Origin of the sequence: Dyella psychrodurans (assembly GCF_003363265.1) — a bacterium.
In the GTDB taxonomy this organism is placed as follows: Bacteria; Pseudomonadota; Gammaproteobacteria; order Xanthomonadales; family Rhodanobacteraceae; genus Dyella_B; species Dyella_B psychrodurans.
In genome coordinates this window covers 56,072-113,742 of record NZ_QRBF01000009.1, presented here as the reverse complement: position 1 = coordinate 113,742, position 57,671 = coordinate 56,072, and the positions used below count along the sequence as shown (strand labels likewise).

The 57,671-nt window shown below is 62.4% G+C and carries 45 protein-coding genes (2 of these 45 running past the window's edge); 17 read left to right on the top strand and 28 right to left on the bottom strand.

Annotation, left to right across the window (positions count from 1 at the left end):
- Both DWU99_RS19120 and DWU99_RS19115 read right to left on the bottom strand, forming a co-directional pair.
- Positions 1–1,322, bottom strand: the 5' portion of a protein-coding gene (locus tag DWU99_RS19120) for a hydroxymethylglutaryl-CoA synthase family protein (RefSeq protein WP_199535866.1). 184 nt of this gene lie to the left of the window's left edge; 1,322 of the gene's 1,506 nt are visible here — the first part of the coding sequence; it begins with the start codon at positions 1,320–1,322; its stop codon lies off the left edge, out of view.
- A gap of 238 nt (positions 1,323–1,560) precedes the next feature.
- Positions 1,561–3,186 carry an alpha-glucosidase family protein gene (locus DWU99_RS19115; RefSeq protein ID WP_115479688.1) on the bottom strand — a complete coding sequence of 542 codons (1,626 nt, stop codon included), beginning with the start codon at positions 3,184–3,186 and terminating at the stop codon, positions 1,561–1,563.
- A 456-nt stretch (positions 3,187–3,642) separates the two neighbouring features.
- Between DWU99_RS19115 and DWU99_RS19110 the strand changes: the two genes are divergently transcribed.
- The 5 genes from DWU99_RS19110 to DWU99_RS19090 all read left to right on the top strand — a co-directional run bounded on the left by DWU99_RS19110 (position 3,643) and on the right by DWU99_RS19090 (position 14,866).
- Positions 3,643–6,534 carry a TonB-dependent receptor gene (locus DWU99_RS19110; protein ID WP_158543362.1) on the top strand — a complete coding sequence of 964 codons (2,892 nt, stop codon included), beginning with the start codon at positions 3,643–3,645 and terminating at the stop codon, positions 6,532–6,534.
- 269 nt (positions 6,535–6,803) lie between these two features.
- Positions 6,804–8,372, top strand: coding sequence for an alpha-amylase family glycosyl hydrolase (locus DWU99_RS19105; RefSeq protein ID WP_115479686.1), 1,569 nt, complete (start codon positions 6,804–6,806; stop codon positions 8,370–8,372).
- Between the two features lie 164 nt (positions 8,373–8,536).
- Entirely contained in the window at positions 8,537–10,909 is a 2,373-nt protein-coding gene (locus DWU99_RS19100) for a glycoside hydrolase family 31 protein (protein ID WP_115479685.1), read from the top strand.
- A gap of 289 nt (positions 10,910–11,198) precedes the next feature.
- Entirely contained in the window at positions 11,199–13,379 is a 2,181-nt protein-coding gene (locus tag DWU99_RS19095; protein WP_115479684.1) for an MGH1-like glycoside hydrolase domain-containing protein, read from the top strand.
- Positions 13,376–14,866, top strand: coding sequence for an MFS transporter (locus tag DWU99_RS19090; RefSeq protein ID WP_115479683.1), 1,491 nt, complete (start codon positions 13,376–13,378; stop codon positions 14,864–14,866). Before DWU99_RS19095 ends, DWU99_RS19090 begins: the two co-directional genes overlap by 4 nt.
- A 67-nt stretch (positions 14,867–14,933) precedes the next feature.
- Here the strand turns inward: DWU99_RS19090 and DWU99_RS19085 are convergent, their stop codons facing one another.
- The 5 genes from DWU99_RS19085 to polA form a co-directional block, all read right to left on the bottom strand.
- Positions 14,934–16,214, bottom strand: a complete 1,281-nt coding sequence (locus tag DWU99_RS19085; RefSeq protein ID WP_115479682.1) for an RNA polymerase sigma factor — start codon at positions 16,212–16,214, stop codon at positions 14,934–14,936.
- A 52-nt stretch (positions 16,215–16,266) separates the two neighbouring features.
- Positions 16,267–16,683 carry a YciI family protein gene (locus tag DWU99_RS19080; protein WP_115479681.1) on the bottom strand — a complete coding sequence of 139 codons (417 nt, stop codon included), beginning with the start codon at positions 16,681–16,683 and terminating at the stop codon, positions 16,267–16,269.
- A gap of 16 nt (positions 16,684–16,699) precedes the next feature.
- Complete coding sequence (locus tag DWU99_RS19075; protein WP_115479680.1) at positions 16,700–17,110, bottom strand: VOC family protein; 411 nt, start codon at positions 17,108–17,110, stop codon at positions 16,700–16,702.
- A 132-nt stretch (positions 17,111–17,242) separates the two neighbouring features.
- A complete protein-coding gene (locus DWU99_RS19070; protein ID WP_115479725.1) occupies positions 17,243–18,268 on the bottom strand; it encodes a LacI family DNA-binding transcriptional regulator in 1,026 nt (341 codons plus the stop codon).
- A 436-nt stretch (positions 18,269–18,704) separates the two neighbouring features.
- Positions 18,705–21,455 (bottom strand): DNA polymerase I, encoded by a 2,751-nt coding sequence (polA, locus tag DWU99_RS19065; protein ID WP_115479679.1) that lies wholly within the window; start codon positions 21,453–21,455, stop codon positions 18,705–18,707.
- 92 nt (positions 21,456–21,547) lie between these two features.
- On the opposite strand from polA, the gene DWU99_RS19060 reads away from it, so the two are divergent.
- A complete protein-coding gene (locus DWU99_RS19060; RefSeq protein ID WP_233511218.1) occupies positions 21,548–22,078 on the top strand; it encodes a DUF2782 domain-containing protein in 531 nt (176 codons plus the stop codon).
- A 33-nt stretch (positions 22,079–22,111) separates the two neighbouring features.
- Positions 22,112–22,543 carry an EamA family transporter gene (locus tag DWU99_RS19055; protein ID WP_115479677.1) on the top strand — a complete coding sequence of 144 codons (432 nt, stop codon included), beginning with the start codon at positions 22,112–22,114 and terminating at the stop codon, positions 22,541–22,543.
- 510 nt (positions 22,544–23,053) lie between these two features.
- On the opposite strand, the gene DWU99_RS19050 is transcribed toward DWU99_RS19055, so the two are convergent.
- Positions 23,054–23,764 (bottom strand): glutathione S-transferase, encoded by a 711-nt coding sequence (locus DWU99_RS19050; protein ID WP_115479676.1) that lies wholly within the window; start codon positions 23,762–23,764, stop codon positions 23,054–23,056.
- 45 nt (positions 23,765–23,809) lie between these two features.
- Positions 23,810–24,706, bottom strand: a complete 897-nt coding sequence (locus tag DWU99_RS19045) for a LysR family transcriptional regulator (RefSeq protein ID WP_115479724.1) — start codon at positions 24,704–24,706, stop codon at positions 23,810–23,812.
- Positions 24,707–24,814: 108 nt separating this feature from the next.
- Between DWU99_RS19045 and DWU99_RS19040 the strand changes: the two genes are divergently transcribed.
- On the top strand, positions 24,815–25,828 hold the full coding sequence (locus tag DWU99_RS19040) for a bile acid:sodium symporter family protein (protein WP_115479675.1): 1,014 nt from the start codon (positions 24,815–24,817) through the stop codon (positions 25,826–25,828).
- Positions 25,829–25,843: 15 nt separating this feature from the next.
- On the opposite strand, the gene purH is transcribed toward DWU99_RS19040, so the two are convergent.
- From purH to DWU99_RS18975, 13 genes are all read right to left on the bottom strand, one after another.
- The gene (gene purH, locus DWU99_RS19035) at positions 25,844–27,454 is read right to left on the bottom strand and encodes a bifunctional phosphoribosylaminoimidazolecarboxamide formyltransferase/IMP cyclohydrolase (protein WP_115479674.1); all 1,611 of its coding nucleotides are present in this window, start codon (positions 27,452–27,454) and stop codon (positions 25,844–25,846) included.
- A 117-nt stretch (positions 27,455–27,571) separates the two neighbouring features.
- Entirely contained in the window at positions 27,572–27,865 is a 294-nt protein-coding gene (locus DWU99_RS19030) for a helix-turn-helix domain-containing protein (RefSeq protein ID WP_115479673.1), read from the bottom strand.
- A 191-nt stretch (positions 27,866–28,056) separates the two neighbouring features.
- Complete coding sequence (locus tag DWU99_RS19025; protein WP_115479672.1) at positions 28,057–28,851, bottom strand: zinc-ribbon and DUF3426 domain-containing protein; 795 nt, start codon at positions 28,849–28,851, stop codon at positions 28,057–28,059.
- Positions 28,852–28,920: 69 nt separating this feature from the next.
- Positions 28,921–29,817, bottom strand: coding sequence for a 50S ribosomal protein L11 methyltransferase (prmA, locus tag DWU99_RS19020; RefSeq protein WP_115479671.1), 897 nt, complete (start codon positions 29,815–29,817; stop codon positions 28,921–28,923).
- Positions 29,818–30,006: 189 nt separating this feature from the next.
- Positions 30,007–31,380: an acetyl-CoA carboxylase biotin carboxylase subunit gene (gene accC, locus DWU99_RS19015; protein ID WP_115479670.1), complete on the bottom strand. Its 1,374-nt coding sequence runs from the start codon at positions 31,378–31,380 to the stop codon at positions 30,007–30,009.
- A gap of 18 nt (positions 31,381–31,398) precedes the next feature.
- The gene (accB, locus tag DWU99_RS19010; RefSeq protein WP_115479669.1) at positions 31,399–31,857 is read right to left on the bottom strand and encodes an acetyl-CoA carboxylase biotin carboxyl carrier protein; all 459 of its coding nucleotides are present in this window, start codon (positions 31,855–31,857) and stop codon (positions 31,399–31,401) included.
- Positions 31,858–31,929: 72 nt separating this feature from the next.
- On the bottom strand, positions 31,930–32,382 hold the full coding sequence (gene aroQ / locus DWU99_RS19005) for a type II 3-dehydroquinate dehydratase (RefSeq protein WP_115479668.1): 453 nt from the start codon (positions 32,380–32,382) through the stop codon (positions 31,930–31,932).
- Positions 32,383–32,530: 148 nt separating this feature from the next.
- Positions 32,531–33,076 (bottom strand): peroxiredoxin family protein, encoded by a 546-nt coding sequence (locus tag DWU99_RS19000; RefSeq protein WP_115479667.1) that lies wholly within the window; start codon positions 33,074–33,076, stop codon positions 32,531–32,533.
- 136 nt (positions 33,077–33,212) lie between these two features.
- Positions 33,213–35,372 (bottom strand): protein-disulfide reductase DsbD family protein, encoded by a 2,160-nt coding sequence (locus tag DWU99_RS18995; protein WP_115479666.1) that lies wholly within the window; start codon positions 35,370–35,372, stop codon positions 33,213–33,215.
- Positions 35,373–35,420: 48 nt separating this feature from the next.
- Complete coding sequence (locus DWU99_RS18990) at positions 35,421–36,335, bottom strand: DMT family transporter (RefSeq protein ID WP_115479665.1); 915 nt, start codon at positions 36,333–36,335, stop codon at positions 35,421–35,423.
- A gap of 95 nt (positions 36,336–36,430) precedes the next feature.
- The gene (locus DWU99_RS18985; RefSeq protein WP_115479664.1) at positions 36,431–37,126 is read right to left on the bottom strand and encodes a glutathione binding-like protein; all 696 of its coding nucleotides are present in this window, start codon (positions 37,124–37,126) and stop codon (positions 36,431–36,433) included.
- Positions 37,127–37,261: 135 nt separating this feature from the next.
- The gene (cutA, locus tag DWU99_RS18980) at positions 37,262–37,591 is read right to left on the bottom strand and encodes a divalent-cation tolerance protein CutA (RefSeq protein WP_115479663.1); all 330 of its coding nucleotides are present in this window, start codon (positions 37,589–37,591) and stop codon (positions 37,262–37,264) included.
- 9 nt (positions 37,592–37,600) lie between these two features.
- Positions 37,601–38,248, bottom strand: a complete 648-nt coding sequence (locus DWU99_RS18975; protein ID WP_115479662.1) for a class II aldolase/adducin family protein — start codon at positions 38,246–38,248, stop codon at positions 37,601–37,603.
- A gap of 362 nt (positions 38,249–38,610) precedes the next feature.
- Between DWU99_RS18975 and DWU99_RS18970 the strand changes: the two genes are divergently transcribed.
- The 5 genes from DWU99_RS18970 to DWU99_RS18950 all read left to right on the top strand — a co-directional run bounded on the left by DWU99_RS18970 (position 38,611) and on the right by DWU99_RS18950 (position 43,802).
- A complete protein-coding gene (locus DWU99_RS18970) occupies positions 38,611–38,904 on the top strand; it encodes a co-chaperone GroES (RefSeq protein WP_115479661.1) in 294 nt (97 codons plus the stop codon).
- Positions 38,905–39,015: 111 nt separating this feature from the next.
- The gene (groL, locus tag DWU99_RS18965) at positions 39,016–40,659 is read left to right on the top strand and encodes a chaperonin GroEL (protein ID WP_115479660.1); all 1,644 of its coding nucleotides are present in this window, start codon (positions 39,016–39,018) and stop codon (positions 40,657–40,659) included.
- Between the two features lie 212 nt (positions 40,660–40,871).
- Positions 40,872–42,041: a YjgN family protein gene (locus tag DWU99_RS18960; RefSeq protein ID WP_115479659.1), complete on the top strand. Its 1,170-nt coding sequence runs from the start codon at positions 40,872–40,874 to the stop codon at positions 42,039–42,041.
- 2 nt (positions 42,042–42,043) lie between these two features.
- Positions 42,044–43,084 carry a M48 family metallopeptidase gene (locus DWU99_RS18955; protein WP_115479658.1) on the top strand — a complete coding sequence of 347 codons (1,041 nt, stop codon included), beginning with the start codon at positions 42,044–42,046 and terminating at the stop codon, positions 43,082–43,084.
- 238 nt (positions 43,085–43,322) lie between these two features.
- Positions 43,323–43,802, top strand: a complete 480-nt coding sequence (locus tag DWU99_RS18950; RefSeq protein ID WP_147292976.1) for a hypothetical protein — start codon at positions 43,323–43,325, stop codon at positions 43,800–43,802.
- 53 nt (positions 43,803–43,855) lie between these two features.
- Here the strand turns inward: DWU99_RS18950 and DWU99_RS18945 are convergent, their stop codons facing one another.
- Together DWU99_RS18945 and cysG are read right to left on the bottom strand one after the other, a co-directional pair.
- Positions 43,856–45,757, bottom strand: coding sequence for an LTA synthase family protein (locus DWU99_RS18945; protein ID WP_115479656.1), 1,902 nt, complete (start codon positions 45,755–45,757; stop codon positions 43,856–43,858).
- Between the two features lie 265 nt (positions 45,758–46,022).
- The gene (gene cysG / locus DWU99_RS18940; RefSeq protein WP_115479655.1) at positions 46,023–47,459 is read right to left on the bottom strand and encodes a siroheme synthase CysG; all 1,437 of its coding nucleotides are present in this window, start codon (positions 47,457–47,459) and stop codon (positions 46,023–46,025) included.
- A gap of 294 nt (positions 47,460–47,753) precedes the next feature.
- On the opposite strand from cysG, the gene DWU99_RS18935 reads away from it, so the two are divergent.
- A complete protein-coding gene (locus DWU99_RS18935) occupies positions 47,754–48,761 on the top strand; it encodes a LysR substrate-binding domain-containing protein (protein ID WP_115479723.1) in 1,008 nt (335 codons plus the stop codon).
- Between the two features lie 80 nt (positions 48,762–48,841).
- Here the strand turns inward: DWU99_RS18935 and DWU99_RS18930 are convergent, their stop codons facing one another.
- From DWU99_RS18930 to DWU99_RS18915, 4 genes are read right to left on the bottom strand one after another with little or no spacing between them, the layout of a single operon-like run.
- A complete protein-coding gene (locus tag DWU99_RS18930; protein WP_115479654.1) occupies positions 48,842–50,587 on the bottom strand; it encodes a bifunctional sulfate adenylyltransferase/adenylylsulfate kinase in 1,746 nt (581 codons plus the stop codon).
- Between the two features lie 50 nt (positions 50,588–50,637).
- Positions 50,638–51,360 carry a phosphoadenylyl-sulfate reductase gene (locus DWU99_RS18925; protein ID WP_115479653.1) on the bottom strand — a complete coding sequence of 241 codons (723 nt, stop codon included), beginning with the start codon at positions 51,358–51,360 and terminating at the stop codon, positions 50,638–50,640.
- Positions 51,357–53,054, bottom strand: coding sequence for an assimilatory sulfite reductase (NADPH) hemoprotein subunit (cysI, locus tag DWU99_RS18920; protein ID WP_115479652.1), 1,698 nt, complete (start codon positions 53,052–53,054; stop codon positions 51,357–51,359). Before cysI ends, DWU99_RS18925 begins: the two co-directional genes overlap by 4 nt.
- Before the next feature lie 8 nt (positions 53,055–53,062).
- Complete coding sequence (locus DWU99_RS18915) at positions 53,063–54,868, bottom strand: assimilatory sulfite reductase (NADPH) flavoprotein subunit (RefSeq protein WP_115479651.1); 1,806 nt, start codon at positions 54,866–54,868, stop codon at positions 53,063–53,065.
- Positions 54,869–55,096: 228 nt separating this feature from the next.
- Between DWU99_RS18915 and DWU99_RS18910 the strand changes: the two genes are divergently transcribed.
- From DWU99_RS18910 to cysT, 3 genes are all read left to right on the top strand, one after another.
- Positions 55,097–56,302 carry an OprO/OprP family phosphate-selective porin gene (locus DWU99_RS18910; protein ID WP_115479650.1) on the top strand — a complete coding sequence of 402 codons (1,206 nt, stop codon included), beginning with the start codon at positions 55,097–55,099 and terminating at the stop codon, positions 56,300–56,302.
- Between the two features lie 108 nt (positions 56,303–56,410).
- Positions 56,411–57,412: a sulfate ABC transporter substrate-binding protein gene (locus tag DWU99_RS18905; protein ID WP_115479649.1), complete on the top strand. Its 1,002-nt coding sequence runs from the start codon at positions 56,411–56,413 to the stop codon at positions 57,410–57,412.
- A 4-nt stretch (positions 57,413–57,416) separates the two neighbouring features.
- A protein-coding gene (gene cysT / locus DWU99_RS18900) for a sulfate ABC transporter permease subunit CysT (protein WP_115479648.1) crosses the window boundary here: on the top strand, positions 57,417–57,671 show its beginning. 570 nt of this gene lie beyond the right edge of the window; only the first 255 of its 825 coding nucleotides appear in the window; it begins with the start codon at positions 57,417–57,419; the stop codon falls past the right edge of the window.

Here is a 57,671-nt window from a genome sequence, read left to right as displayed (position 1 = left end):
CCGATCTTGCCGGCGGCCTCGCGCCACTGCGGCACGACTTTCAGCGGAATCGCTTCGGATGCATCGCCGCTGCCGTAGCCGATGGCGTAGAACTTGGCATTCGACAACTCAGCGCCTTGCTCCAGCGCTTGCTCGAAACCAGCGGCGATCCACGCCGGCAGCGCGGCCGTGTAGAGATTGCCAAGTTCCATCGCCCAGTCGGTGCCGAACTTCACGCGCGTGGCGAGCAGCTCCTGGAACGCGGGACTCTTGCGCGCCACGCCGGACAGCTTGGTGGTGAGTGGATGGGCATCCTGCGCGGCGTCGGCATGGCCGCCGAGGCGCACGAATTCGCCATACAGGTCCGGCTTGTTGCGGCACTCCTCGACGACCGCTTCCGGCGACACGCCGGCTTGCGCGCACAGCGCCTGGAACTCTTCGTTGGGTTGCGGCGCACGCGCCAGTGCGCGCGCGTAGATAAAGGCCAGCGCCTGCAGCGGCATCATGTGATACGGGCGATGAAAGAACAGGCCGTCCGCGCCGTTGATGAAGTCGAGATCGGAAACGCCCAGTCGCTCCAGCATCGCGTCCACCGCCTGACCCGTTTCATCCAGATAGGCGAAGGTGGAGTACTTGCCGCTGAACACCGGGAAATCGTGCGCGCGCTTGCTGCGCTGGCCGTATTCCTGATCGAAATGGCGGGCGAACGGTTTGCGGAAATCGGGGCCGCGGTAGTCCGAGGCGCTGCCCGAGTGGGCCAGATCCACTTCGAACAGCTTCGGATTGGCTTCGACCAGCATCGCGACCGCGCCGGCGCCCTGGGTCTGCTCGCCACTGGAGCCGCGCTCGTATTCGGCGATGTCGCTGCACACCACGATGGCCTGCTTGCCGTGCGCGTCGAAGGCCACATAGCGCAGCGCGCTCTTCAGTGCGTACACGCCGCCGAGGCAGGCGTGCTTGAATTCGGGCACTTCCATCTGGCGGGAAAGACGCGGCAGGCCCATGCGCTCCAGTTCGCGGTCGACCATGCCGCGCACGATCACCGCGCCGGCGGAATTGTCCTTGCTGCTCTCGGTGCCGAGCGCAAGCTGGCCGATGTTGCGCGGGTCGATGTTGTAGTGGCGAATCAGGCGCAGCACGGCGGTGGCCGCCATGGTGTAAGCGTCTTCATAGGGAGCCGGTCGGCGGAAGCTGCGACCTACCACGGCCTGCACCTTGTCCCAGGAGTTGCCGGTCCATTCGCACCAATCCTTGAGGGGGACGCGGGGCTGGGGGACATACAGGCTCATGCCGCTCACGCCAGGGTTACGCTGCTGTGCTGCCGTATCGTTCGCTGTATTCAAAACCAGTGTTCCTCGATCAATTCGGGTCATGCCGGCGCTTTATTCGATTCACTCCTAAGCGCGGGACTGCCGCCTGCGTCGCAATGGCGCGTGGCACGTACGGTGGGGGTGCACAGTACATAACACAGGGCGGACTCGCCATTATCGCGCAGATCGCGCCGGCGGTCCCGTTTGAGGCGCATGACTTGCGTCACGGCACGGCGCCGCGCCGTTTCGGCGCGGTCGCGGCATGTTCGAATCAGCTTGAAAGCTGGGCGAAAAGTACGCTGTGGCCGGGCAGCTGCAGGCGGTGGCCGGTCAGCGAGCCCTGCAGCAGGCCGTGGCTCTCGAGCAGGCGCGCGGCATCGAGCCCGGGCAGGGCCAGCTCGATCTCCGTGGCGTGTTTGCCAAGGTTGAATACGGCCAGAACCTGTTCGTTGCCGTGTGTACGCACGAAGGCGAGCACGGGCTCGGGCGTGTCGAGGAAGCGGATGTCGCCCCAGCGCAGCGCGGGTTGCCTGGCCCGCCATTGCATGAATCGGCGGAAGCCGTGCAGCACCGAATCGGGATCCGTTTCCTGTCGGGACACCGCTCGTGTCTTGTGTGCTTCGTCGATCGGCAGCCACGGCGTGTTCTGGCTGAAGCCCGCGAAAGCGCTGTCGTCCCAGGGCATCGGCGTGCGGCACCCGTCGCGACCTTTGAAATTCGGCCAGAACGCGATCCCGTACGGATCGCGCAAGGACTCGAACGGCACGTTCGCTTCCGTCAATCCCAACTCTTCGCCCTGGTACACGCACACCGAGCCGCGCAGCGAACACACCATCGCGGTCAACAGATTCGCCAGGCGCGGCGAGGCATTGCCGTTGCCCCAGCGAGTGAGCACGCGTTCAACGTCGTGATTGGAAATCGCCCAACAAGGCCAGCCGTCGTGCATTTGCGCTTCGAGCTGCATCACGGTGTTGCGAATGTACGCGGCGCTGAAATCGCTGCTGAGCAATTCGAAGCTGTAGCCCATGTGCAGACGGTGGCCGGTGGTGTACTCGGCCATCGTGGCGAGCGAATCCTCCGAAGAGATTTCGCCGAGCGTCACGGCAGTGGGATAGCGGTCGAGAAGATTGCGCAATTCACCCAGAAAATCGAGGTTTTCCGGTTGCGTGTTGTTGTACCAGTGATACTGGAACGCGTACGGATTGTCGGGACTGAAACCGCGGCCGACGCGCTTTTCCTTCGGCTTGGGCGGGTTGTCGCGCAACTGGCGATCGTGGAAGCAGAAGTTGATCGCGTCCAGGCGCAAGCCATCCACGCCTTTCTCCAGCCAGAAACGCACGTTGTCGAGCACGGCCGCGCGCACGTCCGGATGATGGAAATTGAGATCGGGTTGCGATGCAAGGAAGTTGTGCAGGTAGTACTGGCCGCGGCGCGGATCCCATTGCCAGGCCGAACCGCCGAACAGCGACAGCCAGTTGTTCGGCGCGCTGCCGTCAGGTTTCGCATCGGCCCACACGTACCAGTCGGCCTTGGGGTTGTCGCGGCTTTCGCGGCTTTCCTTGAACCACGCATGCTGGTCGGAGGTGTGACTCAACACCTGGTCGATCATCACTTTCAGGCCGAGGCTGTGCGCCTTGGCCAGCAGGCGATCGAAATCGTCGAGCGTGCCGAACAGCGGATCCACGTCGCGGTAGTCGGCGATGTCGTAGCCGAAATCGGCCATCGGCGAGCGGAAGAACGGTGCAACCCAGATCGCGTCCACGCCCAGGCTTGCTACGTAATCCAGTCGCTGGATGATGCCCGGCAGGTCGCCTACCCCGTCACCGTTGGTGTCGAGGAAACTGCGAGGGTAGATCTGGTAGATGACGGCGCCCCGCCACCAAAACGCATCACTCATTAGAAAACCCCACTGTAGGCGCACGGCTTCCATAGCCGAAGCGACGAGCGGTGTGCAGCTTAGCCGTAGGGCCTTGCCCCCTCGCAGTAGGTTGCATACGTATTCATTTGTGCTGCGGGTGCGGCATAAACATTTCCCGGCGAATCGCGAGGCGCTCCACCGATTCAGGTAGCGAACGGCGGGAAATGCGAGAATTCCGCCTTTTCCCCCTTGTTTTTAAGGCTCGCGACGGCGTCGCGCGGACGCCATGTTGCACTGCGATGGATGCGCCTGGGGGGTTGTTATGAATACGTATGCAAGTTTCGTCTTCTTGGGAAAGTCGCGCCCTACCATCCGCTTCACGCCGCCGACTCCGTCCGCGTGCGTGCTAGCTGCTCGGTCCGTGCGTGAAGGACGAGGGGACGGCTACCGGGAAGAACAATGCGACTACAAAAATTATTTGGGGGAGGGGAACACGTGATACTCAAGCGCAATTTGCTGGCTCTGGCGTTGGCTTCGGGACTGTGCGTGACATTCGGTGCGCAGGCTGCTGCAAGCGATAGCGGTCAGACGACTCAAAGCACCAGCACGCAAACCAGTACGCAAACCAGTACGGCGAGCAACAGCAGCACGGATCAGTCGACGAGCAATCCGAAGAGTCAGCAGCAGCTGGCCAAGAGCTTGTCCGCCGTTACCGTGACCGGTTTCAGCAGCAGCGTCGAGAAGTCGATCGACTACCAGCGCTACGCCGATACGATCCAGAGCGTAGTGACCGCAGCCGACATCGGCGGTCTGCCCGACCAGTCGATTGCCGACGCGCTCACCCGTCTCCCTGGCGTTGCGGCCGAGCGCATTGCGGGCCAGGCCTCGCAGATCAACTGCCGCGGTCTCTCCGGCAACTTCATCGAGACCACGCTGGATGGTCGCGAACAGCCCTCGACCAGCGGCACCAACTACATTCAGTTCGACCAGTATCCGTCCGAGCTGATCAACATGGCGACGGTGTACAAGTCCTCGCAGGCGTCGCTGATCGAAGGCGGCGTGGGTTGCACGATCGGCCTGCAGACGGCCAATCCGCTGGAAAACGCGAAGGACCAATCGCTCAACGTCGACGCGCGCGGAAGCTATGACGGCCAGGCACACGACATCGTGGGCGACAACCCGGTCGGCTATCGCCTGAGCGTCGCCTATCAAGGCAAGTTCCTCGATAACACGCTGGGTGTTGGCGTGGGCTTCGCGCAGCTCTATCAGCCGCACGTCGCCGAGCAGTTCGTTGGCGAAGCGTTCGGCGGCCTGCAGTCGCTCAATCCCAACGTTCCGAACAGCCAGCAGGCTTATGTGCCGGAAGGCATTCAGCTGCAGCAGGACGGCGGTACGGAGCGTCGTACCGGTTACCTGACCACGGTCGTGTGGAAGCCGACCGATCATCTGCAGATCACCGGCGACATGTATTACTCGAAGTTCGACAACGACTACTACGGCTACGGATTCCGCTCGCAGAACTTCTACGGCAACAACGCGATCATCACCAACCCGATCCTCGGTGCGGGCAACACGCTGCTGGGCGGTACGGTCAGCACCAATCCGAACCAGAGCAACGTGCAGTTCTCCAACGAGACCACGGCCGACAACTACAGCACCAACACCGGCGTGTTCTCGGGCGGCTTGAACCTGAAGTGGAACAGCGGTCCGTGGCACGTAGAGTCGGATCTCTCGCTGTCGCATTCGGAAAGCAACGAGGTCAACGTCGATACCACGGCCGATCCGTACAATGGCCTGGGCACGTCGAATCCGACGCTGATGAACCAGTCGATGAACTACGCGCTGAACGGCACCAACGTCGGTACGGCACAGTTCGCCAATCCGGGCATCTATACCAATCCGAACGACATGGCGCTGTCGCGCTATGGTGTGTATCCGTACATTTACCACGATCGTTACAAGGCGCTCCGCACCAGCGTGCAGTACGACCTGGAAAACAATCCGATCTTCTCCGACGTGCAGGCCGGCATCTACATCAACAACCACGCCTATGAAGCAAACCGCACGGTGTGGGTGTACGGTTCCGAGTGGGGTTCCTATCCGGTCGCTGGTGAGCCGCCGCTTCCGTTGAGCAGCGGCGATACCTCGGTGGTGTGCTGGAAGGGTAACTTCAGCGGGCTCCCCTGCTTCCTCAAGCTCAATGCACCGCTCATCCTGGCGCAGTACGGCATTCATCCGAACCCGCAGCTGGACCTGGACAACAACAGCTGGTCCGGTATCCAGAGCGGTACCGTGCACGAGAACGTGCGCGACCTGTTCTTCATGGGCGATATCGACACCACGCTGTGGGGTCACGAGCTGACCGGCAACATCGGTCTTCGCGTCTCGCACACGGCGCAAAGCAGTTCGGGCATTCAGCAGGTCGAACCGGGCCAGGGCGTGCCGATGACGGACGGCTTCGGCTACGTCGCCAACGACTTCATCCCGATCAACGTGGGCCAGTCGTACACCAAGTGGCTGCCGTCGATGAACCTGATCTATCACTGGACGGATAGCGACCAGACTCGCTTCTCGGTGGCCAAGGTACTGTCGCGCCCGCCGATCGATTCGATGCTCGCCGGTGCGGGTTCCTACATCACGAACGGCCAGTACAACGTGTGGGGTGGCACCAGCCCGCTGCTGCGTCCGCTGACTGCCATGCAGTACGACCTGGACTACGAACACTACTTCGACGATTCGACGGGCCTGTTCACCGCAGGCGTGTTCGTCAAGCATATTGATACGTTCATCCAGACCAACGTCACGTACAACAACTTCAACTTCGCTTCGGTGGGCATCCAGGTGCCGACCAATCCGGCGACGGGCCAACCCTATCTCAATGGCTCGTACACGACGGCGTACAACGGTCCGGGCAGCATGATTCGTGGTCTGGAATTGTCGTTCCAGAAGACGCACTTCCTGCCAGGCATCTGGTCCGGCCTCGGCTTCGGCGCGAACTACTCGCTCACGCAGAGCCCGTTCGGTTCAACGTCGTCGCTGGGCGGACCGTCGCAGCTGCAGTCGCTGCCGGGTCTGTCGCGTAACGTGGCCAGTGCGCAGATCTTCTACGACAACGGTACGTTCTCGGCCAACATCACGGGCAACTACCGCTCGAAGTTCGTGTCCGACTCGCAGATCGCGGTGACCAACCAGATCGTGTATTTCGCGCCGGAAACGGTTTACGACTTCCAGTCGGCTTACAACATCACCAAGAACGTGAGCATTCTGTTCCAGATCCTGAACATCACCAACCAGCCGACGCGTACGTACTTCGGCAACCAGTCGGAGACCGGCACGATCCAGTACTTCGGTCGTACGTTCTACGGCGGCTTCAACCTGAAGATCTAAGCCAACCGTGCCGGGCGTTGTAGCGGCAACGCCCGGCCGGCTCCCCCAGCCCGGTTCTGTTTCACGATTGTGGGGCCGGGTTCTTTTCTCTGGCGTCATCCGTATTTGTAAAGAGGATGACGAAGTGGAGCCGAGTCGCGATTGGGTGATACCAGCCTGAGTTCCGAACTGTCACTCTTGCGAGAGTGATCCCTCACCCCAGCCCTCTCCCCCGAGGGGAGAGGGATATACAGGCCATATCGGCCGCTTCCATTCCCGGGAGATCTTCCATGCCGCGGTTTCATGCTCTAGCCCGCATCGCAGCGACTGCTGCAGTGGCGCTGTCATTGTCTGCTCCCTCGTTCGCACAGCAAGGCGCCTCCACGACGCCGGCGTCAGCGCAACCTTCCGGCGTCTACTACGAAATTTTCGTGCGCGCGTTTTCCGACAGCAACGGCGACGGCATCGGCGATCTCAACGGCATCACGCAAAAGCTCGACTACATCAAGTCGCTGGGCGTGAGCGGTATCTGGTTGATGCCGATCAATCCGTCGCCGACCTATCACGGCTACGACATCACCGACTACGAAGGCATCAATCCGCAATACGGCACGATGCAGGATTTCAAGAAGCTGGTGGATGAAGCGCACAAGCGCGGCATCAAGGTGGTGATCGACATGGTGATCAACCACTCCAGCAATCAGCATCCGTGGTTCAAGGCCGCGCAGGATCCCAAGGACCCGCATCACGACTGGTACGTCTGGGCCAAGCCGGGCAGCGATCTGAAGGCCATCAGCGCCACGGGCGGGCCGGCATGGCATCGCGCGCCGAATGGCCAGTACTACGTGGGCGTGTTCACGAGTGCGATGCCGGATCTCAACTACGACAATCCGGCCGTGCGAAAAGAAATGATCGACGTCGGTGCGTTCTGGCTCCACCAGGGCGTGGATGGTTTCCGGCTCGATGCCGCGCAGCACATCTACGACGATCTGCGATCGGACACGGATAGCCCCGTGGCGCTCAAGAAGAACCTGCAGTGGTGGAGCGAATACCGCCATGCGCTGGAAGCGGTGAATAAAAACGTGTGGCTGGTGGGCGAAGTGGCGCGCCAGAATCCGGACGACCTCACGCCGTACATGGGACCCTTGAACACGGTGTTCAATTTCCCCGTGGCTACGCAGTTGATTGCCAGCGTCAGGGAGGAGCGCAACCTGGGGATCGGTCGCGGACTCGAAGATACCTACGCTGCCTATCGCAAGCACGCCGACGGTCACTTCGACGACGCGCCGTTCTTGTCCAATCACGATCAGGATCGCGTGATGAGTCAGCTCGAAGGCCGCGATGCGCATATGCGCATGGCGGCCGCGTTGTTGCTCACACTGCCCGGACATCCGTTCATCTACTACGGTGAAGAGCTTGGCATGCAGGGCACCAAGCCCGACGAGGATATTCGCGAACCGATGCGCTGGTATCGCAACGGCAAGGGTCCTGGCGTAGCGAGTTGGAAAAACTGGAGCACGCAGGATGGCCCGAATATTTCTGTCGAGGCCGAACAGAACGACCCCGATTCGTTGCTCAACGCATATCGCAAGCTGATCGGCTGGCGCGAACAGATCGCTGCATTGCGCGACGGCGTGCTGATCGACGTGCCTATCGCTGATTCGCATGTGCTCGCTTACACGCTGCAGGATGCGCAGTCCCGTGTGCTGGTAGTGCACAACCTGTCTCGCGATGCGCGCACGGTGACGCTGGGCAACGATGCGCACGTTACTTCCGTGGCCCGGCAAACCAGGTCGGGCGTCACGCTGGCGCAGGGGCAAGTGACCCTGCCGCCGTATGCGACGGCCATACTGCAATAGAGCGGGCCGAATCATCGGATCGATACGCCATTTCATGCGAAATGGCGTTTATTTGCCCCCAACGCCGCACGCCTGCGGTTATATTCGGGCGATATCGTGCTTCGCCTGCCTCATACGGGCGTGCCGTGCCGGCAACAAATCCTGTTTTGAATAAAGGATGGTGGATGACAACACTGCGCTATCTGGCCATGTGCGGCCTGCTTTCAACGGTCGCCTTAGCCATCCACGCCGCGCCTGCCGCATCCGGCGACGCAGGCTTCCGGGTCGAGCGCGCCGACGCACGCGGCATGGTGCTCGTGCATGGGAAAGACCGCGTCACGCTTCGCTTTGTCGCGCCGAACGTCGTGCAGATCCACGGCATGCCCGATGGTCTGAATGCACCGCCGGGCATCGTGATGAATCCGTCTGCGGCCCATGAAACGCTGTCGAACCTTCACGTCAAATCCTCCGCGGATAGCGTGACGGTGGGGACGAACGAGCTGAAGGTGACCTGGGACAAGCACGCCGCGCATCTGACCATCGCCGATGCCCAGGGACGTACCCTGCTGCAGACCGATCCTTCGGTACTGATGGACGGCCAAATCGATCTGCAACACGACAAGGACGATCTTCTGTATGGCATCGGCGGCTACGACGCGTTCGAGCCGGCCAGGCGCGGATTGATGCGTGGCGGCGTGCAGATCGCCAAAGCGGGCGAACAGGGTTATCCCGGCGCTCCTTTTGTCTGGAGTACTGGAGGCTACGGCGTACTGGTGGATACGGTCGGCGCCAAATTCGATCTTGAACCCGGCAGCATCCAAGTCAGCGGAACCAGTCGCACGGATGTCAGCTACGACGTGATTGCAGGCGCCCCGCCGCGCATCTTTGCCGCACTGGCCGATCTCAGCGGTGCACCGCCGATGTTTCCGAAGTGGGCGATGGGTTTCACCAATAGCCAGTGGGGCATCGATGAGCCGGAGCTCGAAACCATCGTGCACGGTTACCGCAGTCGCCATATCCCGATCGACAACTTCACTTTCGATTTCGACTGGAAAGCCTGGGGTGACGACGACAACGGCGAGTTCCGCTGGAATACGAAGAAATTTCCGGATGGTCCCACCGGTGTGCTGAAAACCCGGATGGATCAGCTCGGCATGCATATGACCGGCATCATGAAGCCGCGCATCCATGTCGACACTGTCGAAGGCCGTTATGCGCAGGAGCATGGCTTCTGGGCGGAAAGCCGGCCGCAGACGACCGACTACTTTTCATTGAAACCGGTGCGCGAGGTGGATTTCGATCAACCTGCCGTGCGTCGATGGTTCTTCAACGACACGCTCAAGCATTCCTTCCAGACCGGTATCGTCGGCTGGTGGAACGATGAAGCCGACGACACCAACAGCAATACCCAATTCCTCAACATGCAGCGCGCGCTTTATGAAGGCCAGCGGGCTTTCACGCCGACTCGCGTGTGGTCGATCAATCGCGATTTCTATCTCGGCGCGCAGCGCTATGCCTATGGCTTGTGGTCCGGAGATATCGACACCGGTTTCGAGAGCATGGCGGCGCAGCGTCAGCGCATGTTGAGCGCCATCGACGTGGGCGAGATGAAATGGGGCATGGATGGCGGTGGCTTCAAAGGCCACCCCGATGACGAAAACTACGCGCGCTGGATCGAGTTCGGCGCGTTCGTGCCGATCTTCCGCGTGCATGGCACCTTGGGCGAAAAACGTCAGCCGTGGGTCTACGGGCCGGTGGCGGAGGAAGCTGCAAGCAGGGCGATTCGTCTGCGCTATGCACTCATTCCCTACATCTACAGCTACGAGCGCGAAGCGACGACGCAAGGCGTTGGCCTGGTACGCCCGCTGTTCTTCGATTATCCCGAGGATCCGAACGTGCGCGACGACGTCGATGCATGGATGTTCGGCGACAGCCTGCTGGTCTCGCCGGTCGTGGGCAAAGGACAGGCGCAGAAAGACATCTATCTGCCAGCGGGACAGTGGATCGACTATTTCAACGGCACTGTCTATCAGGGTGGACAGACCATTCACTATGCGGTCGACAGCAAGACCTGGGCCGACATCCCGCTCTTTATCCGCGAAGGCGCGATCATTCCCACGCAGCCGGTGATGGATTATGTCGGTGAACATCCGGTTACCGAACTGACTATCGACGTGTTTCCTGCCACGAAGGCATCGCATTTCGAGTACTACGACGATGACGGCGATACCTACGCTTACGAGCACGGCGCGTACTTCTCGCAGCGAATGACCACGCAGTCGGTCGATGGCGGTGCGGTATTCGGCATCGAATCCCCGAAGGGAAGCTTCAAGCCGGCGCTAAAGTACTACCTGGTCAAAGTGCATGGCGTAAATGCAACGGCAGTCGATCACGACAACAGTGCGCTGAAGTCCTATGCGAGCGAGCAGGCGCTGGAAGCGTCGGGTGGCGAAGGCTGGGTCACGTCGCACGATCGCTATGGGAGCGTGGCGGTCCTCAGACTGACAGCGGGCGAGGCACAACAGCTGAGTCTGCATGCGGCTCAAGCGTCGCACTGATATCGCCCGGCTTCCGAGCCAACGACAGCCTGCGTGAAGCGAGTCGTATCGCGCGCCGGCCGTCTTGAAAGCGAACGCAGCGAAAGGACGCCGGCGCTGCGGATGAATACGTATGCATGGGGCTCCCGACTACCACACGGTTGCCTACCATGCAGGATTGCCCGCGCGGACTCGCCGCCTTTCATGCTGCGGTTGCAGCATGTGCGATGCTTCGCGTCGTGACATAACCGAGCTTGGGAGCGTTGCCGATGGTCGACTCTTTGCACATTTATACGCGCGTGGATCGTTCATGCTGAGTCTGGTGATGACGGCCGTACTGGCTGCAGGCGCCGCAGGCGATACCTGGCACGACCAGCTTTCATGGCACGACGAACAGGCGCGCATGACAGTGGCGGCGAATGGCGGCTTTACGCTTTCCGGCCCCTTCGGGCATCGCGATATCGGCCCGCAGACCATGCGAGTCGACACGGCGAGTACGCTGTTCAACGGCCTGTTCGCCATGGCGCAGGACGATCTTAAGCAGGATTCGGTCACGGCGATTAGCGATGGTGCGTTCGATCACGGTCAGCCGATTCCGTGCACCTGCTTCGAGACCGGCGTCAAATGGCCATACGTGTGGACGCGCGATCTTTCCTACTCGGTTGATCTCGGCTTATGGAAGATCGATCCGCTGCGCGCACGCAACGGCTTGCGCTTCAAGCTCTCCGATGTGCGCGACGCTTCGCTGCCGCAAGGTTTGTACGTGATGCAGGACACCGGTTCGGGCGGCAGCTGGCCGATCAGCACCGATCGTGTCGTGTGGTTCCTCGCCGCGCAACATCTGCTCGACGACAAAGCTTTTGCCGATGACGTTTATCGAGCGGTTGTCGATACGCTGGATCAGGATCGTCTCTACACCTTCGATCCCGACATGGGGCTGTATCGCGGCGAGACATCGTTCCTCGACTGGCGCGAGCAGACGTATCCGGCCTGGACGGCGGACAACGTGGCGTTCATCGCGCAGTCGTTTGCGCTGTCGACCAATGTGTTGCACTACGAGGCGCTGCAGTTGGCGGCACGTCTGGCGGAAGCGCACGGCGACAAAGCGAAAATGAAGAGCTACGCCGACAAGGCGGCTGCGTTGAAAACGGCCATCAACGCGCGCTTCTGGCGTGCCGACCGCGGCATGTACATGAGCTACATCGGCGGCGACGGCACGCCCTACGACACCTACGATCTGCTCGGCACCGCCTTGGCGATTACCGGTGGCGTCGCCGACGGCGATCGTGCGCGTCAGGCACTTGCGCACTATCCGACGTGGCCCGCGGGCAGTCCGGTGATCTGGCCGGAACGCCCGGATCAGCCGATCTATCACAACCGCGCGATCTGGCCCTTCGTGAGCGCCTACGCGCTGCGCGCCGCTCGCACGGTGAACGATCCGGCGCGCATCGAGCATGAACTTCGCTCGATCATGCGCGGTGCCGCGCTCTCCGGCTCGAACATGGAGAATTACGAGCTGGCCACGCAGGCCACGCACGTCGACGAAGGCAAGCTCAGTGGTCCGGTGGTCGATTCGCCGCGTCAATTGTGGTCGGTGGCGGCTTATCTCGATGCCGTCAGCGAAGGCGTCTTCGGCTTGACGCAAGAAGGAAAGGTGGAGCCGAAACTTCCGGTTGCCCTGATGCCGATGCTTTTCGGCGATCGCGACAGCATCACACTGCAGATGCCGGATCGCCGCATCACCTTGCGCCGCCCGCGTACGCTGCATGGCGATCTGCTGGTCGCCGGCAAAACCACGCAGCATGGCGACGAAACCATCGTGACACTGAAGGCGATCGATACGCCTTCGGCACCCTTGCGCACCGATACGCCGCTCTATGCGCCGCAGCCGCCTGCCGCCCCCGTCATCACGGCGGATGACAAAGGATGGCGCGTGGAGGTGGACGGCAAGGCCGTGCTTTACGCCGATGGGCAGCGTATGGGCCGCATTGACGGCAACACCTATATTTCGCAAGGCGCAACGCCGCCCTGTGTGAGCGCGACGCGCGTGGGCGAGCAGGGTGTCGAATCGCTGCACAGCCCGATCGTCTGCGCGGGTGAGCCCACGCGCCTCACGGAGGGGTGGCCGAGGGAATGGAAGGTGCCTGTTTCCGGTCGTTATCGAATCGCCCTGAGCTACGAAAACAACCACGGTCCGATCAATACGGGTGTCACCGCGGCGGTGAAAATGCTGGTCATGCATTGCGACGGCAGCGCAGCGCAACGTGTCCCGATCGTGATGCCGCATAGTGTCGGCGAACAGCAGTCGACTTACGGCACGGTCACGGTGAAGGCCGGTGCGACATGCCACTTTGCCTTGGAGCAGGGGTTCAACATGAGCGATCTCAGCCATTTCGCGCATTTCACCGGTGGCAAAGGCGGAAGCGATGGTCCGCTCAACGATGCGCGCATGGGAGACCTGCTGATTGCGCCCGCGGCGGGTACGCCATGACGCGCAAGCCTACGCTTTCGTTCTGGCAAATCTGGAACATGTGCTTTGGCTTTCTGGGCATCCAGTTTGCCTTTGCGTTGCAGAACGCCAATGTGAGCCGGATTTTTCAGACGCTCGGCGCGGGTGTGGCCGATATTCCGGTGCTGTGGATTGCTGCACCGCTGACCGGGTTGATCGTGCAGCCGCTGATCGGTTATGCCTCCGATCGCACCTGGGGAAAACTCGGGCGTCGCCGTCCTTACTTTCTGGCTGGCGCCGTGCTCACCACGTTGGCGCTGCTGTGGATGCCCAATTCGGGCGTGCTGTGGATCGCGGCAACGCTGCTCTGGATCATGGACGCATCGATCAACGTATCGATGGAGCCGTTCCGCGCGTTCGTCGGCGATCAGTTGCCAACCGAGCAGCGGCCGCTCGGCTACGCGATGCAAAGCTTCTTTATCGGCGCAGGCGCGGTGGTCGCCTCGATGTTGCCGTATTTGCTAGCGCATGTCGGCGTGAGCAACGTGGCAGCGGAGGGCGGTATCCCCGACACCGTGCGCGACTCGTTCTACATCGGCGGAGCCGTGCTGCTCGGCTCCGTGCTGTGGACGGTCTTTTCCACACAGGAGTATCCACCCGAGCAATTGCGCGTGTTCGCTGACGAGGCTGTGTCGGAAGACGTCGAGATAAATCGGCCCGGTGCGCTGCGATACGGTTTGTTGTGGTTGGCCGTCGGTGCGATCGGTGCGTGGTTGGTGTACGGCTACGGACTGGAACGCGAGCTATATCTGCTTGCAGGCGGCGTTATCGCGTTCGGTTTGTCGCAACTGTGGCTTAGCGTGCGGCAGCAGGGTGGCATGTTCACCCAGGTCATGACCGACATGCACACCATGCCCGATGCGATGCGGCGCCTCGCATGGGTGCAGTTCTTTTCCTGGTTCGCGATGTTCGCGATGTGGATCTACACCACGGCAGGCGTGGCGCAGGTGCATTTCGGCAGCACCGACCCGAACTCGGCCGCCTACAACAACGGCGCCAATTGGGTGGGTGTGTTGTTCGCGGCCTACAACGGCTTCGCCGCGGTGGCGGCGCTCGTCATCCCCTTGATGGTGCGGCGATGGGGATTGCGCATGAGCCACCTGATCAACCTGTGGCTTGGCGGCGCGGGTCTGGTTGCCTTTTTGCTGATCCGCGATCCGCACTGGTTGCTGGTACCGATGGTGGGCGTGGGTTTTGCGTGGGCGTCCATTCTCTCGCTGCCCTATGCCTTGTTGTCGGACAACCTGCCGGCGGAGAAGATGGGCGTGTACATGGGCATCTTCAATTTCTTCATCGTGATACCGCAGCTGCTTGCCGCGAGCGTGCTGGGTGTGTTGCTGCGCGTGTTTTTCCACGGGCAGCCGATCTATGCGCTGGTGCTGGGCGGCGCGAGTTTGCTGGTGGCGGGGTTGAGCGTGTTGCGGGTGCGCGAGCCGATGCTCTCCGGTTCAGCATCTCAATCCGCATAGCCCAGAGGCTTCAGTTCGCCTCGCCGTCATTCCGGCCTGCACCGGAATGACGCCGATGCAGGGGCGATCAGTTTCGTGCTCGCGCAGCCTCGGCACAGGCAGTGGCGCGTTGCTGCAACAAGTTGCGCTCGCGTACATTGCGCGCGAGCGCCGCGGCGCGTTCGAATTCATCGCGCGCTTCGGCATGCCGCTCCAGTCGGCTGAGCAGGTCGCCGCGCACGCTGGGAAGCAGGTGGTAATTGCGCAATAACGGTTCGTCCGCCAGCGCATCGACCAGGGCGAGTCCCGCTGCCGGTCCGGCGTCCATCGCCACGGCGACGGCGCGATTGAGTTCCACGACCGGCGACGGCATGACGCGCGTCAGCAATGTATAAAGTGTTGCGATGCGCCGCCAATCGGTGGCTTCGGCTGTGCGCGCGCGCGCATGACAGGCGGCGATGGCTGCCTGCAATGCGTAGGGTCCCTGGGTGCCGCCGAGTTTTTCGACGCGATTGAGGGCGGTGAGGCCGCGCCGGATCAGCAGCGGATCCCAGCGGCTGCGGTCCTGGTCCGGCAGCAGGATCGGTTCGCCATTAGCCTTGGTGCGCGCGCGCAGGCGCGAAGCCTGGATTTCCATCAGTGCCAGCAACCCCAGCACTTCCGGCTCCTGCGGCGCCAGGCCGGCGAGGATGCGGCCCATGCGCATCGCTTCGTTGCACAGTTCCGGACGTATCCAGTCGTCGCCCGAGGTGGCGGCGTAGCCTTCGTTGAAGATCAGGTACAGCACTTCCAGTACCGAGGCGAGGCGTTCGTTGCGCTCCTCGCCGCGCGGCACTTCGAAGGGAATCTGTTTGTCGGCCAATGTGCGTTTCGCGCGCACGATGCGCTGCGCGATGGTGGGTTCGGGCACAAGGAAGGCGCGTGCGATTTCGTCGGTGGTAAGTCCGCCGAGCAATCGCAACGTGAGCGCGGCGCGCGCTTCGGCCGACAACACCGGATGGCAGGCGGTGAAGATCAATCGCAGCAGATCGTCGCCGATATCGTCATCGAGCATGGCTTCCAGCTCCATGCGTTCGTCCGCCGGTTCGAACTCCGGCTCGTGCAGCAGCGTTTCGTGCTTGCGCTCGATCAGTTTCTTGCGCCGCAGCTGGTCGATGGCGCGATGCTTGGCCGCGGTCATCAGCCATGCGCCCGGGTTGTCCGGCACACCGCTTTGCGGCCAGCGTTCGAGCGCGGCGAGCAACGCATCCTGCGCCAGCTCCTCGGCCAGGCCCACGTCGCGCAGCATGCGCGCCAGGCCGGCGATCAGTCGTGCCGATTCGATGCGCCATACCGCTTCGATCGTGCGATGGATATCGGTGGCCGTCATGGTCACCGATCACAGCACTGGCGCCGATGCGATGCAAGCTTGAAGCGCCGCATCAAGTCACCGATTGCCCAAGGTCATGGTGGAGCCCTTCGACGGCTTTCTGCGCGTCGGCCGAAAAATCCGCCATTTCGAACACCTGCCGCACCTCGATGGTGTCGCCCGGCGAGAGCGGGCAGCGCGACGCCCACGCCACCGCTTCCTCGCGCGAGGTCACGTCGATCACCCAATAGCCGCCGACCACTTCCTTCGCTTCGGCGAACGGTCCGTCGACGACTCGCACCTTGCCGTCGACCGAACTCACGCGCACGGCGGACGAGGGCGGGTGAATGCCGTCCAGCGCCAGCAGCACGCCGGCCTGCTGCAAGCTGTAGTTGAAGTGCATCATCCGCTCGATATCTTCGACGCTCGGCCTGGCATCGGGTGCGGCGTTGCAGTAGTTCGCGGGAAACATAAGCATCATGAAACGCATGACTGTCTCCTCTCCATTACGGTTGTTGAATGATCACCATCCAGCTGATGCCGAAGCGATCGACCACCATGCCGAAGTAGGGCGAGAAAAATGTCTGGCTCAGTGGCGCATGCACGGTGCCGCCATCGGCGAGCGCGGCAAATAGGCGATCGGCTTCGGCCGTGCTTTTGACGGTGAGCGAAAGCGAGAAGCCCTGGAACTTCGGATTCGCATTGACGCAATCGTCGGATGCCATCAACACCGTGTCGCCGATGCTGAAGTTGGAATACATGATGTGTTCGCCATTGGCGTCCGTGTCGGGGCCCTGGCCTGGAGGCGCTTCCTTGTAGCGCATCAGCGCGTTGAGCTTTGCGCCGAGGTGCTTCTGGTAATACTGGACGGCTTCTTCGCAGCGGCCATTGAAAAACAGATAAGGCTGAACGTACATCGTGGTTCCTCCGTGATTGGAACGTGAAGACTCCCGGCGTGCTGCAGCCGTCGTTTACCGGAGCTCTGGTAGGACGACGAACCACCGATCCTTGGATCGACACAGGGTGCCACGATTTTTGTAGATAAACGCTTAGCGCTGGCTGGAGCGACGAACGACCAGCTTCACCGGCAGCAGGCTGGTTTCGACCGGCTCGTTGCGGATAAGACGCAACAGATTGTCGACAAGCGTTTCGCCGGCCAGCTTCGTATCTTGCAGCACGGTGGTGAGCGGAGGATTCAAGAAGCGCGCCATGGGAATATCGTCAAAGCCCGCCACCGCCACCTGCTCGGGGACTTTGATGCCGCGCGCGGTGAGGGCACCCATGGCACCAATGGCGATCAGGTCGCTGGCGGCGAAAACGGCGTCGAAAGGCGCATTGCGTTCGAGCAGGGTTTGCATGGCCGCGTAACCGGCCTGTTCGGTGCTTTCGGCGGCATCCACCTGCAAGGTGGCGTCGGCCATCAGGCCGGCTTCCCGCAGTGCGGCGACGTAGCCGCGATAGCGTTCGAAGAATTCCGGATAGTGGCTCGATGCATCGCCCAGAAAGGCGATGCGTCGACAGCCCTGTTCGATGAAATGGGCGGCCACCGCATGGCCGCCCTGGAAATTGTCGCAGCCGATGGACACATCCGGTTGATCGGGCAGCACCGCGCCCCAGCGCACCGTGCGCGTGCCCTGCGCGGCCAGTTTCTGGAGCTTGTCCATATAGGCCAGGTAGTCGCCGTAGCCCAGCAGAATGATGCCGTCGGCCTTTTTGGTGTCGGCGTAATCCGCGTGCCAGTCGTAGGAGAACTGTTGGAATGAAATCAGCAGGTCGTAGCCACGCTGCGCGCAGGCGCGGGTGATCGAGCCCAGCATGGACAGGAAAAACGGGTTGATGTGCGAATCGTCCGCGGTGGGGTCTTCGAACAGCAGCAGCGCGATGGTGCCCGAATGCTGCGAGCGCAGGTTCGAGGCGTTTTTGTCCACCTTGTAGTTGAGCTGGTCCGCCGCCGCCTTGATGCGCTGGCGCGTCTCCTCGCTCACCAGGGGGCTGCCACGCAAGGCGCGCGACACGGTCGATTGCGAGACCCCGGTCAGATGGGCGATGTCGAAGGAGGTAGCTTTGCCTTTGATCTGCACTGCGTCGCAACTCGTGACAGGGCGGCAGGGCCATGTCTGGCCGTGTCATAACGCCATCCTAACGGTTCCGCCAGGCGAATGTCGTCAGCTCACTGAAAGATAGGCATAAAAAAGCCCCGAGAACTTAGGGGGAGTCCTCGGGGCCGGTTGGAATCGGAGACCCAGGGGAGAGGTCCGATTCCGGTTGGCGACCCAGGGAGGTGGGCGCCGGGGGATGCCGTTGCGTGCATCCACCGACTTAGAGCGCGAAGAGTTAGTGAAAGTTGCTTAGATCGTGCAAAAAAGCCGAGGTCGGTCAGCCGGGATTCATCTCCGGAACACAGGTGGCCACGGGGTGGCTGATTCACGGCCATCCCTACGCGCCTTCCGCCGCGTGCCTGGGGCGAAAAAGGCGCATTCGGCATGCCTTTGAAAGCCCATGACGGGCGCGTCAATGGGCCTCGTCCCAGTTCTTTCCGACACCGACATCCACGATCAACGGCACGCTCAGTTTGGCGGCGCCGGCCATGCGGGCACGAACCTCCTCGCGCACCGTGTCGATGGCATCGGCGCGTACCTCGAACACCAGTTCGTCGTGCACCTGCATCAGCATGTGCGCGTCGTCGCGATCTTTAAGCCAGGTGGCAACGGAGATCATGGCGCGCTTGATGATGTCGGCCGCCGTGCCCTGCATCGGTGCGTTCACGGCGGCGCGTTCGGCGCCCGCACGCAATGCCTGATTACGTGCGGTGAGATTCTCCAGATAGAGGCGGCGGCCAAACAATGTTTCGACGTAACCGTCGCGATGCGCGCGTTCGCGCGTGGCTTCCATGAAGGCATGCACGCCGGGATAGCGCGTGAAGTAGCGGGCCATGTAGTCGCTCGCTTCGCCGCGATCGACGCCGAGCTGTCGCGCAAGGCCGAAGGCGCTCATGCCGTACATCAGGCCGAAGTTGATCGCCTTGGCGGCGCGGCGCTGATTGCTGGTGACCTCTTCGGGCGCAAGTCCGAACACTTCGGCGGCCGTGGCGCGGTGAATGTCGCCGCCTTCCTGGAACGCGCGCACCAGGCCTTCGTCGCCGGAAAGGTGCGCCATGATGCGCAGCTCGATCTGCGAATAGTCCGCCGCCATCACCAGCCAGTCTTTCGGCGCGATGAAGGCCTGGCGGATGCGCCGGCCTTCCTCGGTGCGCACGGGGATGTTCTGCAGGTTCGGATCGTTGGAGGAAATGCGCCCCGTCGCCACCGCGCCCTGGTGGTAGCTGGTGTGCACGCGCCCGGTGCGCGGATTCACGATTTCGGCGAGTTTTTCGGTATACGTGGAGCGCAGTTTCGCCAGGCCGCGGTATTCGAGAATCAGGCGCGGCAAGGGATGATTGTCGGCGATAGCTTCGAGCGCTTCTTCGTTGGTGGACGGTTGCCCGGTCGGCGTCTTGAGTTTCGCCGGCAGTCCGAGTTCGTCGAACAGAATCGCCTGCAACTGCTTGGGCGAATCGAGATTGAACTCGCGGCCGGCGGATTTCCACGCTTCCTGCTGCAACTCGTGCATGCGCTTGCCCAGTTGCTGGCTTTGCTTGCGCAGCTCGTTCACGTCGATCAGCACGCCGCGCTGCTCCATGCCCGCGAGCACGGGCACCAGCGGTATCTCGATCTCTTCGTAGACCTTCAGCAGCGTGGGTTCGCTTTCCAGCAAAGGCCAGAGAGCGTGATGCAGGCGCAGCGTGATGTCGGCGTCTTCGGCGGCGTAACGGCAGGCGGTGTCCAGGTCGACCTGCGAGAAAGAAATCTGCTTGGCGCCTTTGCCCGTGACCTGCTCGTACTTGACGGTTTCGTAGCCGAGATATTTCCGTGCGAGCGAATCCATGTCGTGACGCGTGGCGGTGGCGTTCCACACGTACGATTCGAGCATGGTGTCGTGCTTGAGTCCCTGCACCACGATGCCGTAGTGCGAGAGCACGTTCATGTCGTACTTGGCGTGCTGGCCCACCTTCGGGCGGCGCGGGTCTTCCAGGATGGGCTTGAGCGCGTTGAGCACCTTGTCGCGCGATAGCTGTGCGGGAGCGCCGGGGTAATCGTGTGAAAGCGGGATGTAGCAGGCATAGCCCGGTTGCACGGAAAGGCTTACTCCCACGATGTCGGCGAGCATCGGATCGATGCTAGTGGTTTCGGTGTCGAATGCGATCAACGGTGCGTCGTTGAGTCGCGCGAGCCAGTTGTCGAGTTGTTCCTGCCTGGTGACCAGTTCGTAATGTCCCTCGCCACTGAGATCCACCGATGGCATCGCCTCAGTGTGCGTCGTTTCAACCGGCGCAGGGGTGCTCGTTTTTGCTGGAGCCGGTGCCGCGGGTGATTCCGTTCCCGCGTTGTCCAACTCCTTCAATGCAGCCTTGAATTCGTAGCGCGTGAACAGCTCGCGCAGCGCCTCGGTGTCGTGCTCGCGCAAGGTGAGCTGCTTGACGGTGGTTTCCAGCGGCACGTCCAGCTTGATGGTGACCAGCTCGCGCGAGAGCGGCAGCGACGGCAGCGCTTCGCGCAGGTATTCGCCGATCTTGCCGCCGATCTTGTCCGCGTGGGCCATCACGCCGTCGAGCGAGCCGTATTCGGCCAGCCATTTCGCAGCCGTCTTGGGGCCGCACTTGGTGACGCCGGGAACGTTGTCGACGGTGTCGCCGGTAAGGCTCAGGAAGTCGATGATCTGTTCGGGCTTCACGCCGAATTTTTCCACCACGCCCTGCGTATCCATGGTGGTATTGGTCATGGTGTTGATCAGCGTGATGCCGGGACGCACGAGCTGCGCGAGGTCCTTGTCGCCCGTGGAGATCAGCACGTCGATGCCATGTTCGTGCGCTTGCGTGGCCAGCGTGCCGATGACGTCGTCCGCTTCCACGCCGCTCACGCGAAGAATCGGAAGGCCCAGCGCGCTGACAATCGACAACATCGGTTCGATCTGCGCGCGCAGCTCGTCCGGCATCGGCGGGCGGTTGGCTTTGTACTTGTCGTACAGCACATTGCGGAACGTCGGGCCGGAGGCGTCGCTCACGAACGCCACGTAATCGGGCCTGGCCTTCAGTGTGGATCGCAGCATGTTGACCACGCCGAACAGCGCGCCGGTCGGTTCGCCCTTGGCGTTGCTCAAAGGCGGCAGCGCGTGGAAGGCGCGGTAGAGGTACGAGGAGCCGTCGATCAGGGTAAGGTTTGGCATCTAGCCATTCTCGCACGCCAATGTAAGGCTCCGGTTCACGGGGATGTGAATCCGCCGCTGGTATGCTTGGCGTCCCCAACGAGGTGTACGTCATGAAACCCGCTGTCTGCCTATTTGTCCTGTCTGCCCTGGCGGTATCGCCTGCTTTCGCTCAGACGTCGTCATCCTCGTCAGCCCCGCATTTCGCCCCCGCGCCGCCGCCGCCGGGCATGAACGATCCGGGTGTCAATCCGTCGAAGGAACCGATTTCCTCCAGCACGGCGGCTGCCCCGGTCTCCTCGCCGGCGGAGCTCGAACCCAGTCATATGCAGAGCAAGCCGATCCCGATGCCGAAGATGCCGGGCGCGCCTGCGGGGCGCGATGCCAATGGCCAGCCGCCGCCTGATGTGCAGGTGCACCAGGAAGGCGACAACACGATTCAGGTGTATCGCCAGAACGGCCATGTCTACATGGTGGTGGTGACGCCGAAGGTGGGGCCGCAGCAGATCTACAATGTCGACCCGGATGGACACATGCTTGATCCGAATGGCCAGCCGCCGGTGAAGCCGGTGATGTACAAGATCATGCAGTGGGGCAACAGCAAGCCGGCGTCGGCTTCGTCGTCGGACGACAACGGTTCCTGAGTTCTTGTTTCTGCGCCAACCTGTGGAGCGTGCATGAATCTGCGCGAGAGCTGGTTGCTGTTTGCGTTGGGGTCGGCGTTCTTCGCCGCGTTGACGGCGTTGTTCGGCAAGTTGGGCGTGGCGGGGATTAATTCGAATCTCGCCACGTTCATTCGCACGCTGGTGATTCTTGCGGTGACGGCAGGGATTTTGAGTTTGCGTGCGGAATGGGCGAAGCCTTCGGGCTTGCCGTGGCATAGCTGGGTGTTTCTGGTGTTGTCGGGTGTGGCCACCGGGCTTTCGTGGTTGTGTTATTACCGGGCGTTGCAGTTGGGGCCGGTTAGCAAGGTGGCGCCGATCGACAAGCTCAGCGTGGCGATGGCGATTGTGTTTGGGTTGGTTGTGTTGGGGGAGAAGCCGAGCTGGTCGGTGCTTGTGGGTGGGGTGTTGATTGTTGCGGGGTCGTTGGTGATTGCGCTGTTCTAGCAATCGTTTCGTATTTTCGCCGCCCTGATCTGTGCTTGAGCACTTCACTGCGCGCACCGCATCGCATGGTTGTCATCCCGGCGTAGGCCGGGATCTAGTGGCCTCGGTTTTCATTCGTACGTTATCGCCAGATTGCTCGCCTGCGCGGCGGGCGTTTCGTCCGTCTGCCGACGGCCGAGTCACTTTTCTTTGCGTGCTCACGCACACGCAGGAGCGTGTGCGAACAGCGAAGCTGGCCCGAAGGGCGGAGGGCAGGATGCCCGGAGTCAAGAAAAGTAACCAAAAGAAAGAGCACCCCGGATGCGGTGCTCTCCGGGCTACGCCCTCCGAGGCGTGAGCCGGGGCCGGGCTTTTCGACAGGGCATCCTGCCCTGGCGAAAAGGGATCGGCATCCATGCCGATCCTCCTGCGGGCCTTTTCGTCCCCAGCTCACTCACCGCATACGGGGCCCGATGAGCGCGCTTTGCGCGCTTCTTTAGAGCAAGAGCGTGGAGTGCCGTGCTGTGTTTTTTAGCTTGCTGGATCCAGCGCGGTGTAATGGCGGAAGATGCCTTGTTCGTTGAACGGGATTCGACGTGACGATTGCAGATACGCGGCGATGTTGGGACGGTCTGCTACGCGTTCGGCTAGTGCACGCAACCTCGGAATGCGGCCGCGCATGCGTTGCATGGCATTCGGAAATGCGTAGTCCAATCCGCTGATCAGCTGGAATAGCGACAGGTCGACATAGGAATGGCGGCTCAATGCCTGTCTTCCGTTGCCGCGTTCGATGATGCTCTCGAAATAATCGAGGAATTTCGGTAGTCGTTCTTCGCGGAATACCTGTGCGCGTTTGCGCGCTTGCGCGCGTTGCTCTTCGTAGTATTGGCTCGCCGCAATGGGATGATGCGTGTCGTGGACTTCCATGACGATGTCGCAAATGGTCTGCTGCAGCTGCTGCGCATAAAACTCGGCAGCGGCACCGCCGGGTACCAGGCCGAGGTGCGGGCCAAGGTAGGCGAGGATGGTTCCGGTTTGTGCGATCACCAGGCGTCCTGCCTTGAGGAACGGTGGTGCGAAAGGCAACGAACCTTCCTGCAGGCCGCGCAAGTAACTCATGATGACTTTGTCGCCGCGTTTGCGTGCGACGTCGATGTAGTCGGCACCCGCATCTTCCAATGCGAGCCGTATGAATTCGCCGCGTCCCTGGATGCCGGTCCAGTAGAAGAGTTCGTAACGCATGGCCTTTCTCCCAAGCTCGCTTGCCAAAGCGTAGGCCGGATCGGCTCAATGCGGTGTGAGAGCACCGTTTGCCGCCAGTTTGCGCAGGCGTTCCCAGACTAACGCAGCGAGCGGCGAGAGCGAGCGATGGTGGCGGTGGATCAGCATCACGCTGCGTTGTTCGGTGGGCGTCAGCGGGCGTATCGCCAGCGAAGGTGGTGGTGCGGAAAGCATGGGCGTGATGGTGATGCCCAGTCCGGCTTCGACCATGCGAAATGCCGTGTGGGTGTGGCCGGTCTGCTGGACAACGTTGGCGTCGACGTTGTGCCTGCGCAGCGCGTCATCGATCAGGCGGCGGCTGCCCGAGGAATAGTCCAGCAGAATCAGGGATTGGCCCTGCAGCTTTTTCCATGAGACGGTCTTCGATTGCGCGAACTGATGATCAGGGCGGCAGGCCAGGCAGAACGGATCGCGCATGATCGTTTCGCCGTCGAAATCGCCGCCTTCCGGCGGATCGATGGCGATGCCGAAGTCCACTTCGCCGCCACGCACGCTTTCCAGCACCAGCATCTGCGCCTGATCGAACAGTTGGATGGTCAGTTCCGGATATTCGCGTGCGCAGTCGGCGATGCATGCTGGCATCAGGCTGGCGGAGAGAGTGGGGACAGAGGCGATGCGCACTTTGCCGTGCCGCCGTTCGCCTTCGTAGTGCACGTGATCGAGCACGCCCTCGAGTTCGTCCAGGACGCGCTCGATCGCGCTCTCCAGGTAACGGCCGGCTTCGGTGGGGACGACCTCGCGCGTGTTGCGGTCGAACAGGCGTACGCCCAGTTCGTCTTCGAGGTCGGCGATATGACGGCTCACCGCGGGCTGGCTCAGATGCAGGTGTTCCGCAGCCCGCCGGAAATGGCGCTGACGGGCCACCGCCAGGAACGCACGCAATTGCCGCAGGCTGATATTCATGCTCATTTCGTATCAATGAATACAATAAAACGATTTGATTTATCAATGGGGCGGCGGTGAAATGACCGCCAGCTCCCCCACCCGTCGTTGCTTTTCGGTGTTTCAGCCATGTCTCTGCGCCGTTTCCTGCCGGACAATTTCACCCTCTGCCTGATCGCCACGGTGATCGCGGCGAGTTTGCTGCCATGCCGGGGCAGTGCGGCCCAGGTCTTCAACGTATTGACCGATCTGGCCATCGGGCTGCTGTTCTTTCTGCATGGCGCGAAGTTGTCGCGCGAAGCGGTGGTGTCGGGTCTCACCAATTGGCGTCTGCATCTCACAGTATTGGCGAGCACGTTTGTACTGTTTCCGCTCCTGGGCCTGGCGTTGAAACCGGTCCTCTCACCGCTGGTGACGCCTGAGCTTTACATCGGCGTCCTGTTCCTGTGCACGTTGCCATCGACGGTGCAGTCGTCGATCGCGTTCACGTCGATGGCGCGCGGCAATGTGTCGGCGGCGGTGTGTTCCGCGTCGGCGTCGAGCCTTATCGGTATCGTCATCACGCCCTTGCTGACAGGCCTGGTGCTGCAGTCGCACGGACAGGGTGCGATGTCGTGGGGAGCTGTGGGCGAGATCGTGCTGCAGTTGTTCGTGCCGTTCGTCGCCGGACAGGTCGCACAGCGCTGGTTGGGCGGATGGGTGCAGCGTCATCGTCCGCTGATTGGACTGGTCGATCAGGGTTCTATTCTGCTGGTGGTCTACACGGCATTCAGTGCCGCCGTGTTGGAAGGCTTGTGGAAGCAGGTGCCAGTGTCGGTGCTGGGTGGTCTGCTGATCGTCAGCGCCGTTCTGCTTGCCGTTGCACTGGTGATAACGCGCTACGGTTCGCGTGCGCTGGGCTTCGATCGTGAAGACGAAATCACCATTGTGTTCTGCGGCTCGAAGAAAAGCCTGGCCAGCGGCGTGCCGATGGCGAAGGTGCTGTTTTCCGCGCATGCGCTGGGCATGATCGTGTTGCCGATCATGCTGTTCCATCAGATTCAGCTGATGACGTGTGCGGTGCTGGCGCGCCGCTATGCCGAACGCGCTGGCGTCAATCGCCGCAAGATCGTCGGTCCTGCCGAAACCGCGACAGCCGACTGATGCGCCGCGCCGGCATTAATGCCGGAAGTGGCGCATCCCGGTGAACACCATCGCCATGTCGTGTTCGTCGGCGGCGGCGATGACTTCCGCGTCGCGCATCGAACCGCCCGGCTGGATCACCGCACGAATGCCCGCTGCGGCCGCGGCGTCGATGCCGTCGCGGAAGGGGAAGAACGCATCCGATGCCATCACCGAGCCGCGTACTTCCAGCTTTTCGTCCGCGGCCTTGATGCCGGCGATGCGTGCGCTGTAGACGCGGCTCATCTGGCCGGCGCCGATGCCGATGGTCTGGCGGTTGCGTGCGTACACGATGGCGTTGCTCTTGACGTATTTCGCCACTTTCCAGGCGAAAATCAGGTCGTTGACTTCTTCTGCCGTGGGCGTGCGGCGCGTGACGATCTTCAAGTCGTTTGCGGTGATCATGCCGCGGTCCGCGGTCTGGATCAGCAAGCCGGAGCCAACGCGGCGCACATCGTTGCCAGGATGCGCTTTGCTCAAGTCTGCATCTTTCGGCACGGGGATTTCCAGCACGCGCACGTTGGTTTTCTTGGCGAACGCTTTCAGTGCGTCGGCCGCATAACCCGGAGCCAGTACGACTTCCACGAATTGGCGCTCTACGATCGATCGCGCCGTTTCGCCGTCGACTTCGCGGTTGAACGCGATGATGCCGCCGAAAGCCGAGGTGGGATCGGTCTGGAAAGCGAGATCGTACGCCTGCTGGATGCCTTCAAGGCTCACCGCGACACCGCACGGATTGGCGTGTTTGACGATGACGCAGGCGGGCTTCATGAAGCTTCGCACGCACTCCCACGCCGCATCCGAGTCGGCAATGTTGTTGAAGGAAAGTTCCTTGCCCTGTAACTGGCGGAACGTGGCAAGCGTGCCTGCCGCCGGATACAAGTCGCGATAAAACGCGGCTTGCTGGTGTGGATTTTCGCCATAGCGAAGATCCATCAGTTTCACGAAGCGGCCGTTTGCCTGACCCGAAAATGCATCGTGGCCGACAATGGCGTCGTGCGCTTCGTTGAGCTGCACGCCGGAAAGGTAGTCGCTGATCGCGGCGTCGTAATTGGAGACGCGATTGAATGCAGCGACAGACAACTTGAAGCGCGACGCACGACTCAGTCCGCCGTGCTGTTCGATTTCGCTCAGCGCTTCATCGTATTGATCCGGCGACGTGAGTACGCCGACGTCGTTCCAGTTCTTCGCCGCGGAGCGAAGCATGGCGGGACCGCCGATGTCGATATTTTCGATCGCCTGTTCCAGCGTGCAGTCCGGCTTGGCGACGGTCGCTTCGAAGGGGTAGAGGTTCAGCACCAGCAAGTCGATCGGGGCAATGCCCAGTTCCGCCATCACCGCATCGTCTGTGCCGCGGCGTCCCAGCAGGCCGCCGTGGACCTTGGGGTGCAGGGTCTTTACGCGGCCGTCCATGATCTCGGGGAAGCCCGTGACCTCGCTGACGTCCTTCACGGCAATGCCGGCCTCGCGCAGGGCCTTTGCGCTGCCGCCGGTGGAGAGCAGTTCCACCTTCGCGGCGGCCAGGCGGCGGCCCAGTTCGATCAGCCCGGTCTTGTCCGAAACGCTGATCAGGGCGCGGCGGATGGGGGTGACGGCGGGTGCGGACATGGCGGTTTCCGTAGCGGTAAAGCCGCGCATTATAGCGCGACACGGCCGTGCTTGCCGCGTCGCGCTGCAATCTGTTTGGATGGCTAAATGACGATACGCGCTATGCGCGCGGGTGTTTCAAAGCAGGCCGTGCGCGGCGAGCTTCTTGCGCAGCGTGGCGCGATTGATGCCCAGTACGGCCGCGGCGCGGCTCTGGTTGCCGTCATGGAATGCGAGCACTTCGCGCAGCAACGGGCCTTCGACTTCGCGAATGACCAGCGCGTGCAAACCTTCGTCGCATGACGTGTCACCGATGTCCGCAAGGTAGCGGCGAACGGTGCGACTAACGCATTCACTCAGTGCGCTCTGCGACGAAGACGAGGATTCACGAACGGCCTCGTTGGCAGGCAGTCTGACAGCGTTCAAGGACATTTCCCCTCACGTACTCACGCAACGGCTGCATTGGCCGTTGCCATGTTTTGGCAGTTACCGCTTACGCGGCGGGTAGGCAGACGCGCTATGTTTTACGCGAGGGGTCGAGTGTACTCGTGCTCGGCGACAAAATTAAGAGGCTTACGGTAGGAAAAATGGTAACGCTAGGCGGGACAGGCACTAAGCGCACGTTATTCAAAGCCAAGGTCAAAGGCGACGGCTTTCCGACCCGGATCTTCCACTTCAAAGATCAATGCGGTGCTCGCGCCGGCAGCCAGCCCTTGTCGCAATTGTTCGGTGTCGTCAAGGTATTCGTATGGGTTGAGCCGGCGCATGGCCAAGGCTTTGCCATTGGCGTCAGACAGACGAATGGTTACCACCGGCCAAGGCTGCGTGAAGGGTGCGTCGTTGCGTATGGTGGCGCTGATCAGCAATGCGCCGGGAACGGTGGGATGCGTCTGCACGTCACGTGCCAATAAGCGCAGCTTTGCAACATCGCGTACTGGCGGCAGGCTGCAGTTCAGCGCGGCGCACGTTTGTCTCAAAAACGATCCGACAGTCGGATCGGCAATCAAGCTTTCACGCAAGGCCCAGGCGAGTTGCGCGGAAAGTCCGAGCAACAGGATCAGGCACGCAAGAATCCACGGCCAGCGTCGCGCTTTTGTGGTGTGTTGCGCGCGCGCAAAGCGTGGCGTCACGATGAGATCGGCAAAAGCATCCTGTGGCGACTGTGTTTCCGCGGCAGCGGTTTCAGGCCCTTTTTCAGGCTGCGGCCGATAAACGACCAGCTCGACGTGAGGCGGTTCTATGCCCGGTTCGTGCGCGGACAATTCGGTGAACGGTTCCGGCGGAAGCTGATCGGCGAGCGTGCTGATGCTATCGAAGCCTGCGCCGCAATGACCGCACATGACGAAGCCATGCGCTTGCGCGAGCGTGCGCGCATCCACTGAAAACACGGAAAGGCATTCAGGGCATTGCGTATACATGCGGCGCGCCGTGGGCCTGTTTGCAAATGGTATCGGGCAAGCTTAGCAGGGCGTGCGGCATCGTTCGCGTCATGTGCGGCGATGGCCGCTTATGCGCACCCAATCTTCGCGCGTGTCGACGCGCAGTGCGTCGAACCATTCGGCATATCGCGTGAGCAACTCGTCCTGCTGGCCTTGCAGGATGCCCGAGATGGCAAAGGGTGTCCCAGGCTTTGTGGCGGCTGCAAAGATGGGCGCCAGTTCGCCGAGCGGGCCGGCGAGGATATTGGCGACGAAGACATCGGCCGGTTCGCCCGCGAAGTCTTCGGGCAGATAAAGGGCCAATCGTTCGGCGACATCGTTGCGTTCGGCGTTGTCGGCCGAGGCCGTTAGGGCCTGCGGATCGTTGTCGATGCCCACCGCGGCGGCTGCACCGAGCTTCAGTGCAGCGATGGCGAGAATGCCCGAACCGCAGCCGAAATCGATGACGCGCTTGCCGGCGAGGTCCTGGCCGTCCAGCCACTCCAGGCAAAGTGCCGTGGTGGGATGCGTGCCGCTGCCGAAGGCCAGGCCGGGGTCCAGCCGCACGACGACGCTGTCGTCTTGCGGCGGTTCGATGTTCCACGGATAGATCCACAGCCGGCGTCCGAAGGGCATGGGCTTGAACTGGTCCATCCATGCGCGTTCCCAATCTTCGTCGGCGACGTCGCGGAAGCTCACCTGGTCCGGCTCGAGCCATGGCAGCAGTTCGCTCAATGCTTCGGTCAAGCCCCGGCGATCGGTGTTCGCCTCGAACAAGGCGTTCAAGGTGATGGTCGGCCAAAGCGGCAGTTCGCCAACGCCGGGTTCGAAGATGGCTTGTTCGTCCGGCGTTTCCGCATCGGCGTCTTGCAACGTGATCGACAAGGCGCCCAGATCATCCAGCGCTTCTTCCACGCGTGGTTGCTGTTCGGCGCGGGCGATCAGGGAGAGTTCGAGCCAGGGCATCGTCGGTCCGTGAGGGGGCGAGTGATGACGCGATTTTCCCTCTCTCCACCGGGAAGAGGGTAGGGTGAGGGGCGGATCTTGCGATGGAGGTCACTAGGATCAAGCCTCATTGCGGGTTGGTCGCAAGAGTGACCCCTCACCTCAATCCTCTCCCCGAAGGGGAGAGGAAGTAAGAGCGATAAGTGCGACTCAGTGTCCGCTATGCGGATGTTCCTTGTGTTCCGCCATGCGCTTTTCCAGATAGTGGATGTTCTGTCCGCCTTGCTGGAAACCTACATCGTTCATGATGCGCTGCTGCAGCGGAAGGTTGCACTTCACGCCTTCGATCACGGTCTCGGCCAACGCAAGACGCATGCGTGCGATGGCCGTTTCGCGGTCCGGACCGTGCACGATCAGCTTGCCGATCATCGAATCGTAGTTCGGCGGAATCTTGTAGCCGTCGTACAGATGCGTATCCACGCGCACGCCAGGACCGCCCGGCGCTTCGAAACGCTTCACCGTGCCCGGCGAGGGCATGAAGGTTTCCGGATCTTCCGCGTTGATGCGGCATTCGATCGCGTGGCCATGGATCTTGATGTCTTCCTGCTTGATCGACAGCTTTTCGCCCGCGGCGATTCGCAGCTGTTCGCGCACCAGATCCACGCCGGTGATGAGTTCGGTCACCGGATGTTCCACCTGGATGCGCGTGTTCATTTCGATGAAGTAGAAGTGGCCGTTCTCGAACAGGAACTCGAACGTGCCCGCGCCGCGATAACCGATGCGCAGACATGCATCGACGCACACCTTGCCGATCTGCGCGCGCAATTCCGGCGTAATGCCCGGCGCAGGTGCTTCTTCGACGACTTTCTGGTGGCGGCGCTGCATCGAGCAGTCGCGTTCGCCGAGATGAATCGCGTTGCCCTGACCGTCGGCCAATACCTGAATTTCCACGTGGCGCGGATTCTCCAGGAACTTTTCCATGTACACCTGATCGTTGCCGAAAGCCGCTTTGGCTTCCTGCTTGGTCATGGTGACGGCGTTGCCCAGATGCGCTTCGGTGCGCACCACGCGCATGCCGCGACCGCCGCCGCCGCCTGCGGCCTTGATGATGACCGGATAGCCGATCTCGCGCGCAATGCGCATGTTTTCTTCGACGTTGTCGCCGAGCGGACCGCCCGAACCGGGCACACACGGCACGCCTGCGGATTTCATCGCGCGAATGGCTTCGACCTTGTCGCCCATCATGCGAATCACATCCGCCGTCGGTCCGATGAAGATGAAGCCCGATTGCTCTACCTGTTCGGCGAAGTCGGCACGTTCGGCAAGGAAGCCGTAGCCGGGGTGAATGGCATTGGCGTCGGTGATTTCTGCTGCAGCAATGATGCGCGGAATGTTGAGGTAGCTGTCGACCGATGGCGCAGGGCCGATGCAGATGGCTTCATCGGCAAGGCCTACGTGCTTGAGATTGCGGTCCGCGGTGGAGTGCACGGCGACGGTCTTGATACCGAGGCTGTGGCACGCGCGCAAAATGCGCAACGCGATTTCGCCACGGTTGGCGATAACGACCTTTTCGAGCTTCTGCATAGTTGTCAGGCCGTTTTTTTAGGCGATCACAAACATCGGCTGGTCGAATTCCACCGGCTGGCCGTTGTCGACCAGGATGGCCTGCACGGTGCCGGCGACATCGGCCTCGATCTGGTTGAACATCTTCATGGCTTCGATGATGCCGAGCGTCTCACCGGCCTTCACCTGCTGGCCCACCTTCACGAATGCGGCAGCGCCCGGGCTGGCCGAGGCGTAGAAGGTGCCGACCATCGGCGCCTTGACCACGTGGCCGGCCGGCAGGGCGGCGGCGGCGGGTTCTGCAGCCGGGGTCGCCGCGACCGGAGCGGCAGCTACGGGGGCCGGCATGTGCACGGGGGCGGGCGCGGCAGCGACGGTTACGCCGCCCTTGGGCACGCGGGACAGGCGTACGACTTCTTCGCCTTCCTTGATTTCCAGTTCGGCGAGGTTCGACTCCTCGAGCAGGTCGATCAGTTTTTTGATCTTGCGCAGATCCATAGGGCTTGCCTTCTCAGGGTCTGAGGGCCACAGCTTGGCGGCCGGAAAGTGAAAGAAAGTGGTAAATCCGAACTAGCCGGCAGGCTTCGGTTCAACTTTGGCGACCGCGGCGTCCAGCGCCAGGCGGTAGCTGTCGCTGCCGAAGCCGCAAATGACGCCCACCGCCAGGTCGGACAGGTAAGAGTGATGACGGAAAGGCTCGCGGGCGTGCACATTGCTCATGTGCACCTCGATAAACGGGATCGCCACGGCCGCCAGCGCATCGCGCAAGGCAACGCTGGTATGCGTGAGGGCGCCAGGATTGATCAGGATGAAGGCGATCTGCTCGTCGCGGGCCTGGTGAATGCGCCCGATCAGCTCGTGCTCGGCGTTGGACTGGTACCAGGCGAGCTCGTGACCCGCCGCCTGGGCGCGCTGCGCCAGGCCGTTGTTGATGTCGGCCAGCGTCTCCCGGCCGTAGATCTCCGGTTCGCGCGCGCCAAGCAGGTTGAGGTTGGGTCCGTGCAGGACGAGAAGCTTTGCCATAGGTGGCTCCAGGCTGCCCCCGGGCGCCTCGGAATTCGCGGAGTGTGATCGTATCCGGGAATATTGTCCAGTTCGGCGCAGATCGGCGATGTTTGAAGGAGAAGTCGGCGTTAAACCGTGCGTCGTCGTATGTTGACCGAAAACCGCATCAGGGCGCGGTTGCAGGCGATAGCCAGTCGGCCAGCAGCTTCGGGTCCAGCGGACCCCGGCGAGTGGCGAGTATTCGACCCTTCGCGTCCAGCAACACACTGAAAGGCAGCACTTCATCCTGGTCCCCGAAGCGCAGGGACGTGCTGGGCTCGGCAAGCTTGCCGAGCAGGATCGGGTAGTCCACGGGATGGGCGGAGAGAAACGCGTGCACGCGGGCGGGGTCATCCATCGCAATACCCAGCACGATCGCCCCCTGATCGCCGAACTTGTGCTGGGCCGCGTTCAAGTCCGCCATCTCCTTCAGGCAGGGCACGCACCAGCTTGCCCAGAAATTAAGCAGGACGCGTTGGCCGTGATAGTCAGAGAGGCGATGTTCCTTCCCGTCTGTGTCGGTCAGGGCAAGATCCGGGCGCAGATCGCCGACGTTAGCGACATGAACGCCCTCGGGGACATGGATCAGGCGACTTTCGTGCTGCAGCCAGCCGCCCGCGATGGCAGCCAGCAAAGCGAGGCCGAGGATGATCAGATTGCTGCGACTCAACATGCAGCGTCGCTCCGCACTCCCTCCCCTGCGAGCAGGGGAGGGGTGGGGAGAGGTAAAGCAATCTTGCGGGAGAGCTTGACCCCCTCCCAGCCTCCCCCTGCTCGCAGGGGGAGGGGTATAGATGCCGGAGTGGGTGTCACTTCGCCGCCTCGGTGAGTGCCTGTTCCACCAGCGACGATGTCAGCACGGTGGGCAACTGCTTGCCGGGACCCCCATCCTTCGGGAACACCACATAAAGCGGCACACCCGGCGAGTGGTATTGCTGCAGGAACGTGGAGATCGTGGGATTCACGTCGGTCCAGTCGCCCTTCATATAAACAGCGCCGGTGCGCTTGAGCAGCGCCTGGAACGTCTCGCCGTCCAGCACTGCGTGCTCATTGGCTTTGCAGGTCACGCACCAGTCGGCGGTCATGTCCACGAACACGGGAACGCCTTGCTTGCGCAGGTCGGCGAGTTTTTCCGGCGAATAGGCGACGATGCCGCCCGCAAGCTCGGTGGCCTGTGCTGTCGCTGGCAGGGTGGCGAGGTAATACATCGGCGCCAGCGTGAGCAGCGCCAGCAGCGCGACGCATGCGCGACTGAGCCAGCCACGTCCGCGGCTGCGCTCGAGCCACCAGAGTGTCATCGCCAACATCACCGCGGCGACCATCAACAGACCTACCGCATCGGCGCCACGTTGATGCGCCAGCACCCAGGCCAGCCACGCTGCCGTCAGGTACATCGGGAACGCCAATACTTCCTTGAGCGTTTCCATCCAGCGTCCCGGACGCGGCAGCCACCGCGACAACGCCGGCACGAAACCCACTGCGAGGAAAGGCAGCGCGAGGCCGAGACCAAGCGCCACAAAGACGACGAGCGCGCTCAACGTGGGCGCGACGAACGCATAGGCCAGCGCAGAGCCCATGAAGGGCGCCGTGCATGGGCTCGCGACGACCACCGCCAGCACACCCGTAAAGAAATCGCCGGCGGCGCCGGAGCGATTGGCCAGCGAACTGCCGGTATTGCCCAGCGACGCACCGAACTGCACGACACCTGACATCGACAGCGCAACGGCGAGCATCACCAGCGACAACGCGGCAACGACGAGCGGGTTTTGCAGCTGCGTACCCCATGCCGATTTCAACGCGATGATCGCCAGGCCCAAACTAACAAAGCTGATCAGCACGCCAGCGGTGTACATCAGCGCATGCGAGCGCCGCCGTGCCGGGCTCTCGCCGCTTTCGATCAGGCTGACGGCCTTGATCGACAACACAGGCAGGACGCACGGCATCAGGTTCAGCACCAATCCGCCGCCCAGCGCGAGCAGCAGCGCGTACCAGAAGCTCACGCTGGACGATTCGCTTTTGACACCTGCGGGGGGCATCTCCGGTGCCGGTCCCGCGACGGCCTGGCCCGTCGCCACGCTGCCGTCATCGAGGCCGACGGTTGCTTCGCGCGTCATCAACGGATAGCAAAGGCCGCCGTCCTGGCAACCCTGGAAGCTTGCCGTGAGCGCAAGCGACTTCAACGTCGAGACGTCGCCGTTCACGGTCACAGGCAGGTCGACTTCATCGAAGTAGACCGTGGTGTTACCGAAATGCGCATCCTGGTGCAGGGTGCCTGCGGGCCACGTCGGTGCGAGCGACAGTTGCGGCGCGTTCTGCAACGACAGCGTGGTCTGGTCGCGGTACAGGTAATAACCCTTGGGCATCGTCCAGCGCAGCAGCAGGTGATGCGCATCCTGAGCGATGGCGTCGAAGTGGAATGCCTGCTCGGCGGGCAGCGGTGCATTGCTGTTTCCACCCAGCGACGGCGGCGCAGAACCCAGTGCGCCGCTCAGCTTGTTGGCGGTGCCTGCCGTGGCGGCAACGGGAAGATCCAGCTGTTCCGTATGCGGCGGATAGCAGATTTTCGGATCGGTTTCGTGGCAGCCCTGATAACGCACGCTCAACGTGAGCCGCGTCGTACCGGGTGCCAGCGTGTAGGGAATCGTGGCGTCGATGCTGTGGTGATAGGTCTCGACGGGACCAAGATACGGATCGTCGTGCTTCTCGCCGTCGGGAAGCTGCGCCGTGCCGAGCGTGACGCCGTCGCCACCTTTGAAGTTCATGCGACCGCGATACAGGTAGTAATCCTGCGCGATCGTCCAGTGCAGTTTCACCACGCCGGGCGTGCTGGCGTCGGCGCTGAGCTTGTAAGCCTCGGTGACCGGCAGCAGGTTGCTGGTGTCCTGCGCGAAAGTCGCCTGTGCGCCGAACAGCAATGCGATCCAAATCAGTAGATTGATGACGACGCGGTCTTGGAAAGACGAACGCATTGCGACTCCAGCATGCAGGGTCGCGCCGGAGCGCGAGGGATAAGGGGATTATGGCTCAGCTTCCGCCGTTTCCAGCGAAGCCGTGGGGGCGGCGCGGGGACGCAGCATGCCGGTCGTCAGCGCCACGCCGAGCAGGATGACCGCGCAGCCGCCCGCCATCGCGACCGTGACGGTTTCGCCCAGGAACATCGCGCCCCACAGCACGCCGAACACCGGAATCAGGTACAGCACGGACGTCGCCCGCGTCGAACCGATGCGTGCGAGCAACCGATAGAACAGCACATAGGCGAGCGAGGTGCAGCCTGCGGCAAGTCCGAACATCGCCGTCCAGGCCTGGATCGTGGGCGTCTTCGCCGGCCACAGCCAGATCGTGAACGGCAGCAGCATCACGGCCGCGGCCAGCTGGCTTCCGGTCGCCACGCTGAGCGGCGACACCTCGCGCAGACGCCGATGGCTGTAGTGCGCGCCGAAGGTGTAGCAGATGTTGGCGCCGAAACACGCGGCCATCGCCCAGCCCACCGCGGCGCCGCCATGGCCGAAACCCATGGTTCCGCCGATCAGCCACACCACGCCGGCCAAGCCGATCATCAGGCCTGCTGCGCGCGGCGCGTCGAGTTTTTCGCCGAGCCACACCCAGCCCGATGCGGCTACCAGCAACGGCGCAATGGCATCGAAGATGGCCGACAAGCCCGCCGGCAGGCTTTCCGCCGCATACGAGAACAGCACGAACGGCAGCGCCGAGTTCACCAGGCCGATCAGGCTGATCGAGCGCCAATGGATGCGCATCTCCGCCACGCGCTGGCGCGACAGCAACAACGGGAGCGAGCAGATCGCGGCGCCGATGGCGCGCACGCCGGCCAGCGCCATGCCTCCGAACTGGTTGGCGCCCATGCGCATGAACAGGAACGACGCCCCCCACAAGGCTCCCAGCAACAGCAGTGCGGTGATGTCGGACTTTTTCATAAGGGTGGACTCGACAGGGTTCGGTAGCATCAATCTAAGGTCGCGCGCTGACAGAACCTGTCAGCACTCTTTTCGTTCCTCGGGGGTTAAAGGTTTCATGGTCTGGCGCCCTGTCCGAACAGCACACGACGCTCCTCTTCGGAGATCGCCTGCTGCCTGGGTGCATAGACGTTTTCGACGCCGTCATAAGTGCGCAACGTGGCGGGTCGGGTTGCGATGGTGTCGAACCAGCGCTTCAAATTCGGAAAGTCGTTCAGGTTCTGGCCGTGAGCCTCATGCGGCACGATCCACGGATAGCAAGCGATGTCGGCGATCGAAAAATCGCCCGCGATGAACGTGCGATCGGCAAGTCGCTGGTCGAGCACGCCATAGAGGCGATGGGTTTCGCGCGTATAGCGATCGATCGCGTAGGGCACTTTTTCCGGCGCATAGACATTGAAATGACCGATCTGCCCGGCCATCGGACCCAGGCCCGCCATCTGCCAGAACAGCCATTGCAGCACTTCGGCGCGGCCGTGGATGTCCTGCGGAATCAGACGTCCGGTCTTCTCCGCCAGGTAGAGCATGATTGCGCCCGATTCGAACAAAGTGATCGGCTCACCACCGCCGGCCGGCTCGTGGTCGACGATGGCCGGAATCTTGTTGTTCGGCGAAATGGCGAGGAAGTCGGGCTTGAACTGCTCGCCCTTGCCCAGCGCCACCGGCATGAGGCGATGCGGCAACTGGGCCTCTTCCATGAACAGCCGGGCCTTGAGGCCGTTCGGGGTCGGGGCGAAATACAGATCGATCATGATGTGTGCTCTCGGGGCAGTGTCGATTCGCTGGAGGAAAGATAGGCTTCGAGGTGGTCTGGCGAAATAGCCACCATGGAGGGATTGCGTATATCCACTTTCCCGAGGTGCATGGGCAGTCGCGCTGGCGCCGCCTCAGCCCTCGCCGGCGGTGCGGACCCAGTCCAGGTAAGCGGTGTGGCCGCATGCCACGGGAACCGCAATCAGCTCGGGCAGCTCGTACGGATGCAGGGCGAGTACGCGCTCTTTGAGCGCCTCGAAGCGCTCCACGGTGGTCTTGATGAGCAGCAGTTCCTCGGTATCCGTGGTGACTTCGCCCTTCCATCGGTAGGTGGAATGAATCGCCGGGATACGATTCACGCATGCGGCCAGCGATTCGCTGACCAAGGCATGCGCCAGGTGCTGCGCGCTGTCCGCATTGGGGCAGGTGCAATAGCAGAGCAGGACGGTCTTGGGATCGGACATGGCGTTGGGCTACTTCTTGGACATCAATCCGTAGTTGCCGAATTTCTCGATCACCTGCGTGACTTCCTCGTCGCGCAGCATCACCGGTTTACCCACTTGTAAAGCGATGGTGTATTGCCTGGCCAGCGTTTCCACTTCGATCGCGCGCCACATCGCCTGTTCCATGTTGGCGCCGGCGGCGATCATGCCGTGATTGGCCATCAAGCAGGCGAGGCGTCCTTCCAGTGCGCGCACTACCGCATCGGAAAGCTCCTGCGTGCCGTAAGTGTAGTAATCCGAGCAGCGAATCGAATCGCCGCCGCCAACGGCGATCATGTAGTGCGCGGCGGGAATATCCATCCGGCACATCGCCAGACCGGTGCTGTAGGGCGGATGCGCGTGGACGATGGCGTGTACGTCCGGGCGCGCGGCGTAGATGTCGCGATGGAATCGCCATTCGCTCGATGGGCGGCGCGGGTGTTCGTAGCGGCCATCCATCGCCACGGGGACGATGTCGTCCACCGTGATCTCGCCATACGGCATGCCGCTGGGCGTGATCAGGAATCCGTCGCCGGAGCGGATGCTCAGATTGCCCGAGGTGCCCTGGCTCAGGCCCGAGGGTGTCAGCTTCAAGCCGTAGGCGACGATCTGCTCGCGTAATGTCCGGTCCGTGCTCACTGCCTGGCTGCCCGATGGTCGAGTGGAAACAGAGCATCGTCGGCATTTTTGCCGTCCGTGTCATCTCCATGCGGGAGGAAAGTGGCTGCGAGGGCGCGTACCGTGACGGCGGATGCATGCCGGCACGCACCTTTGTCGTGTGCCTCGGCTCCCAATTTCAAAACTACGCCGTTTCGTTGAAGACCCTTGAAAGCCGCCGGCTCACCCTTATTCAACCTTACAGAGTCCGACCGGCCCCTGTACCAGGGGTTTTTTTGGAAGCTAAAATTGGCACTCGTGTATCCCGAGTGCTAACAGCCTCCAAAGGCCGGTCCCGGGGTCGCCCATTTTCCTAACCTCAAGCCATAGCTGGAGTTTTTCCCATGAGCAAACTGCGTCCGCTGCACGATCGCGTCATCGTCAAGCGCCTGGAAGAGGAGCGCGTCTCCGCCGGCGGCATCGTCATCCCCGATAGCGCCACCGAAAAGCAGACCCGCGGCAAGGTCATCGCTGCTGGCGAAGGCCGCATCCTGGAAGACGGCAAGGTCCGTCCGATGTCGGTCAAGGCCGGCGAAGTGGTGCTGTTCGGCAAGTACGCCGGCCAGGAAATCAAGATCGACGGCGAAGAGCTGGTCTTCCTGAAGGAAGACGACATCGTGGCTGTTATCGAAGGTTGATTCGACGCGACGCGTGCGAAAAACAAAATCGCACCTCGTCGCCTTCGGCTCCTTCCGTAGTTTCTCGCAAGATTTTCCGTATTTAATTTAAATTTTTTGAGGCAAAAAATTATGGCAGCTAAAGAAGTCCGCTTCGGCGAAGACTCCCGCGCACGCATCCTCAAAGGCGTGAACACCCTCGCTAACGCGGTGAAGGTCACCCTCGGCCCGAAGGGTCGCAACGTCGTGCTCCAGAAGAGCTTCGGCGCTCCGACCGTCACCAAGGACGGCGTGTCCGTCGCCAAGGAAATCGAACTGGCCGATCCCTACGAGAACATGGGCGCCCAGATCGTCAAGGAAGCCGCTTCCAAGACCTCCGACAACGCCGGTGACGGCACCACCACCGCCACGGTGCTGGCCCAGGCGCTCGTGCGCGAAGGCCTGAAGGCCGTTGCCGCCGGCATGAACCCGATGGATCTGAAGCGCGGCATCGACAAGGCCGTGATTACGGCCGTCGAAGAGCTGAAGAAGCTCTCCAAGCCCACCGCTGACGACAAGGCCATCGCCCAGGTCGGCACCATCTCCGCCAACTCCGACGTCGCCGTCGGCGACATCATCGCCACCGCGATGAAGAAGGTCGGCAAGGAAGGCGTGATCACGGTGGAAGAAGGTTCGGGTCTGGAGAACGAACTCGACGTCGTCGAAGGCATGCAGTTCGACCGCGGCTACCTCTCGCCGTACTTCATCAACAACCAGCAGAGCCAGCAGGTCGAGCTGGAAGATCCCTTCATCCTGCTGTACGACAAGAAGATCTCCAACGTCCGCGAAATGCTGCCGATCCTCGAAGGCGTGGCAAAGTCCGGCAAGCCGCTGCTGATCGTCGCCGAGGAAGTGGAAGGCGAAGCGCTGGCCACCCTCGTGGTGAACACCATCCGCGGCATCGTCAAGGTTGCCGCCGTGAAGGCGCCGGGCTTCGGCGACCGTCGCAAGGCGATGCTGGAAGACATGGCCATCCTCACCAACGGCCAGGTCATCTCCGAAGAAGTCGGCCTGCAGCTTGAGAAGGCCACCATCCAGGATCTGGGCCGCGCTAAGAAGATCGTGGTGACCAAGGAAAACACCACCATCATCGACGGTGCCGGCGAAGCCGCGAAGATCCAGTCGCGCATCGGCCAGATCAAGGCGCAGATCGAAGAGACCTCGTCCGACTACGACCGCGAGAAGCTGCAGGAACGCGTGGCCAAGCTGGCCGGCGGTGTTGCCGTGATCAAGGTCGGCGCTGCGACCGAAGTCGAAATGAAGGAAAAGAAGGCCCGCGTCGAAGACGCCCTGCACGCCACGCGCGCAGCCGTTGAAGAAGGCGTGGTCCCCGGCGGTGGCGTTGCGCTGATCCGCACGCTGGCGGCCATCGAAAAGCTGAAGGGCGAGAACGAAGACCAGAACCATGGCATCGTCATCACCCGCCGTGCGCTGGAAGCTCCGCTGCGCGAGATCGTGTTCAACGCCGGCGCCGAGCCGTCCGTGATCGTCAACCAGGTCAAGGAAGGCAAGGGCAACTACGGCTACAACGCCGCCACCGGCGAGTTCGGCGACATGATCGAGTTCGGCATCCTGGACCCGACCAAGGTCACGCGTTCGGCGCTGCAGTACGCCTCGTCCGTCGCCGGCCTGCTCATCACCACCGAAGCGATGGTGGCCGAGCTGCCGAAGAAGGAAGAGCACAACCATGGCGCCCCGGGCGGCGGCATGGGTGGCATGGGCGGCATGGACTTCTAAGTCCTGCGCTCACGCGCAACGTGTTACGAGAAAACCCCGCGCAAGCGGGGTTTTTCTTTTTCCTCCCCGTGTGGAGAGAGGGCTTTAACGGGGTTTTCTTTTCTTCCTCTCTCCTTCGGGGAGAGGGCTATGGTCGCGGCATTTTGGAACGTCGAATTTCAGCGCTACACTCGGCTGGCCTCCGGGGGGAGGCCTACAAGGGGAATAGGGATATGCACGACGAGACCATGGGCTCGGGCATTTTTCTGCCCGAGATCAACGAGACTGTTGTCCGCCGTTCCGAACGCGTACATGGATTTGAATTTCACGGAAACGCACGCGATTACTTTCGCATCTGGATCGTCAACGTCGCCTTGAGCATCGTCACGCTGGGGATTTATTCGGCGTGGGCTTCGGTGCGCACGCGACGTTACATGTATGCCAATACATCGTTTGAAGGATCGCCGTTCGAATATCGCGCGCGACCGATACCTATCCTGCGAGGCCGATTGATCGCCGCGGCGCTGTTCGCCACTTATGTGATTGCGGGTCATTTTTCCCGCACGATGCAGCTGGCGACGATGGGCGTCGTGGGCATCTTCATGCCCTGGATGATCGTGAAAGGCTTGATGTTCCGCGCGCGTTATTCGTCCTGGCGCGGCCTGCATTTTCGTTTCATCGCCGATTACGCCGGCGCCTATCAGTGGTATTTGCTGTCGTACGTTCCGATGGGGGTTCCGCTTGCGTTGGCGGGGTTTCTGAGCGTTGGCGGCCATCCGATCGCTGGAGCATTGCTGTTTTTGATCGGTATGGCCTGCATCTATCCATGGATCAAAGGTCATCAGCAGCAGTGGACGGCCGAGCATCATTATTTCGGCGGCAAGGCCTTCCGCTTCAAGAGCGAGCTGAGCGCCTACTACCGCATTTATGGCGCGGCGGTGGGTATTGCGCTGCTGTGCATGATCCCGACCGGCATGCTGCTGGGAATGATTGTCGGCGCGATGGTCAAGGGGCATGTCGACCCGAAGCAACATCCTGTTTCCGTCATTTTGTCCACTTACCTGTGCATCGCGCCGATGTATCTCATCATGTGGTCGTATATCCACACGCGCATGACCAACGCGCTTTACAACCAGGCATCGCTGGCGGGATATCGCTTCCAGTCGTCGCTGGAATTCTGGTCGATGTTTCGCATCTACCTGACCAATGCGCTGGCGATCGTCTTTACGCTCGGGCTCGCCGTGCCGTGGGCAAAGATCCAGATGGTTCGCTATCGCGCCTCGTGTCTGCGTGTCGTGGGCGAGGGGACGCTGGATGAATTCGTCCAGAGTTCCAGCAGCGCGGACGTCAGCGCGACGGGCACCGAAATCGACAGTCTGCTGGGCTTCGATATCGGCCTGTAGCCATGGTGCCGGGCATTTACCACGACGGACGAACAACGCGTGCCACGCCGGTTGTGATATCGCGCCTGGACGATCGCCTCAGCTGGTGCGGCAACGGCATAGACGGCACCGCACCGCTGTCTGATATTGCATCGAGCGCCCCGGTGATCGGCGTGCCTTTCACCCTGGCTTTGCCGGGCGGCGCGCAACTGCAGGTTGCCCACGACGACATGCCGGACGACTGGTTCGCACGGCATCACCGCATCGAGCGTGCCGTCGATCGATTGGAGCGCATGCGGTCGATCGCGATCACCAGTGTCGTGGTGGTCGTGCTCGCGCTGATCGGACTGTTCGAATACGTCCTGCCATGGACGGCCGACCGTGTTGCTTCTCATCTGCCGCATCGGCTGGAAATGGTGATGGGGCAACAATCGCTTGCGTTGCTGCGCGGCCGGGTGCTTCTGCCCACGACACTGCCTGCCGGCAAACGCGATCATCTGCGGGAAGTGTTCGACCAGTTCGTGCGCGCCCTACCCGGATTGCCGCCGGTGCACGTCGCTTTCTACAACGCGCCCGCGGTGGGTGCCAACGCTTTCGCGTTACCCGATGGCACCGTGGTGTTCACGGACGCTCTTGTGAATGTGCTGCCCGATGATCGTTCGTTTCTGGCCGTGGCGGCGCACGAGCTGGGCCATCAAGCGCATCACCACATGATGCGGGAAGTGTTGCGCAGTTCCGGCATCGTCGTCGTGTTCGGCATGCTGGCGGGCGATGTGACATCGCTGGGAGGCGTCACGGCCGCGATTCCCGTCTTCCTGCTCGACAATCACTATTCGCGCGCTTTTGAAGCCGATGCGGACGACTTTGCCTTTAAGGCGCTGGCCCAGCAGGGCATCGACCCCATCGCGTTTGCCGATGCCATGCATGCACTGGAGCAGGCGCATCCCGAACTGTCGGGATCTCATCAGCTGCGTTATCTGTCCAATCATCCCCTCGACGACGAACGTATTGCCAAAGCCCAGGCGGCTTCCCAGGACTTTCGACGCAAACATGGCATGCACTGAAACTTGCCTGCGTTCCGGTGGTTGGAGCGCCACCGGCGCCGACGGCCTTCCGTATCCGTTGAATATTCCACATGACCGTCTTACTGTGAGCTCAGGAAGTCGCTGGATGACCGGCTTGGGAGAGGCTTCCATCCACGCGCCCGAGAACGCGAACCAGACCCGCAAAAAAGGAGATCCGTAGTCGGACTCTGTTTTCTTGGTGTTTGCGACCGTAATAAATGACGTGGCAGGAGGGTCTATGAACAAGTTCATGGCAGCGATAGCTATTGCAGGTACCGCACTGGCCGGATGCAGTACATCCGGCGGTACCGCTCCCGCCTCATCGCAGAGCGCTTCGTCCAGCGCCAGGCCAAGTGTCATGGTGTACGCCGTGAATCCCGCGACCCTTGCATCGTTTCAACCTGGCGTCACCACCATCGACCAGGCGGAAGCCACGCTTGGAAAGCCGGCAGGTGCAGTGCGTACGCCATCCGGAAATCAGGTCATCGCCTACGTCAAAATTCGCAACGAGGACGTTAACGGCGATCGCATTCCCGAAACGGGCTCGGCACTCCCCAAGCGCCACAAAATTCGATACTCGACGATGCTGGCGTTCGATCCGCAGGGGCGCTGGATCAGGTCCTGGACGCGCACGGATGATTTGGGGGATTCATCGCCCAACGCATTGGGTCATTTCGACGCCGGCGACGTTCTGACCAACCAGGACGGCATGCCGTAACCGCAGCTTCGGCGAGGGTTCTCCTCGAAGACCCCTCGTTGGACCGCCGCTGTCTATCGATGCATGCCCATCGCGCCCATGGACGGCGTCGAGTCTGCATTTCGTTCTTGCGCGACAGCCGTGGACGTTGGCAACAACCTGGCCGGCAACAACTTGTCCAGCTTGCCCTTCATGCGCAGCACCGCAACGCTTGCCATGTCTTTGTCGAACACCTGTTGCTGCGCATCGGTAGGCGGCGGTGTCGCGCCGGGTGCGCGGGTGAGCTGCGCCAATGATGGTGCGAGCACTTGCGTCAGTGCGAAATACGCATCGTCGTGAATGCCTGCGCGTTCCAGCAGCAGCCCCGGCAGCATCCACGAGGCCATGTCGACCCGCTGCGCATTGCCGGGGTTGCGCGGATCGATCAGCAGCCACGCGCCGGGCTCGGTCAGCATGTCCTGTCCGTCCACAAAGCCTGTCGCGCGGTACGCGCCGGTAAGGCCAGGCAGGTGGTCGCCGTAGAACAGCAGCAAGGTGGGGCGGCTGCGTTGCGACATCAGTGCTGCGAGACGCCCCAGTTCCTGATCGGCATGTTGCATGTGATACAGATAATTCTGCATCTGGATCTTGTCTTGCGGGCCGACGGAGGCGGGCACCGGAATCGCGTCGCGTGCGGCCGCGTCGTTGGGCGTTACATCGTAAGGACCGTGCGCTTCCAGGCTGATCGCGAACAGGAACTGCGGCGGCCCCGAATCTTTGAGTTGCGCCATGATCTCGTCGGTCATCGCGCTATCCGCCATGTACTTGCCGTCCATGGCTGCGTCGGCCGGGAAGCTCGATTGCGACACGAAGCGATCGAAACCCAGCGCCTTGAAGGCGGTATTGCGGTTCCAGAACGTGGGATCGTTGCCGTGAAGGGCCACGGTTTCATAACCGTGCGAACGCAGGATGCGCACCATGCTTGGCACGACTTTGTCGTTCAATTGCAGATACGGGAACTGCATGTTGCTGAAGTAGCGCAGCGACAGGCCGGTCAGTACTTCGAACTCGGTACGGATGGTGCCGCCGCCGTAAGTGGGTACATGCAGCGGACCGCTCATGCCTCCCGCGGCGAGGCGGGTGAGGTTGGGCGTGAGATTGGCATGCTCGTATCCGCGCACGATGCTCGGATCGAAGAACGATTCGCTCTGTATCACCACGATGTCGGGCATGGCGGTGTTCGGGTCCGCCGGTGTCTGCATGCGTGCACGCACCGCGTCCCCGGTGGTCTGCAACAGGTCGCCCACGGCCGTCGGGTCGGCCTTCTGCTTGGTATGTCGATCCTGCAGATGGAACATCACCAGCGAACTGACCAGGCCGGAATGGCTGGCCGTGGCCGCGGCGGACCAGGGCTCGAGCCAAAGTTTGTGGCCGTTGTACAGATTGCCCCAGCCCGGGACGCCCAGAACCAGCGTTCCCAGCACGGCGGCCAGTACGCTACCGCCGACCAGACGCCTGCCGCCGGTGCGAGGGGCAAACAACGGAGGTTCCAGCCGCCACAAGGCCAAGACCAGCGCGATGCCGCCAAGGATGGCCAGATACGGCCATGGGCTATGGGGCAGGTAGCTGCCGAGGATATGCATGCCGCCCTTGCGCAACTGGCCGACCATGCGGAAGTCGGCCGGCACGAGGGGCGTTCCCAGGTTGGCGACTTTCAGCGCGTTCACGCCGTACATCACGGCCTGCGCCAGATACGCCAATCCGAACGACAAGAAGGCCCGCCGCGTCATCACCAGCAACAACAACGCCGCCAGTACGCCGGGCATCGCGTTGGCCAGCGGAAATGCCGGCTGGGTGAGCAACTGCGAAGCCGCGACACCGTCGTTGCCGTCGAGCAGGCCGGTCAGCAGGACGAACGCAACCACCATGGCCGCGACCAGGGCGATGCGGCCGGCGATGCTGCGTTTCGAAAGATGAGTCGAGTGAGCGGGAGCCATGCAGTCTGACGACCTGTCATGCCTGGGGAATGCGCACTGTAACGCGATTGACATGAATCGGTTGTCAGGCCTGCCGGCCGGTGCCTGCCCGGATTCGGTCCTGTTTTTGACTAACCTGCGGAAAGTAAAAACAAAAAGAGCCGAGCCCCCATGGCGCCCAGCCCGTTCCGTTGTCCAGCGATGTCGTTCGATCAGTGCTGCGTGTTACTGAACCGCAATAAACGCAGGTATGGCTTGAGCGTGCGCCAGCCTTGGTTGCAGCGAGTCATGCCGCATCGGCCAGCGTGGCCGTGGACGCCGGGTGTGGAAGCGCGCCGAGCAATTCGCCGTGCCAGTGCGACGCATCGGCGAGCGCGGCGACCTCGCCCAGAATGAGTAAGGCCGGCGCGCGAATCGCGTGCCGTGCGGCAAGTGAAGGCAGGTCGTGAAGCGCGCCGACAAGCGTGCGCTGGCTGGGCAGCGAACCGTTCTCGACCAGCGCGAAAGGTGTCGTGGGTGCGCGTCCATGCGCGAGAAGCTGCCGGGTCAGTTCGTCGAGTTTGTTCACGCCCATATAGACGGCCAACGTCTGGCGTTCCTGGGCGAGTTCGCCCCAGTTCAACTCGGTGAGCGCGTGCTGGCATTGCGCGGTAACGAGCCGCACGGATTGCGCGTGATCGCGGTGCGTCAGCGGCACGCCGCTGAACGCAGCGCATGCAAGCGCTGCGGTGATGCCCGGCACCACCTCATAGACGATGCCGTGTGCCCGCAGAAATTCGAGTTCCTCGCCGCCGCGGCCGAAAACAAAGGGATCGCCGCCTTTCAGGCGCACCACGCGTCGACCGGCACGTGCGTGTTCAAGCAGCAATGCGTGGATGGTTTCCTGTGGCGTATGCACACCGCCACTGCGTTTGCCTACGGCAATCTGCACGGCATCGCGACGCGCGAGATCCAGTATCTGCGCGTCGACCAATGCATCGTGCAAGATGACGTCCGCTTCGTTCAGTGCACGCAATGCACGCAGCGTAAGCAAACCCGGATCGCCCGGTCCCGCGCCAACCAGCACCACCGATCCTTGCGCTTTCGGTTCGTGGCGCTGGGATAACGCTGCAACCAATTGCTGTTCGGCATGCACGGGATGCGATGCGCGCAGCAATGCGCGCACGGGGCCATCATGCAGCCAATCGTAAAAGCGACGACGCGAGGCGAGATCGGCATGGCGAGCGCGTATGCGCGCGCGATAGCGTTGCGCCAATTGCAACAGCGGCCCCAAAGCGGGATCGAGCAGGCTTTCGATGCGCTCGCGCAGGCGGCGCGCGAGTACCGGCGCCGTGCCGCTGCTCGAGATCGCCACCAGCAGTGGCGATCGATCGATGACGGCCGGTACCTGGAAGCTGGAGAGCACGGGATCGTCCACCACATTCACGAGACGCTGTTGCGAATGGCCGTCCGCAGCAATGCGTGCGTTGAGAGGTCGAGAGCGCGTGGCGGCGATCACCAGCCAGACACCTGCGAGCCACTCCGATTGATAGGCCCCGGCCCGGTACGCGACGCGTCCTTGCTGCACCAGTTCGCGCAATTCGGGACCCAGCATCGGCGCGCCGACCGTGACCCGGGCGCCGGCCCGCAGCAGCATAGCCGCCTTTCGGGCCGCCACGTCGCCACCGCCCACCACCAGCACGGGACGATCGGTCAGGTCGGCGAAAAGCGGGTACAGCTGCATGGTGAGAGTCTGCGCAAAGGAAGTGGACCACCACGCTAACGCTGCTTCCGCAAACGTGGAAATGGTTGCTAGGACCGACGATATGCCTGCATGGCATAGCCCGGATAGGGAAAATATAGGGACAGATAGATGTATAGACGTCCAAATAACGCTGTGTTAAGGTCGAGCGACGACCGGCATAGAGCCGATAGCGGAGAGCATGATGAAACGCCGTCCAGGGTGGTCCGTGAGCTGTATGTGCTGCGCCATGCGCAACGCACAGCCCTGCACGCCGTCCATCCTGGAATCGACCTCATGACCCTCACGCAACTTCGCTACATCGTCGCCATCGCCGACGCCGGTCTTAACATCACGCTCGCGGCCGACAACGTCCACGCCACCCAGTCGGGCATCAGCAAGCAGCTCAAGCAGCTCGAAGGCGAGCTCGGTTTCCAGGTGTTCACCCGGCGCGGCAAGAGCCTGGATGCGGTGACGCCGGCCGGCGGCCAGGTGCTGGAACGCGCACGCAGCATCCTGCACGAGGCACGCAACATCCGCGCGCTCGCGGCCAACCTGCGCGAAGAGGCGCACGGCGAGCTGTCGCTGGCCACCACGCACACTCAGGCGCGCTTCGTATTGCCCGATGCCATCGCCAGGCTCAAGCAGCACTACCCCGACCTTGGCGTGCACATCCGTCCGCAGGGAGAGGGCCGCATCATCGGCTCGTTCGAAAGCGGTGAAGTGGACCTGGTGATCGTCAGTACCAGCGGCCATGCGCCGGAAGGCGGTATCGCCGTGCCGTTGTTCCGCTGGTATCGCCGCGCGGTGGTTCCCCACGGGCATCCGCTGGCGAAGTTGGGTCGCCCCTTGCGTATCCAGGATCTGGCGGAGCACCCGCTGGTCAGCTACGAGTCCTCGCTGCTGCCGGAATCGTCGCTGCGTCGCGCGTTCGCGGCAGCGGGGCATGCCCCGCGCATCGCGTGCACCTCGGCCGATGCCGACCTGATCAAGACCTATGTGCTGGCGGGCCTCGGCGTCGGCATCCTGGCCGAAATGGCCATCGGTGCGGGCGATGCGCGCGAACTGGTCACGCTCGATATCGATGATCTGTTGCCCGTGTGCACCAGTTGGCTGGTTTTGCGCCGCGATCACGTACTGCGCAGCTACGTGGCGCAGCTTGCCCGGTTCGTCGCGCCGCAGATCGACGAAGCGGAGCTGCGGCGCGTCGTCGCAGGTCATGCGGAGCCCAACTGGCCCGTGCCGCCGTTGTGGAGCGAGTTGCAGCAGCGCGGCACGCGGCGTGTGGCCTCGCGTGCCGCCTGATCGACGACGTCCTGGCATTCCCGACAACACCGCATGCCTGCTCAACGACATCCCGGCTTTTGCCGGGATGTCGGTTTTGATCACGCAAGCGCCTGCTCACGCAGCCATTCCACCACGCGTTCCGCCGCTTCCCCCACGGAAAGCTGGCTGGTATCGACGCGCAGCTCCGGCGACGAGGGAACCTCGTACGGATCGTCGATGCCGGTGAAGCCCTTGATCTTGCCCGCGCGTGCCGCCGCATAAAGTCCCTTCCGGTCGCGTGCTTCGCACACTTCGAGCGGCGTGGATACATGGATTTCGACAAAGCGGCCATGCGCCTGCACCAGCTGGCGCGCATCGGCACGCGCTCCCGCGTAAGGTGCAATCGGTGCACAGATCGCAATGCCGCCGTGACGCACGACTTCGCTTGCCACGTAACCGATGCGCGTGATGTTGGCGTCGCGGTCCTCGCGCGAAAAACCCAATCCCTTGGATAGATGCCGCCGCACCTCGTCGCCGTCGAGCACGGTGACCGGGCGGCTGCCCGTCTCCAGCAAGCGCGCCAGCACAGCCTGAGCGAGCGTGGACTTGCCCGAACCGGAAAGTCCCGTGAAAAACAGCGTGTAGCCTTGCCGCGCGTTCGCGGGGTGCCGCTCGCGCAGAATGTCGACGACTTCGGGGAACGTAAACCACTCCGGTATCGCTTCGCCGCTATGCAGTCGCCGCCGCAGTTCCGTGCCGGAGATGTCGCGAATGTCGTCCTGGCTGCTCACTTCGGTCTGCGGCAGATAGGTGTCGCGGTTCGCCGCGTAGACCATGGCGGGGAAGGGCACGATGCGAATCCCAAGCTCGTGTTCATGCGCGGCGAGAAGGCGTTGTGCGTCGTAGGGATCGTAGAAAGGCTTGCCATCCGTGCCCTTGCCCGGACCGGCATGGTCGCGACCCACAATGAAATGGCTGGCACCGTAATTCTTGCGAATGATCGCGTGCCACAGCGCCTCGCGCGGACCGCCCATGCGCATGGCGAGCGGCAGCAACGACAGGGTGGCGCGGTCTCGCGGATAGTTTTCGAGCAACGCGCGATAGCAGCGTACGCGCGTGTAGTGATCCACGTCGCCAGGCTTGGTGCGCCCCACAGACGGCTGGATCAACAATTTCGCGCCGACCTGTTCGGCAGCGCGCAAGGTCAGTTCGCGGTGCGCGCGATGCATGGGATTGCGGGTCTGAAACGCCACGATGCGGTCCCAGCCGTGCTGGCGGAACCAATCGCGCAACTGGCGCGGACTGTGGCGAAGCGCCGCGAAGTCGTAATGCGCCGGCGGCTGGATGCCCTGCAGGCGACCGCCCAGGTACACCGGGCCCGTGCGATCGAGCAGCTCGGCCACGCCCGGATGCGTGCGATCGGTGGTTCCGAAGACGAACCGCGCTTCGGCAATGCGATCGGGGAAATAGACGTCTTCCACCGTCAACACGGCCAGCGGCGTGCCCTGCACATCGTTGAGGCTGATCTGCGCGCCTTCCGGCAGGCTGGCCGCGAAGGCTTCGTCGACATCCAGGGTAATCGGCATCGGCCAAAGCGTGCCGTCGGCGAGGCGCATCTCCTTGACGACACGATCGTAATCCGCGCGCCCGAGAAAACCTTGCAAGGGCGAAAAACCACCGTTGAGCAGCAATTCGAGATCGCACAACTGGCGCTGATTGAGCGTCCATTGCGGCAGCGACGCGCTGTGGCGCTTGAGCGCCGCGGCTTCAGTGGTGGGAAGGTAAAGATCGCGCAGCACGCCGCCGTGCGGCGGTATCAGGGCATCGAGTTCGGCCGAGGCAATCTCGGCGGCGACGGCTTTCATGGAGTTTCCTTATCGGGGTAATGATCGATCGTTATGTGTGTTGAATGCTTTCAGACGTCCAAATGCAATCCGCATTCTCGCTTGATGCCGAAAAAGCGGGTGTCTTCTTCGCGCATGCCGGGCTCCCAGCGGCGCGTGGTGTGCGTGTCGCCGATCGAGACATAACCCTTGTCCCACAAGGGGTGATAGGGCAGGTCGTGGCGGCGCAGATAAAGGCCCACGTCGCGGTCGGTCCAGTCGATGATCGGATGCACTTTCCACCGCCCGTGGCGGTAGTCCAGCGCAGGTGCCGTGGCGCGGCTGAGCGATTGTTGACGCCGCAATCCCGCGAACCAGGTGCCGGCGCCGAGATCCGACAATGCGTGCTGCATGGGCTCGACCTTCGCCAGGCGGTTGTAGTGATCAAGTCCTTCGCGGCCCTGCTTCCACAGCTCGCCATGCCGGGCTTCGAGCCAGGCGGGAGACAGCTCCGGGCGGACGATGTGCAGATTGAGCGACAGACGTCCGGTCAGTTCGTCGATGAATCGATACGTCTCCGGGAAGAGATAGCCGGTGTCCACGACGACGACGGGGATCGTTGGAATCCGCCGGGTGAGCAGGTGCAGCGACACCGCCGACTGCGCGCCAAAACTGGAGGACAGCACATAGGTGCCGGGAAGATGCTGCAATGCCCAGTCCACGCGCTCCTCCGCGCTTTGGGCCAGCAGCCAGGCATCGAGCTTGATCAGTGCCTGTGTGTCGACGGCGGCTTTGTCGAGCGTGGGCAGCGTCATGCGAAAACCTCCACGTCGATGGCGTGGCGTGCCGCTGGCAGCACGTCGCTGCGCACGAGGAAATCGCCGAAGCGCTCGCCTTCCTGCCGCTCCGATGCATAGCGCGCGAACAACGTATCCAGCTCGCGCAGGATTTCGGTTTCATCGACGTTTTCACGCAACGTGCGATTCAGTCGTCTGCCCGCGAAATCGGCGCCAAGGCGCAGGTCGTACCGGCCGATGGCTCGCCCGATCAACGCGATCTCGCCGAGATAAGGGCGCGAGCAACCATTCGGGCAGCCGGAAAGGCGCAGCAGGATGGGTTCGTCGCGCAGTCCATGGCGGTCGAGAAGCGCTTCCAGTTTCGGCAGCAGTTGGGGCAGGTAACGTTCGCTCTCCGCCATCGCCAGGCCGCAGGTGGGTAAGGCGACGCACGCCACGGCATGTTGGCGGATGCCGCTCAGTCGACGATGGCCGTCCAGCTTGTGTTCGGCGACGAGTGCATCGATCTGTGCGCGTTGCGTCGCCGGGACATTGGCGACGATCAGGTTCTGATTGCAGGTGAGGCGAAAATCACCCTGGTGCACTTCGGCAATGGCACGCAAACCGCTCAGGTGCGGTTGACCGGGCAGGTCGGCAAGACGGCCCGATTCGATCTGCAGCGTGAGGTGCCAGCGGCCGACGTCGCCTTCGGTCCAGCCGTAACGGTCGCCATTGTGATCGAAGCGGAATGCGCGCGAAGGCTGCAGCGAAAAGCCGATGCGACGCTCCAGTTCCGCCTTGAATGCGGGCAGTCCCAGCCGGTCGATGGTGTACTTCAGTCGTGCGTGCTTGCGTTCCTTGCGGTCGCCCTGATCGCGCTGCACTTCGATCACACCTTCGGCGGTGCGCAGCAACTGTTCCGGCACGACGAAGCCGATCACGCTGCCAAGGCGCGGGTAGGTGCTCGGGTCGCCGTGACTGGCGCCCATGCCGCCACCGACGGCCACATTGAAGCCGAGCAGCTCGCCATGTTCGATGATCGCGATTAGGCCGAGATCCTGCGCGAACACGTCCACGTCGTTGGTGGGCGGCACGGCAATGCCGATCTTGAACTTGCGTGGAAGATAGGTCGGGCCGTAAAGCGGTTCGCTTTCCTCTTCGCCTCCGGCGACCCGTTGCTCATCCAGCCAGATTTCGTGATAAGCGCGGGTCTTGGGCTTCAGGTGCTCGGACAGGCGTTCGGTCCAGCGATAGGCGAGGCGATGCGCCGGCGTCTGTACTGGGTTGGCGCTGGCGACCACGTTGCGATTCACATCGCCGCAAGCGGCGATCGTGCTGACCAGCGCCGCGTTCATTGCCGCGATCGAACGCTTCAGATTGCGCTTGAGAATGCCATGCAACTGGAACGTCTGTCGCGTCGTGATGCGCAATGTGCCATTGGCCCAGGTACGTGCGATGTGATCGAACGACAACCATTGCGCGGGGCTCAACACGCCGCCGGCAAGGCGCGCGCGCACCATGAACTGATAAGCAGGCTCCAGCTTCTGCTTGCGCCGTTCCTCGCGCAGGTCGCGATCATCCTGCTGGTAGCTGCCGTGGAATTTCAGGAGCTTGTTGTCGTCCTCGCTGATGGCGCCCGTGATGGGGTCGGCAAGGCTGTCGACCAGCGTGCCGCGCAGCAGGCGGCTGCGGGCCTTGATCTGTTCGAGTTCGGAAACGGTGGAGTCGCTCATCGCGGGCCTCAATACACATCGCGGGCATAACGGCCCTGCTGGATCAACTGGTTCAACCACGCCTCGGCGTCTTCCGGCAAGCGTGCCCCGTGTTCGGCCACGATGGCGACGAGCGTCTTGTGCACATCCTTCGCCATGCGATTGGCATCGCCGCATACGTAAAGATGCGCGCCGCCATCCAGCCATTCGTAAATGCGGCGGCCTTGTTCGCGCAGACGATGCTGCACGTAGATCTTTTCGTCCTGATCGCGCGAGAACGCGAGATCGAGGCGATGCAGCTGGCCGCTCTTCAAGGCCTGCTGCCATTCGACCTGGTAGAGGAAATCGGAATAGAAGCGCGGATTGCCGAACAGCAACCAGTTGCGTCCGCTGGCGCCACGCTCCGCGCGTTCCTGCACGAACGCGCGATACGGTGCGACGCCGGTTCCGGCGCCGATCATGACGATATCGCGCTGATCGTCAGCGGGAAGATGAAAGCGTTCGTTGGCTTCCACGAACACGGGTGTGGTCGAGCCTTCCTCGCGCCCGGACAGATAGTGACTGGCTGTGCCCCAGCGCGCGTCACCGTCGAAGGCATAGTCGACGTGACTTACGAGCAAATGAACTTCGTCGCCGACCACCGACTGGCTGGATGCAATCGAATAGAGGCGCGGCGCAAGCGGGCGAAGCGCTGCCACCAATGTGTCGGCCGTCCAATCGGCGGGATGCCTGCGCAGAAGATCGAGTACCTGCCATTGGGAAAACACGTGGGCCAGTGCATCGCGTGCATCGGGCGAAAGCAGCTGACGCAGGGCGGGGTCGCCATTGCGTTCGGCATGTGCCGTGAAGAACGGGCGCGTGAGCTGGGTCAGTTCGCGTCGCTCGGTGAGCCAGGTATGCAGCGGGAGCGTTTCGCCGGCAGCGTGGACGGATGTGCTTGCGTCGAGCTTCAACGTTGCAAGCACCGCATCCACAAGCGCTGTCGATTGCGTGGGCCATACACCCAATGCATCGCCCGGCGCATAGCGCAGGCCGGACCCTTCCAGCGAAAGTTCGATATGACGGACATCGCGATCGCTGTCGCGGCCGGTGACGCGCTGGTTGAGAAATACGGGCGCGTCGAACGGTTGATCGCGATGCCATGCCGGTGCGGTGCGCGCCGTGCGCAGCGCCGTGACCTTGGCGAGCGGTGTCGCCGTTTTCAATTGTTCGCGCGCTTGTTGCAGTGCCTGTTCCAGCCACGGCGTCGCGACCGTCTCCACATCGACATCGGCCTCGCCCGCGACAAAAAGGCGCTGGGCGCCCAGCGCCGAAAGCCGCTCGTCGACCTGGCGGCCGACCGCGCAGAACTGCGGGTAGCTGGAATCGCCGAGGCCCAATACGGCGTAATGGAGTTGCTCGAGCTTGGGCGCGCGTGCGCCGCCCAGGAATTCCATCAGCGCACGAGCGTCATCCGGCGGTTCGCCATCGCCCTGCGTGCTGATGACGACATAGAGCAGGCGCTCCTGCTTGAGGTCGCGTACCGGGTAGGCATCGGCTCGCGCGACGCGCGTAGCGAGTCCGGCGGCACTGGCGCGACGTCCCAGATCCTCCGCCAGTCGCTTGGCGTTGCCGGTCTGGCTTCCATAGAGCACGGTGAGGCGGTCTTGCGGCTCGGCGTTGGCTGCGGCGGCTGCTTCGGGGGATGCCCCCTTTGCGCCAGTCTGGCGCTGGGCCGCCACACCCGCGATATAGCCGGAGAGCCATTGCAGCGCGGCCACATCGAGCCCCTCGACCAGCCTGCCGACGAGGGGGTGCTTATCTTCAGGGAGGGGCGATAAGGTAACGGCCGTCATGATTCATCTTCCACAGACGTTTAGACGTCTATCTGATAGATGGAAAATGTTAGAACTCCGTTTTTTGACAAAGAAATGATGGGGTGGCATATCTCCATGCCATTCCTTCCTTTCCCCTTGGCAAAAGGGGGCGGGCAGCATGGATTCCGGAGCGCCATCCCCGGACGCTTCCCATGGGAGTTTCCAATCAACAGAAGGCGCCGCGTTGTCGGGCGTCGGAGGGAATGCATGCCGCGAAGATCGAAGTCTACGAATGCCCTGTTGACGCTCGCCGCCTCGACGGCGCTGGCCACGCTGCTGCCCGTTAGCGCCAGGGCCGGCGATGACGACTGGCTCAACAACTGGCCCACCCATGTGACGTTCAATGACGGAACCGATGTGGGCCTGGTGCTGCGCTACCAGTACGACGTCAACAACTTCTCGCACGATGACGACAAATTCGAGGACTCGCACACTAATCGCCGTAAATACCTGGGTTTCTATGTGAAGAAACCCGGTGTCTACGACGCCACGGTTTACTACGACTTCCAGTCCCGGGCGTGGCAGGACGTCTTCGCACGGCTGCAATCCCAGGCGATTTTCGGCCACGACTTCGGTGCCGTCCGCTTCGGCCAAAGCAAGACGCCGCTGAGTTTCGAAGGCAATACCACCTCGACCCAGACCACCTTCATCGAACTCGCGTTGCCGTCGCAGGCTATCTACGAGAATCGCCGCATCGGGCTGGATTGGGCTATCCAGCACCCGCATTGGCTGGCGAGCCTCGGCTATTACGGCGAGAACCTGCAAGGCAAAAATCATGGCCATACGCTGGCGGGGCGCGCCGCGTGGATTCCCATCCATGAAGCGAACGATGTGCTTCACCTGGGCATTACGGCGTCGCAGGAGCGCCCCTACGGCATCGTCGACGAAGCCGGCGTACAGGCGCCGGCCACGACCAGCTTCAAGACGCCGCCCGAGGCAGGGCTTACGACGGTCACGCTGATCAGCTCAGGCACGTTGACCAACGTCGACCACATCAACCGACTGGGTTTCGAGCAAGTGTGGATCGACGGTCCCTGGTCGGTACAAAGCGAGTATCTGCACGCGCAGACCACCTTCGACAACGGCAAGCCGAATTACGACATCGGCGGCTTCTACGCCTATGGAACCTGGGTCGTGACCGGCGAGTCGCGCCAGTACCACGACGGCAACGTCTCCAACGTGATTCCGTCTCACCCCTGGGGCGCGGTGGAGTTTGCGTTGCGCTACAGCGAGCTGGATCTGAACGACGGTCGCGCATTGGGCGGCAAGGAACACGACTGGACCGCGGGCGCCAACTGGTACCTGGGCACTCATCTGCGCCTGCAGGCGAATTACATCCGAGCGTTCAGCGATCGCAGGGGTCTGGTGATCAATCCCCATGTCTTCGAATTGCGGGCGGAAATTTTCATATAGCCCGGCGCGGCCATATGGATAGAACGATTCGCGCTTTCAGCCGTATGGCCATCCAAACCTAAAGTTCACGGTGGGCATTTCTCGCCCATCTTCAGGAGCGTTTTCCCGATGACTTGGTCTCTCGCCATACCTGTCGTGTTGCTCGCATTCGCGGTCGGCAACGTGATAGCTGCCGACACGCGGCTGTTGAATGTTTCATTCGATCCGACGCGCGAGCTGTTCCAGGAAGAAGATGCGGCGTTCCAGGCGCAATGGGCCAGGCAGACGGGGGACGTTGTCACTATCACCGCGTCCAACGGCGGCTCCGGCAAGCAGGCTCGCGCGGTGCTCGATGGCTTGCAGGCGGATGTGGTGACCCTGGCGCTGGCCTACGACATCGACGTACTGGCGGATAAAGGCCTGCTCGCCAAAAACTGGCAATCGCGGCTGCCGGACAACAGTTCGCCGTACACGTCGACGGTGGTGTTCCTTGTACGCAAGGGCAATCCGAAGAAGATTCACGACTGGCCGGATCTGGTTCGCCCGGATGTGCAGGTCATTACGCCCAATCCGAAGACATCCGGCGGCGCGCGCTGGAACTTTCTGGCTGCGTGGGGATGGGCCGAGCGTCAGCCTGGCGGCAATGCGGACAAGGCGCGTGCGTACGTCACGGCGCTGTACAAGAACGTGCCGGTGCTCGACACCGGTTCGCGCGGCGCGACTCATACCTTTGTTCAACGCGGCCTTGGCGATGTGCTTATCGCGTGGGAGAGCGAAGCGCTGCTCACGCAGCAGGAATTCGGCAAGGACAGCTACGAGATCGTGGTGCCCTCCGCGACCATCGTGGCCGAGCCGCCGGTGGCGGTGGTCGACGCTGTCGTAGCCAAGCGCGGCACGCAAAAAACCGCCGAAGCCTTCCTGCAATTCCTGTATAGCCCGGAAGGGCAGGCCATCGCCGCGAAGCATTTCTTCCGCCCACGGCTTGCGTCGGTCGCGGCAAGTTATGTCCATCAGTTTCCCGCCGTGAAGGCATTCACCATCGCCGATCAGTTCGGCGACTGGCGCAAGGTGCAAGCCACGTACTTCGCCGACGGCGGCATCTTCGACCAGATCACCGAAGAGGAGCGCTGAGGCCGTGGCGCGCCAGGTACTGCCAGGATTTCGCCTCAGCACGGGCTACACGCTCGCCGTGCTTGGCGGCAGCGTGCTGCTGCCGCTGGCGGCCCTGTTGTGGACGGCGTGCGAGCTTGGGCCGGCCGGCTGGTGGGCACAAATCGCCACGCGGCGCGTGCTGGCCTCGCTGCGCCTGAGTTTCGGTGCGGCGATGTTGGCGGCAACCATCGACGTCGTGCTGGGGTTGCTGGTGGCCTGGGTGTTGGTGCGCTATCGC

Bases quoted from the DNA above. Each gene is read 5' to 3' on its own strand.
- DWU99_RS19045 (WP_115479724.1), bottom strand. From the start codon at position 24,706: ATGAATATCAGCCTGCGGCAATTGCGTGCGTTCCTGGCGGTGGCCCGT.
- DWU99_RS18950 (WP_147292976.1), top strand. From the start codon at position 43,323: ATGAACAAGTTCATGGCAGCGATAGCTATTGCAGGTACCGCACTGGCC.
- cutA (WP_115479663.1), bottom strand. From the start codon at position 37,591: ATGTCCGATCCCAAGACCGTCCTGCTCTGCTATTGCACCTGCCCCAAT.
- DWU99_RS19040 (WP_115479675.1), top strand. From the start codon at position 24,815: ATGTCTCTGCGCCGTTTCCTGCCGGACAATTTCACCCTCTGCCTGATC.
- DWU99_RS18930 (WP_115479654.1), bottom strand. From the start codon at position 50,587: ATGAAAGCCGTCGCCGCCGAGATTGCCTCGGCCGAACTCGATGCCCTG.
- cysI (WP_115479652.1), bottom strand. From the start codon at position 53,054: ATGAGCGACTCCACCGTTTCCGAACTCGAACAGATCAAGGCCCGCAGC.
- accC (WP_115479670.1), bottom strand. From the start codon at position 31,380: ATGCAGAAGCTCGAAAAGGTCGTTATCGCCAACCGTGGCGAAATCGCG.
- DWU99_RS18905 (WP_115479649.1), top strand. From the start codon at position 56,411: ATGACTTGGTCTCTCGCCATACCTGTCGTGTTGCTCGCATTCGCGGTC.
- DWU99_RS19075 (WP_115479680.1), bottom strand. From the start codon at position 17,110: ATGTACGTTCAGCCTTATCTGTTTTTCAATGGCCGCTGCGAAGAAGCC.
- DWU99_RS19060 (WP_233511218.1), top strand. From the start codon at position 21,548: ATGAAACCCGCTGTCTGCCTATTTGTCCTGTCTGCCCTGGCGGTATCG.
- DWU99_RS18960 (WP_115479659.1), top strand. From the start codon at position 40,872: ATGCACGACGAGACCATGGGCTCGGGCATTTTTCTGCCCGAGATCAAC.
- cysG (WP_115479655.1), bottom strand. From the start codon at position 47,459: ATGCAGCTGTACCCGCTTTTCGCCGACCTGACCGATCGTCCCGTGCTG.
- DWU99_RS18970 (WP_115479661.1), top strand. From the start codon at position 38,611: ATGAGCAAACTGCGTCCGCTGCACGATCGCGTCATCGTCAAGCGCCTG.
- DWU99_RS19115 (WP_115479688.1), bottom strand. From the start codon at position 3,186: ATGAGTGATGCGTTTTGGTGGCGGGGCGCCGTCATCTACCAGATCTAC.
- DWU99_RS18915 (WP_115479651.1), bottom strand. From the start codon at position 54,868: ATGACGGCCGTTACCTTATCGCCCCTCCCTGAAGATAAGCACCCCCTC.
- DWU99_RS19085 (WP_115479682.1), bottom strand. From the start codon at position 16,214: ATGACGGCCACCGATATCCATCGCACGATCGAAGCGGTATGGCGCATC.
- DWU99_RS18995 (WP_115479666.1), bottom strand. From the start codon at position 35,372: ATGCGTTCGTCTTTCCAAGACCGCGTCGTCATCAATCTACTGATTTGG.
- groL (WP_115479660.1), top strand. From the start codon at position 39,016: ATGGCAGCTAAAGAAGTCCGCTTCGGCGAAGACTCCCGCGCACGCATC.
- DWU99_RS18935 (WP_115479723.1), top strand. From the start codon at position 47,754: ATGACCCTCACGCAACTTCGCTACATCGTCGCCATCGCCGACGCCGGT.
- DWU99_RS18990 (WP_115479665.1), bottom strand. From the start codon at position 36,335: ATGAAAAAGTCCGACATCACCGCACTGCTGTTGCTGGGAGCCTTGTGG.
- DWU99_RS18985 (WP_115479664.1), bottom strand. From the start codon at position 37,126: ATGATCGATCTGTATTTCGCCCCGACCCCGAACGGCCTCAAGGCCCGG.
- purH (WP_115479674.1), bottom strand. From the start codon at position 27,454: ATGTCCGCACCCGCCGTCACCCCCATCCGCCGCGCCCTGATCAGCGTT.
- DWU99_RS19090 (WP_115479683.1), top strand. From the start codon at position 13,376: ATGACGCGCAAGCCTACGCTTTCGTTCTGGCAAATCTGGAACATGTGC.
- DWU99_RS18925 (WP_115479653.1), bottom strand. From the start codon at position 51,360: ATGACGCTGCCCACGCTCGACAAAGCCGCCGTCGACACACAGGCACTG.
- DWU99_RS19105 (WP_115479686.1), top strand. From the start codon at position 6,804: ATGCCGCGGTTTCATGCTCTAGCCCGCATCGCAGCGACTGCTGCAGTG.
- DWU99_RS18910 (WP_115479650.1), top strand. From the start codon at position 55,097: ATGCCGCGAAGATCGAAGTCTACGAATGCCCTGTTGACGCTCGCCGCC.
- DWU99_RS19050 (WP_115479676.1), bottom strand. From the start codon at position 23,764: ATGCGTTACGAACTCTTCTACTGGACCGGCATCCAGGGACGCGGCGAA.
- polA (WP_115479679.1), bottom strand. From the start codon at position 21,455: ATGCCAAACCTTACCCTGATCGACGGCTCCTCGTACCTCTACCGCGCC.
- DWU99_RS19055 (WP_115479677.1), top strand. From the start codon at position 22,112: ATGAATCTGCGCGAGAGCTGGTTGCTGTTTGCGTTGGGGTCGGCGTTC.
- DWU99_RS19000 (WP_115479667.1), bottom strand. From the start codon at position 33,076: ATGTTGAGTCGCAGCAATCTGATCATCCTCGGCCTCGCTTTGCTGGCT.
- DWU99_RS19095 (WP_115479684.1), top strand. From the start codon at position 11,199: ATGCTGAGTCTGGTGATGACGGCCGTACTGGCTGCAGGCGCCGCAGGC.
- prmA (WP_115479671.1), bottom strand. From the start codon at position 29,817: ATGCCCTGGCTCGAACTCTCCCTGATCGCCCGCGCCGAACAGCAACCA.
- DWU99_RS19080 (WP_115479681.1), bottom strand. From the start codon at position 16,683: ATGCGTTTCATGATGCTTATGTTTCCCGCGAACTACTGCAACGCCGCA.
- DWU99_RS19100 (WP_115479685.1), top strand. From the start codon at position 8,537: ATGACAACACTGCGCTATCTGGCCATGTGCGGCCTGCTTTCAACGGTC.
- aroQ (WP_115479668.1), bottom strand. From the start codon at position 32,382: ATGGCAAAGCTTCTCGTCCTGCACGGACCCAACCTCAACCTGCTTGGC.
- DWU99_RS19030 (WP_115479673.1), bottom strand. From the start codon at position 27,865: ATGTCCTTGAACGCTGTCAGACTGCCTGCCAACGAGGCCGTTCGTGAA.
- DWU99_RS19025 (WP_115479672.1), bottom strand. From the start codon at position 28,851: ATGTATACGCAATGCCCTGAATGCCTTTCCGTGTTTTCAGTGGATGCG.
- DWU99_RS18955 (WP_115479658.1), top strand. From the start codon at position 42,044: ATGGTGCCGGGCATTTACCACGACGGACGAACAACGCGTGCCACGCCG.
- DWU99_RS18945 (WP_115479656.1), bottom strand. From the start codon at position 45,757: ATGGCTCCCGCTCACTCGACTCATCTTTCGAAACGCAGCATCGCCGGC.
- accB (WP_115479669.1), bottom strand. From the start codon at position 31,857: ATGGATCTGCGCAAGATCAAAAAACTGATCGACCTGCTCGAGGAGTCG.